This window comes from Nitrosospira sp. Nsp2 (genome assembly GCF_003050965.1).
GTDB lineage: Bacteria > Pseudomonadota > Gammaproteobacteria > Burkholderiales > Nitrosomonadaceae > Nitrosospira.
In genome coordinates this window covers 173,015-230,685 of sequence record NZ_QAOU01000003.1, presented here as the reverse complement: position 1 = coordinate 230,685, position 57,671 = coordinate 173,015, and the positions used below count along the sequence as shown (strand labels likewise).

Sequence of the window (57,671 nt, the reverse complement as noted above, 5' to 3'; positions counted from 1 at the left end):
ACTGGAGAAAGAAGAACAGGCGATGCGTCGAGGGGCAAAAATATATGCCTGCCTCGCGGGCTATGGACAAACATGCGACGCTGCGCACATCGTCATGCCGGACCAGAGCGGCCAGGTAGCCGCGATGGAAGCCGCCATCCAGGATGCGGGCATTACGAAAGATTCAGTGGAACACATCAATGCCCATGCAACTTCAACCCCGTTGGGCGATATTGTGGAAACCCGCGCCATCAAGAGCCTCTTTGGCGATCGAGCCAAGGATATCGCAATTAGTGCGACAAAATCCCTGCTTGGACATTCCATCGGCGCATCGGCGGCCATTGGCAGCATCGCCACAATCATGGCCCTACATACTGGCACAGTACATCCAACCATCAACCTGGATGAGGCCGATCCGGAATGCGATCTTGACTACACGCCCAACCGGGCGCAGCAGAAAAATCCGCGAACTGGCCTCTGTAACGCTTTCGGATTTGGGGGAAATAATGCAAGCATCGTTTTCACAACGCTCGATTGAAGGAAGAGATTAGATATGGACACAGCGGACATTGAAGCGAAGGTCATACAGTTCATCGCTACAAAAGTTGAAAACCTGGATGTTTCCACAATAAATAGGGCGTCAAAATTTGACGAACTCGGGCTTGATTCCATGGACACGATTCAGCTTTTGTTTGATGCGGAAGATAATTTCAGCATCAATTTTGACAGTGAAGAAGCTAAAGGCTTTACTACCGTCGGAGATATTATCGCCTACATCGAAAAACACCAGGCGCCCGAGCCGTCGCAAGAAGGACAGGACGCCTCAGGAACAGCGTTTGATCAAGAAGGTAAATAAAAAGCATAAGCTCAAACAAGCCAATGTTTTTTATCGTTCTATTTGGTTTTACCAGACACCACCTTTTTCGACGAAGCACTCTTTGTTTTTGGTTTTACTGACTTGTTCTCAGCGGATGCCGCGGCTGTTTTTGTCTTTGATTCTCTCGGCTCAAACTCGAAGCCTACCTTGCCGTCCGAACCTATAACCAGATAAGCGGAAAATGGCCTGCCCTTCTTTGAAATAAACTTTTGGAGCAAATCAGTTTTTCCCGTCCGCAATAGTTTGGCCGCCTGTTCGCGTTCGAGAGGGCGGGCGAGAATAATCTTCCCAATTTTAAAGTCGCACGTACGGACTGAGCCGATGGCCTTCTCGCAGGCGTAACTCATTCCATGATCAAATACCCGACCGCCGCAGCGCGGGCATGTCCCCAACGGTTCCTGCCCCGAAAAATCAATTGCTTCGGCATCCTCGGCGCTATCAGTGCCAAAATCGAATTTCATTTCCAACTCGTCGGTAAGCTTGATATTGGCGTTGAACAGCCGTCCCATTTTGCTGCGAAACCCCTGCAATGGGCCGACTTCGCGTTGGGTAATCAACTGGTCCATTTCCGCTGTTTCAAATTGCCGCCCAGCAAGGATTTTCCAGAGGGCAAAATCGCATTTCTGGCATTGGTACTTCTTATAGGTTTCCTGTATCACGCCACCGCACTTGGGACAAGGAGACTTTAGTGTGGAAAAGTCGCCGCTGATCGTTTCGCCACGGTGAGTTTTTGCCTGCTCTACAATGTGCCCCGTCATGCCAGCGATCTCTTCCATGAACTTGTTGCGCTGAAGTTTACCCTGCTCGATCTGGCGCAGCTTGAACTCCCAATCGCCTGTCAGTTCTGGCGAGGTAAGTTCAGGCACCTTCAGGCCGCGCAATAAGGTAATCAGCGAAAATGCCTTGGCAGTGGGACGCAGTTCCCGACCTTCACGCTGGAGGTAATTTTCCGCCACCAATCCTTCGATAATCGACGCACGCGTAGCGGGGGTGCCTAGCCCTTTTGCACTCATCGCTTCCCGCAGATCTTCATCCTCCACTAACTTTCCCGCGCTCTCCATGGCGGACAGAAGCGTGGCTTCATTAAACCTGGCCGGAGGGCGAGTCTGGCTGGAAATAACCTTGATCTCTTCAGCCAAGACCCGCTCGTCCGGGTTTAGCTTAATCAACGCGGATTCATCCTCTGTGCCTCGAGCCTGCACCTCACGGCCATACACGACCTGCCAACCGGGATTGACCATCACCTTGCCTTCGGTTTTGAATGGCTCGTTCTCGACACGAGTGATGCGGGTCGTAACAAGAAATTCGGCAGCGGGGAAAAAAATAGCCAAAAAACGCTTGGTCACGAGATCGTAAAGCTTCGCTTCAGTTTCGCTCAGGGCCTTAGGCTCTAGCGAAGTCGGGATGATTGCGAAATGGTCGGAAATTTTTGCATTATTGAATATGCGCTTGTTTGGCTTAACCCAGTCCTCCTTGAGGACCTGCTTGGCGAAAATACCGTAACGGCTTTTTGCTAGTGAGCTCAAGGTCTCCTTGACAGTGTCAAGGTAGTCTTCGGGGAGGGCACGCGAGTCAGTACGCGGATACGTTAGCACCTTATGCTTTTCATATAACGCCTGGGCTAACCCAAGCGTCGTCTTGGCGGAAAAACCAAAGCGCCCGTTGGCGTCACGCTGCAAACTGGTAAGGTCGTACAGCAGCGGACAGATTTCAGTAGCAGGCTTACTTTCTTCCTTGACAACGCCCGGCTTGCCCTGGCATTTGCTGCGAACGGCCTCCGCTTCTTTCTGATCCCAGAATCTTTCAGCCTTTTGCTCACTATCCGTTTTATTTTTTGCGAAATTCTCGTCGAACCAGCGGCCGTCATATTGCCCCGAACTCGCGGCAAACTTGCCATGAACTTCCCAGTAATCGCGGGGAATGAATTTCTTGATGGTGTCTTCACGTTCAATCAGGATCGCTAGCGTCGGCGTCTGCACCCGGCCCACCGGCGTTTTATGAAACCCTCCTTCCTGAGAATTAAAGGCGGTCATGGCGCGAGTGCCGTTTATTCCTACCAGCCAGTCCGCCTCGGAGCGGCTTACCGCTGCTTCTGCCAGAGGCCGCACCGCATCGTCATCGAGCAACTTGTTAAAGCCCTCCCTAATCGAGGCCGGTGTCATCGATTGGAGCCAAAGTCGCTTCACCGGTTTGTTGGTCCCCACGTGACGTCTGATGTAGTGAAAAATAAGTTCACCTTCCCTTCCCGCGTCACAAGCATTAATAAGGGACTCTACATCCTTGCGCTTAATGAGTTTGGTTAAGAGCTTCAAGCGGGACTCGGTTTTTTCGATGGGATTGAGATCGAAATGCGGCGGAATTATGGGCAGATTGGCAAAACTCCACTTCCCCCGTTTGACCTCGTATTGTTCGGGTACGACAAGCTCAAGCAGATGGCCGACAGCTGAAGACAGCACGTATTGATCGCTCTCGAAATAGTCGGCATGCTTGGCGAACCCGCCGAGGACACGCGCAATATCGACAGCGACAGAAGGCTTCTCGGCGATAATTAAGGTTTTACCCATGAAACTTCCGTGAACGTCTGCAGATTAACGGCAGCGAGTTGTATAAGGGAGTGAATAACTGGTCACTGTCAGCTTTACGATAACAGAAATTATCGAATGCTAGGCAAGTTAAGGGAATCATAAATCCCCTCCCGCTGACAGTGGACGTTCCTAAAACTGCTGGGCAACTGATCGCGGCGCCTTCCCGTTCGTTCAGCTTATATTCATGAGGCAGGCATGGAGTGTTCATCAACAGATCTACGCAAGCCTTTGATAGCAACCGCCCGGCAAGCTTGCCACTATGCCGTCCAATTCGAACGTCAATAGCATCGCGGACACGGTTTCTACGGTCAAGCCGCTCCGGTTGGACAGGGTGTCGATATCAATGATCTCATGGCCGAGGTGCGTTAACAGCAGTGATTTTTCTTTTCCCGGTTCGTCAGTATCATTGGCGGCACCGGGTCGCGCTGACCGATAGCCCAATTCATCCAGAATGTCCTCCGCGCTTTCGACGAGTTTCGCTCCCTGCTTGATGAGCGAGTGACAGCCCTTCGCAAGAGGCGAATGGATGGAACCCGGGACGGCAAATACCTCACGTCCCTGTTCCAATGCCTGCTTTGCTGTAATGAGCGACCCACTCTGCAGCGCAGCCTCGACCACCAGACAGCCTCGACTCATGCCGCTGATAATGCGGTTGCGGCGCGGAAAATTGCTCGCGATCGCAGGTGTGCCTAACGGGAACTCGGAAATAAGCGCCCCCTGTTCAGCTAACTCATGAGCAAGTTTCCGGTTACTTGCGGGATAGACGAGATCCAGCCCTGTCCCTACCACGGCAATGCTTGAAGCGCTGCCTCGCAAACCGCCCCGATGAGCCGCAGTGTCGATGCCGAGTGCCATCCCGCTCACAATGCAGAGCCCGGCGTCACTTGTGGCTTTGGCAAAAGCTTCGGCGTTTCCAAGACCTTGCGGTGTCGCATTGCGACTTCCGACAATGGCGAGCATCTGCGAATTCAACAGTTCGCGCTTACCCTTCAGATAGAGGAGCGGCGGCGGATCCGAAATGTTGAGCAGCAGGGATGGAAAATCCGTATCAGCAAGGGTAATAATCGAATTTTGGGAATCCTCCAGCCATTTGAGCGTGGCATCGATTTTGTTTCGGTCGGCTCCCTGGACAATGCTGTGCGCGACCTTCTTTTTAACCAATCGCTCCAGGGCGGAAGTACTGGCGGAAAAAATTTGGGCGGGACTTCCAAATCCAACGAGTAACCGACGTATTGACTCATCACCCAGACCATCAATCAGGCATAGAGCAATCCAGGACTCCATATCCTGTTGCAAATTCATTTAAGGGAACCTCTGAATAAATCCTGCCTGGGCGCGACAGCGGCCGCAAAAAATAAAACGTATAAATGATGACACGAGGTATACGGCTGTCGCGCCCCGGAGGAAATATCTTTGACGCGACACGCGAGCCACGACACTTGGTGCCTTTTGGGGAACAAAACGCCGGACTGCCGGTAATAAGCACGGTCGAAAACACGGCAGGAACCCTGCCAGGAAAACCGACTCAATTAACACACTGGGCCCAGTTAAGCTCCGGCTCCGCGTAGGCTTAAAAACGAGCTTCCTCCTCAAATCAGGATATAATTGGCTTTAGCTTGAACTTCAAAAACACCCTATCATCCATATCGTGTTTAGGGTCAATATTGCAGTGGTTAAATTCTGCATTTAGATCATTTAGTATTCAAGCCCTTTTTATGGCTCTCCTAAAAATATTGCAATATCCGGATGAGCGACTTCACACGGTAGCAGCCCCAGTACATGAAGTGACGGATGAAGTTCGCGCCCTAGTGCGCGATATGGCTGAGACCATGTATGCTGCACCCGGGATTGGTCTTGCGGCAACTCAGGTTGACATGCACTTTCGCCTCATCGTCATCGACATCTCCGAAACACACGACCAATTACTGGTATTGATCAATCCCCGAATTACCTCCCGTAGCGGTGAGTCTGACTATGAAGAAGGTTGCCTGTCGGTGCCGGGAGTATATGGCAAGGTACCGCGTTCGGAACGGATCACGGTTGAGGCGTTGGACCGAAACGGGGAGCCTTTCGCGCTTGAGGCGGAGGGCTTGCTTGCAGTGTGTATCCAGCATGAAATGGACCACTTGCTGGGAAAAGTATTCGTTGAGTACTGGTCGCGGTTAAAGCAAACACGAATTCAGGCCAGATTCAAAAAACAGCGGCGAAAGTGATGTGACACCGGGTTTTTTTGTTTCCAGCAAACGCGGACTAATCAAAGCAAAGGGGTCGATAAGCGAAGCCGTTGCGGCACTGCCCGTGGTATCCCGTTATACTTCCCCATGAAGATCATTTTCGCGGGCACGCCGCCCTTTGCCGCTGTTGCGCTCGAAGCGCTGATAGTCGCCGGATATGAAATTACGTTGGTGCTGACTCAGCCCGACCGTCCTTCCGGACGAGGCATGAAGCCCGTCGCCAGTCCGATCAAATTGCTGGCGCTACAACACCGGCTTACACTGCTGCAGCCCGCCACACTCAAGCAACCCGAGCTCCACGCGCAACTCCAAGCTGCCGACGCGGATATCATGGTTGTCGCAGCTTATGGCCTCATTCTGCCTTCCCCCGTCTTGCGCATCCCACGGCTCGGCTGCCTCAATATTCATGCTTCGTTGCTGCCGAGATGGCGTGGTGCTGCGCCTATCCAGCGAGCGCTATTGGCAGGAGATCGGGAAACTGGAATAACAATAATGCAAATGGACCAGGGTCTGGATACTGGCGCGATTTTGTTGCAGCGGGCTGTTCCGATCGCCCCGGACGATACTGCCCAAACCCTGCATGACAAACTTGCGTTGTTAGGCGCGCAGTGCATTGCCGAAGCATTAACGAATTTGCGGCAGGGAACGCTGACGGGGCTTCCTCAGGATGAGGATGCCGCAACTTATGCCCCGAAGCTGGAAAAAGACGAGGCAGAAATAAACTGGGGGGATAGCGCGCAAGCGGCTCACCGTGCGGTGCAGGCGTTTAACCCTCGTCCCGGCGCTTACGCCTGGATATCCGGGGTCCCCCTCAAAATATGGCAAGCGAGCGTCGGCGTCGATGCGGGGGGTGCGCCGGGAGAAATTGTTGCGACAGGACGTGATGGAATAGCGGTTGCATGTGGCGCGGGTACACTTGTACTAGAGGTCGTGCAAAAAGCGGGCGGGAAAAAGATGAGCGCGGGGGAGTTTCTCTTGGGGCATCCGCTACGACCCGGCGATCGCTTTGAATGCCGCAAATGATTAAAACTCAGCGTCTCGCTGCTGCGACGGTGGGTAGAGTATTGGCGGGGGCAAGTTTGACGGCGGTGTTGCAGGACCTCTGGCACAAACACGCCGACCTGACCGAGCAGCAACGGGGCGCAATTCAAGATCTGAGCTACGGCGTGCTGCGCTTTTATGGTCAACTTCACGCAATACTCGGCTTGTTGCTGAAAAAGCCGCTGAAGAACAAGGACACCGTCTATTTATTGCTAGTCGCCTTATACCAACTGGAATACAGCAAGGCTGCCCCGCATGCGGTTGTGGACAACGCAGTATCCGCTTCTCAAGGGGCACACGGTAGCACGGGTCTTCAGGGATTGGTCAATGCGGTACTGCGCAATTTCCTCCGCCAGCATTCGACACTCTTGCAGGAATCAAGCGAGAGCGAGGTAGGACGCTATTCTCATCCCCAATGGTGGATCGATAAGCTTCGCATCCAATATCCGGAGCGTTATCAGGCGGTACTGGAGGCGAGCAACCTTCGCCCGTCTATGACATTGAGAATCAACCGGCGAAAGACTACAGTTGCGGAATATCTAGAACGTCTCAGCCAGAGTAATATGAGTGCGCGGCTAGCGGGCGAAGATGCGCTCGAACTCGAGCAGCCAGTGCCGGTGGAAAAGCTACCTGGTTTTGGCGAGGGCTTAGTGTCGGTCCAGGATGCGGGTGCGCAACTGGCGGCCAAATTATTGGAGGTATCTGACAACGACCGGGTGCTGGATGCTTGCGCCGCTCCCGGCGGCAAAAGCGCGCACTTGTTGGAGTTGGCTGAAGTCGACTTAACTGTGCTCGACAGTGATAACAACAGATTGGCTCGCGTGACGCGCAATTTCTCTCGATTGGGATTGAAAGCCCATCGAGTAATTCATGGCGATGCCTCGCAACCTGCGCAGTGGTGGGATGGAAATCAATTCGACCGCATTCTGGCTGATGTTCCTTGCTCTGCTTCGGGAGTTACGCGTCGTCATCCGGATATCAAATGGCTAAGGCGCGAAAGCGACCTTTCGCAGTTTGCCGCAAAGCAACGGGAAATCCTCGAGGCGCTGTGGCCGATGCTGAGCAGGGGTGGTAAATTACTCTACGTCACCTGTTCGGTATTTACCGAGGAAAACGGGCTGCAAGTGGAAGAGTTTTTGCGCCGCCATGCGGATGCACGGACGCTGCCCCTTTCCCGGGCTGAAATAACTGACGGGCAACTACTGCCCGATTCCCATCACGACGGTTTCTTTTATGCTCTGGTGCTTAAAGTCTGACGCCTTTCATGTCTTTCGGCAGCTGCGCGTGGCGTTGGTCGTGCTGCTGACCCTAGCGCTGCTGCCGGCGGGCATAGCTCATGCGGAAGGCGGCATACAGGTGAAGTTGGTGACGGTGGAAGCTGCCGAAGAAGGATATCAGTTCGACGCCGATTTCGAGATTACGCTCAATCACAAATTGGAACACGCACTTGAGAAGGGCATCGTGCTGTATTTTGTGACTGAACTCAACCTGGTAAGTGCACGTTGGTATTGGCTGGACGAGAGAGTCGCCCAAAGCAGGGTGCGGGAAGGGTTGAGCTACTACGCGCTAACCCGTCAATACCGCTTGAGCAGAGGAACGTTTTCGCAGAACTTCGGTACCCTCAAGGAAGCCCTGCAAGCGCTCGGCCGTGTACGCAACCGTCCAATCATTCCAAGTAACGGGCTCAGGCCCGACATGGAATACACCGTGGAAATGCGCATGCGTCTGGATATATCGGCGCTGCCCAAACCGTTTCAAGTGGAAACGCTGGGATCAAGAGAGTGGGACTTGAGTACCGGCATGATACGGTGGAGTACGAGACTGCCATCGCCTAAGGAATCCCAGAAATCGACCGTAGAGAGCGCTACTCATAAAATCGGGATATTCGAACGATATACGAAACACGTCGCGGCGCTCGCACCCGTGCTGGTTGCGCTATCCGGGAGTGCCACCCTTTGAGCGGTCGGTTTTACCGTAACCTTAAACGGGCAGGTTTCGCTGGCTGCTTGCTTTTTCACGCACTAAGCGCAGGGAAACCGCCGTTTCTCGCCTCGCACTGGTCCCGTTATGTAACGCTGCGTCGCGTACACGCGCTTTTCCAGCGCTTCCGCTTAGGTCGAGACAGTAGCCAACCGTGAAATACGTCATCATTATCAGCGCCGGACTGGGTGCAGTCATGCTTTTTCTACTGGCTAGTGCAGGAGCTGATACCGATCTGTTCGAACGCAAATACAGGCTTCTGATCCGGCTTAATGTCGGCTTCGTGCTGTTTCTGATGGGCGTAGTAGGGTATTTGTTATGGAGACTCAGACGCAGGCTGAATGCGGGCGTATTCGGTTCGAGACTGGCGCTGCGCCTGCTGCTGATCTTTTCACTAATGGCCGTTCTTCCGGGTGCGCTGGTATATGCCGTATCGGTACAATTTCTAGGGAAAAGTATCGAATCCTGGTTCGATGTCAAGGTCGACCGGGCGCTGGAAGGTGGCCTGAATCTGGGACGCAAAATCCTCGACAACCGTTTGGAGGAATTGCGTTACATGGCCGGGGCTGCGGCCGTGACGCTATCCGCCTCCGATCCGCTAGTGCCGGCGCTCAATAAACTCCTCGAACAATCACAGGTACAGGAAGCAACGCTGTTCAACCAGGATGGGAGCGTGCTGGCTTCCACGGATGAGAACAGTTCCGGGCGTGTTCCAGAAGCATTAAGCATGGAAACCATGCGTGAAGTTCAAATGGAAAAATTACACAGCTCGGTTGAGTCGATTCCTGACAAGGGTTTGTATTTAAGGGTTCTCGCGTTAATCGATCCGCGGGGCCCGACGGAAAATGCCCATGTCCTGCAACTGCTCCAACAGGTACCTGAACCGCTGGCCGAAGATGCAGAGATCGTGCAGGCTGCGTATCGCGATTACCAGGAATTGCTCCTATCGCGGGAAGGATTGAAAAGCCTTTATGGGGTGACACTCACGCTCGCGCTGCTGCTCTCCCTCTTCTCCGCTTTGGCCGCAGCATTTCTTATCAGCGAGCGTCTAAGCGCGCCTCTGGGTATGCTGGCTGAAGGCACCCGAGCAGTTGCCCAGGGCGACTTCAGCAGACGCCATCCAGTGCGAAGCCGGGATGAATTGGGCGTGTTGACCGAATCATTCAATCTTATGACTCAGCAGTTGGAAGAAGCCCGCATGACTGCACAGCGCAACCAACAGGAGGTGGAAAGTGCGAGAGCTTACCTGGAAAACATATTGGCCAACCTTTCGTCCGGAGTGCTGGTATTTGATAAAGGCCTGCGCATGCGCACCGCGAATTTAAGCGCCGAACAAATCCTGAATGTGTCCTTGTCCGGCCTGAAGGGTCTGACTATCGCCGAGTGCGCAGCGCGCCAACCTCGACTGATATCGTTCATCACGGGGATTCTTGAAGGATTCCGCTCTGAAAATAGGGAGGAATGGCAATGCCAGGTAGAACGCCCACGAGACGGCGTCCACCAAGTCTTGCTGTTGCGGGGGACCCGTCTGCCCCAGGTTTCGGGGGGGGGTGGCGTCGTCGTCTTCGACGATGTCACCAACTTGTTACAGGCTCAGCGCATTGCCGCGTGGGGAGAGGTCGCGCGACGCCTGGCGCACGAAATCAAAAACCCTCTGACTCCGATACAACTCTCCGCCGAACGCGTGCAGCACAAGCTCGCGGGGAGGCTCAGCAAGGAGGATGCGCAAATCCTGAAGCGATCTACTGACACAATTGTTAACCAGGTTGAAGCCCTTAAAAAGATGGTGAATGAGTTCAGCGAGTACGCCCGCGCGCCGGAACTGGAATTTCATTTACTGGATCTCAACGCTTTGGTGCGGGAAGTGCTTGCGCTGTACGAGGCCTCCAGCGCAGTCGTGTCCGACGTTCCACAACCGCATATCGACCTGGCACTGGCTTCAGATTTACCGGCGGTAAGAGGAGACTCCGCGCGTTTGCGGCAAGTTATCCACAATCTCTTGCAGAATGCGCTGGATACGCTTGCAGGCACACTTGATCCAGCAATCATGGTACGAACGGAGATCGTACCGGAAGGGGTGCGGTTCAGCGTAAGTGACAACGGAGGAGGCTTCCCTGAACAAGTGAAAGCGCGAGTGTTCGAGCCCTATGTAACGACGAAAACAAAAGGCACCGGTCTGGGTCTGCCTATCGTCAAGAAAATAGTTGAAGAACATAGTGGTACGATAAAAATTGAAAATATCCGACCCCGCGGCGCACGGATCGCAATTACCCTCCCGGTTTTGATGAGTGAGGGTGTGACGGCCTACCGGGAAGCCAAATGACTTTCCCTGGCCCTAACATCAAACAAGAGATAATCACACATATCGTCAGTGAGACCTGGCTGTTGAAATATGAGTAACAATACAATTCTGGTCGTTGATGATGAGATCGGCATACGTGAGTTGTTGTCGGAAATCCTGCGTGACGAAGGTTATCGGGTCGCGCTGGCGGAGAATGCCGGGCAGGCGCGGAGCTGGCGTAAGCAGGCTCGGCCCGATCTTGTTTTGCTGGATATCTGGATGCCGGACACCGACGGCATCACCCTGCTGAAAGAATGGGCGAGCAGCGGATTGCTCACGATGCCGGTAGTGATGATGTCAGGGCATGGCACCATCGATACGGCGATAGAAGCAACCCGCATGGGTGCATCCGGCTATCTTGAGAAGCCCGTGCCCTTACAGAAGCTGCTGAGCACCGTAGGACGCGCCCTGCGGGGAGGCCAACCGAACCCTCGGATGACGCTTCCTCTCGCCAGTCTGGGCAAGGGGCCCATCATCGCCGACCTGAAAAAAAGACTGGAACAGGTAGTCAACCTTAGAGCTCCCCTCCTGCTCACCAGTGAACCGGGAACCGGTGTGGATGTCTGCGCACGGTTTCTGCACCGGCCCAATACGCCCTGGGTGGAGCCCGATACGCTCACCACTCTCGCGAATGCTCCGTTTGACTTGCTTGAGCAGGCAAAAGGCGGATTGCTTTTCCTCAAGGAAATCGGAGATCTTAACAGGCTGGCTCAAAAGGGATTACTGCTGCTGTTAGGCAAACTGGAAAAGTATAACGTACGACTGGTGTGCGTCACTTCGACCCCGCTGGCGGAGCTCGCCGCGCAAGGCGGTTACGACACGAGGCTTTATGAACTCTTGAGCGGTCTTTGCATAAATGTTCCCGCGTTAAGGGAGCACAGGGAGGATATTCCCGAGCTCGCAACCCAGATACTTTCCCGCGATATCGAGTCGGGCGAAGCTCCTCTGCGGCAATTCAGCACGGCCGCGCTTAATTGCTTACGCAATCACGACTGGCCCGGCAATCTCGCGCAACTCACCGGTATCGTGCATTCGCTCGCATTAACCTGTGCTGGCGACGAGATATCGGCCGATGACGTTAAACAGATACTTGCGTCTTCCTCGCCCCCACAGGCAGTGGGGGGCATCCCGCTCAACCTTCCGTTACGTGAAGCACGTGATATGTTTGAGAAGGCCTACTTTGAACAGCTCATAGACCAGGAAAACGGCAACATGACCCGGGTCGCGGAACGCGCCGGATTGGAACGCACGCATCTTTACCGCAAGCTCAAGCTGTTGGGGCTCAAATTGCGGAGTCACTGAAGAATTAATGACTGTTATCGCGCTGCCATGCATATTTCGCCCGCTTCCACCGAGACTGCCCTAGATTGTCATATTGTCTGACATCGTATCTTAAGCGATAATAGTGGCTTTGCCGACCCGCACCGCTACCCGGGTTAGGGAGCGGTGTTTTTATGTGCCTTATCTGTAGAACAAGGGAGTCCGTGGTCATGGGAACATTTAGAGATTTTGACGCGCCGGTTTTCAAAAACCTTACCAGCGCTATTCGTGCACTGGCCATGGATGCCGTGCAAAAAGCCAATTCGGGTCACCCCGGCATGCCGATGGGTATGGCAGAAATAGCTGAGGTGTTGTGGATTCATCACTTGCGCCACAATCCCGCAAATCCAGAGTGGGCTGACCGCGATCGGTTCGTGCTGTCCAACGGACATGGCTCGATGTTGATCTATGCCTTGCTGCACCTGACGGGCTATGACCTGCCGATGGAGGAGATCAAACGCTTCCGGCAGCTTCACTCCAAAACACCAGGCCATCCGGAGTATGGATACACCCCTGGTGTGGAAACCACTACCGGACCGTTGGGGCAGGGGATTACAAATGCAGTGGGTATGGCGCTTGCGGAAAAAATCCTGGCTACAGAGTTTAACCGCCCCGGCTTTGATATCGTCAACCACTATACTTACGTATTCTTGGGTGATGGCTGTCTGATGGAAGGCATTTCCCATGAAGCCTGCTCTCTAGCGGGTACGCTTGGATTAGGTAAGCTGATCTGCTTTTACGACGACAATGGTATCTCGATAGATGGCCACGTGGAAGGATGGTTTACCGACGACACACCCAAGCGCTTCGAAGCATACGGCTGGCATGTGGTGCCTGATGTCAACGGGCACGATCCGGTAGCAATAGAGGCCGCTATCGAAGCCGCCAAGCAGGCTGGCGACAAACCATCGATGATCTGTTGCAAAACGGTAATCGGCATGGGTTCCCCCAATAAGGCCAATACTCACGAGGTTCATGGCGCGGCGCTGGGCGACCTGGAAATTGCCGCAACGCGGCCCCATATCGGGTGGAATTATCTGCCGTTTGAAATTCCAACCGACGTTTATGAAATGTGGGACGCCCGTTCCAAAGGCCAAGGGCTGGAGGATGAATGGAACCGCAGGTTTGCTGAGTATTCCGAGAAATATCCCGCCGAGGCAGCCGAGTTCACGCGGCGCATGGGCGGCGACTTGCCGGACGACTGGAGCGAACACGTAGAAGGACTGATCGCCCGGGTAAATGCGAAGGAAGAAACCATTGCCAGCCGCAAGGCCTCGCAAAACGCCATTGAAGGTATTGCCCCGGCATTGCCCGAACTGGTCGGCGGCTCCGCAGATCTGGCCGGGTCCAATCTTACCCTTTGGTCAGGCTCCAAAGGCATAACCCAAAAAAATGGTGGCAACTATATATACTATGGTGTGCGGGAATTCGGCATGAGCGCCATGATGAACGGGATGTCGTTGCATGGCGGCATTATCCCCTACGGGGCGACCTTCCTCATGTTTTCCGAATATGCTCGCAACTCGTTGCGTATGGCGGCGCTGATGAAAATTCGTTGCCTTTTCGTATACACCCACGATTCGATCGGGTTGGGCGAGGACGGCCCCACGCATCAACCCGTAGAGCAGACTGCAACCCTGCGCTATATTCCCAACATGAATGTGTGGCGTCCCTGCGATACGGTCGAGTCGACCGTTGCCTGGGCACGCGCGATTGAACGCAGGGATGGCCCTTCGATTCTGATTTTCAGCCGACAAAACCTTCCTTTCCAGAAACGTGATGCAGCGCTGATCAAGCAGATTGACAAGGGAGGCTACATTCTGTCGGAAGCTGCGGACGGAAAACCCCGGGCAGTCATTATCGCCACCGGATCTGAAGTTGCGTTGGCTATGATGGCGCAAAAAGCGCTCGCGGAGACCGGCATTCAGGTACGCGTTGTGTCCATGCCCTGCACGAATGTGTTCGACAAGCAGGATCAGGAGTATAAGGATAGCGTTTTGCCCAAGGGCATAGGACGCGTTGCGGTGGAGGCAGGTATCACCGATTACTGGCGGAAATATGTGGGGCTTGAAGGCGCGGTTGTCGGGATTGATACATTTGGCGAGTCAGCGCCGGCAGGGGAACTTTTCAAGCACTTCGGCTTCACTGTTGAGAATGTGGTGAAAGCCGTAAATAGCGTACTTTAGGCCAAGCCAAGTGTTAATTTCGACGCGACCGAGCCCTTCCTACGCCTGAGTTTCTTTTTTCTATCCAAGGAGTTTAAAAAAATGACAATCAAAGTCGGTATCAATGGTTTTGGCCGCATCGGACGAATGGTATTCCGTGCGGCGGTACAAAATTTTCCGGACATTGACATCGTCGCTATCAACGATCTGCTCGAGCCCGACTACCTGGCTTACATGCTGCAGCATGATTCCGTGCATGGACGCTTCAAGGGCGACGTCTCGGTGGAGGGAGATACTCTGGTCGTCAATGGAAAGAAAATTCGTCTCACCGCAGTTAAGGACCCCGCTGAACTGAAATGGGGAGAAGTTGGCGCCGACGTTGTCATTGAATCCACCGGCCTTTTTCTCACCAAGGAAAGCTGCCAGAAGCACATCGCGGCCGGCGCGAAGAAAGTCATCATGTCGGCTCCCTCGAAAGATGACACGCCCATGTTCGTGTATGGCGTAAACGATAAAACATATGACGGGGAACCCATTATTTCCAATGCTTCGTGCACCACTAACTGCCTGGCCCCCATCGCCAAGGTGTTAAACGATGCCTTTGGCATCAAGCGCGGATTAATGACGACGGTTCATGCGGCGACCGCCACCCAGAAAACTGTCGATGGGCCATCGAACAAGGACTGGCGCGGAGGACGTGGTATCCTCGAGAATATCATTCCGTCATCGACCGGCGCGGCGAAAGCCGTGGGCAAGGTTATCCCTGAATTGAACACCAAACTCACCGGTATGGCTTTCCGCGTGCCGACTTCGGATGTTTCGGTGGTGGACCTCACCGTTGAGCTGAATAAGGATGCCAGTTACGAAGACATCTGTGCAGCGATGAAGAAGGCCTCGGAAGGGCCGATGAAGGGAATACTCGGATACACCGATGAGAAGGTCGTTTCTACGGATTTCCGTGGGGACAGCTGTACTTCCATCTTCGATGCGGAGGCGGGTATGGCCTTGGACGACAGCTTCGTTAAAGTCGTGTCCTGGTACGATAACGAGTGGGGCTATTCCAGCAAGATTTTGGAAATGGCCCGGGTTGTCTCAGCTAAATAATCCGTCCGAAACGAAGGGCAGGGATTGAAGTAATTCTCACCAATCCCTCCCCACGCCTCTATTCCTTCGATAGGAAGGAAAGTCCATAGTCATCCTTATACCATCCCAAATCTGGAGTCATCAGTGTCCGTCATAAAAGTCACCGACCTCGATCTTAAGGGCAAGCGCGTTTTTATTCGAGCCGATCTAAACGTACCCGTAAAGGAGGGCAAGGTAACCTCCGACGCGCGTATTGCAGCTTCCATGGCGACCATCAACTATTGCCTTCAGCAGGGGGCCAAAGTGATGGTCACCTCACACCTGGGCCGCCCCGAAGAGGGCGTATGGTCTGAAGAAAATTCGCTCAAGCCGGTTGCCGACAACATCGCTGCCCGCCTGGGCAAGCCCGTACGTTTAATCAAGGATTGGGTAGAAGATGATTTCGAAATAGCGGATGGCGAACTGGTGGTCCTGGAAAACTGCCGCATCAATAAGGGCGAGAAAAAAAATCTCGATGAGACTGCGCGAAAATATGCCCAGCTATGCGACGTGTTCGTAATGGATGCCTTCGGCACCGCGCACCGCGCCGAAGCGTCGACCTACGGCATCGCCAAATATGCCCCCGTTGCCTGTGCCGGAATTCTCCTGACAGAAGAGCTCGAAGCCCTCACCAAAGCCCTCCTGAACCCTGCGCGGCCCATGATAGCGATCGTGGGGGGTTCGAAGGTCTCGACAAAGCTCACAGTATTGGAGTCGCTTTCGGAGAAGGTAGATCAACTGGTGGTAGGGGGGGGCATAGCGAATACGTTCCTCAACGCTGCGGGAAAGAACGTGGGAAAATCGTTATGCGAAGACGATCTCGTCCCAACCGCAAAAATGCTTATGGATAAGATGGCGAAACGCAATGCCAGGATACCAATCGCAGTGGACGTCGTGGTCGGAAAGAAATTTGATGCGAACGAACCAGCAATATTGAAAGATGCGGATTCCGTGTCCGATGACGAAATGATTTTTGACATCGGCCCGAAAAGTGCGCAAGAGTTGGCCGACATCATCATGAAAGCCGGTACGGTTGTGTGGAATGGGCCGGTTGGGGTATTTGAGTTCGATCAGTTCGGCGCGGGAACGCGCACGGTTGCCATGGCGATTGCGGAAACCAAGGCGTTCACCCTCGCTGGTGGCGGCGACACCATCGCTGCGATTCAGAAGTACGATATCTATGACAAGGTATCTTATATATCGACTGCCGGGGGCGCATTTTTGGAATTTCTGGAAGGAAAGAAGCTGCCTGCTGTGGAGATACTCGAACAGCGGGCTGGTGAGAAGCGCAGCTGACGGCCGCGTGTCCACTACCCTCCTATAAAATATGATTCGAAGAACAAAAATAGTCGCAACACTTGGCCCCGCATGCAAGGATCCCAAGGTTCTTGAGCGAATGATTAATGCCGGGGTCGACGTCGTCCGTATCAATTTTTCTCACGGCACACGGGAAGAACACATCGAATATGCTGAATTGACCCGATCCCTGGCACGGGCCGCAGGTCATGCCGTAGGTGTGCTCGCAGATTTGCAGGGCCCAAAAATCCGTATCGGCAAATTTGAATCCGGCAAGATTTTTCTAAAGACCGGCGATAAATTCATACTGGACGCCGAGTGTGCCTTGGGTGATCAGGAACGGGTAGGGCTGGATTATAAGGAGCTGCCGAACGATGTAGAAACCGGCGCCACACTGATGCTGGACGATGGCCGTATCGTACTCGGTGTTTCAGAGGTTGTGGGAGGCCAGGTATATTGCGTGGTTGAGCAAGGCGGTATCTTGTCCAACAATAAGGGTATCAACCGCAAGGGCGGCGGACTTAGCGCGCCTGCCCTTACCGGCAAGGATGTGGAAGATATCAAAACTGCAGCAGCGCTTAAAGCCGACTATCTCGCCGTATCGTTCCCCCGCTCAGGTGACGACATGCGCTGGGCGCGGGACGTAATGCGGGACGCGGGTGGCAAGAGCCTGCTGATGGCGAAGATCGAGAGATCGGAGGCGATTCTTGCGCTGGATGATATATTGTTGGCTTCCGACGCTATCATGGTGGCGCGTGGAGATCTTGCTGTGGAAGTAGGTGACGCGGTCGTGCCTGCGCTACAGAAGCGCATGATCCGAACCGCTCGCGCCAACAATAAACTGGTGGTGACTGCCACGCAAATGATGGAATCAATGGTCAGCAGTCCGATTCCAACCCGCGCAGAAGTATCCGATGTAGCGAACGCGGTGCTGGATGGTACCGACGCAGTAATGCTTTCAGCCGAATCCGCGTCGGGACAGTACCCCGTAGAAGCGGTTGCAGCTATGGCTAGAGTCTGCCTGGAAGCAGAAAAGGAGTATCTGGTAAGCGGCGAAAACCGCCGGCTGCAGGGGGAGCTTCCAGAAACTATAGAAGAGGCCGTCGCCCGCGCCACCATGTTCACCGCAGGAGGCTTGAAAATCCGCGCAATCGCGGCGCTTACGCAGAGCGGAAGAACGGTATTATTAATGTCGCGCAGAAGTTCGAATGTTCCTATATTCGCTCTCAGCCCGCAAGAAGATACTCGCCGTAAGATGACACTGTTCCGGGGCGTCTACCCGGTAAAGTTCGGTGGCGGCTCGAACGATCCTGAAATCATATTGAACCATGCTGAAAACGAACTGCTCAAGCGTGGCGTGGTACGGAACGGTGACCTGATCCTCATGACCATTGGCGAGCCAGTGGGGAAGGCGGGAGGAACCAATACCATGAAAATTGTCAAGGTAGGCGAGTACCGAAAGGCGTGAGGGAATAAGCAGAAGGCGGCGTATCGATTCCTGCCTTAATTACGGACAGTTCACCGTTTACGATTTACCATACACTGATTCTAACCTGAAGGAGGCTCTAATGGCACTCGTATCACTGCGTCAACTTTTGGATCATGCAGCGGAAAACGCCTATGGTCTGCCCGCTTTCAACGTCAATAACCTTGAGCAGATCCAGGCTATCATGCAAGCAGCCGATGAATGTGACAGCCCGGTGATCATGCAAGGTTCCGCTGGCGCGCGAAAGTATGCCGGTGAGGCTTTCTTACGCCACCTTATTGCCGCGGCGGTGGAGGCTTATCCGCATATTCCCATCGTCATGCATCAGGACCACGGCGCGTCCCCGGCGGTATGCATCAACGCCATTCGGAGCGGATTTTCAAGTGTAATGATGGACGGCTCACTGATGTCGGATGCCAAGACGCCATCTTCTTACGAATATAACGTCGAAGTTACAGCCAAGGTAGTAGACATGGCCCATGCTGTCGGGGTTTCCGTCGAAGGCGAGCTGGGCTGCCTGGGCTCGCTTGAGTCCGGAATGGGAGAAGCTGAAGACGGTCACGGAGCCGAGGGCAAGCTGTCTCATGACCAACTGCTGACCGATCCGGAGCAGGCCGCCGACTTCGTCAAGCAAACGGGGGTGGATGCATTGGCCATTGCCATCGGAACCTCGCATGGAGCGTATAAATTCACGCGCAAGCCCACTGGCGATATTCTCGCAATCCAGCGCGTCAAGGAAATTCACCAGCGCATTCCCAACACTCACCTCGTTATGCATGGGTCCAGTTCAGTACCACAAGATTGGCTCGATATCATCCGCGAGTATGGCGGGGATATGAAAGAGACATACGGGGTTCCAGTAGAGGAAATTCAGGAAGGCATTAAGCACGGCGTCCGTAAAATAAATATCGATACGGATATCCGCCTTGCGATGACTGGCGCAATCCGCCGCCATCTTGCCAAAAACAAAAGCGAATTCGATCCGCGCAAATATTTCAAGGATGCAACTGCAGCGGCAAAAGATATTTGCAAGGCCCGCTTTGAAGCATTTGGATGCGCAGGGCAGGCCGGCAAGATCAAAGCGATCTCGCTTGAGAACATGGCGACCAAATATACCAAGGGTGAGCTGAAAGCCGTTATTAAATAGTTAAGAAGAAAAACCGAGCTGGTCCAGACAGGCTATGCCTGTTGTGGACCAGCAACTAAGGGGATTAAAGTCAAGGTTGATTGATTTTTTTGAGAAAATCCGGTCGTCAACTCCGTCTCATTCTATAAAGCCTTCTCGCTCGATTGGGCCAGGGGACCGCACGTGCCGGTCCGTGGTGCGGAGAGTTGCTCAACCAAACATCGTGGCTAAGCACATTTCCGTATTCAGCCAGTTATTGCCAGAATGGATCAGTCTTGTAAAAAGATTCCCATGCACGACCCAGCTCCCGCTTTTTTTTCAGCGCTAGGCACGCGCCCCAGCCGAGTGTGACACCGATCGCTTGCTGCACAGCAAGGTCATCTTCGCAACCCGGCAGTTCCCCGAGCAAGCGTTCCATGGTGGCGACATCGTTCATTTTTCCAAGAATATCCTGGAGCTTGGTCAGCGACTGACTATAACACCGGGGCGCTTCGTCGGGATATAGTCCGACGAAAAACTCTATTGCGTACCGCTGCTTCTTGATCGCGATCCGCAGCCGATGCAATTCTCTAACGCCGGAACCCTTCAGTTTTCTACCGTGTTTCTTCAATTTGTCATGACGGCGGGTCAGCATTTCCCCCGCAAATTCTTCTAAGCTTTTTTCACGACTATCACTTTCCAACTCGTCCCGCGAATGAGAGCCCGCCAAGGATGATCCCGACTCTGCGCTTATCCGCTCGCCCAGCTTCAACATCATTTTTATGTACCGTTTTGACTCCACTGCGCCGCGCCCGAGGCTGGCATAATGCAAACGTCGTTGCTCGCATTGGTCCCGTAGCGCCAACATGCCAGAATGTCGTGGAAACGCGCGCAAAATAAGAGGTAATGTTTCAGTTACGAAAACGTCCCAATCCCGGGCGGAGCCGATTTGCCGTGCAAGCCACCTCAACTCCCGCGCTATAGAATTAGAGTCGGTTGCGAATAGCGGAGAAAAAATACTCAAGGCTGAACGCTGCCTCCGAACGGCAACACGCATCTGGTGCAAGTATTCAACATCCCGACCTTCGAGCATACCGGACTCATTACTAAGTAAATGATTGAGACAGTTCGCCGTGATGGCGCCAAACGCACTGCCTAAGCTCATTCCGGGACGCAGATTCACAGGTGATGCCTTTTGGGGCGGCCATTCGGAACCGGCGGCAAGCGCATACCCCCGCTCCGCCTTGCTCCTATTCTCGAGCCTGAAGGGAACAACAGCGAGCAAGTCCACGGCGAGCTGGAACAATGAAGCGGAACTGCCCGATTTTAGTTCCAGTTCAATTTCTGAGAAGGATATGCTTGCATCGCCAGCCGTAATTGTCCCGCGATCGAGACAGAACTCTACCTCGCCGCTGGCAAGCCGCAAAATGCGTTTGCTACGGTTGAACTCGGTAGTAAATATAGGATGCAAGCTCTCGCGCAGCCTGGCGTTATCAAACAAGCTGAGGACTGCAGGATCGGAAATTTTGGTGAGATCGGGTCGCGCGTGCAGTACGGGGACCTCCCATTCATATCGCTGGTGCAATCCGGCCGTGGCATCACCCTTCCCTTTGATGGTCTGCACCCAGCGTTTACCGTCACGGCGCAGGCGCAGTGCAATATCATTAAGCCTGAGGTCATGGCTATCGGTATCGTAGTAAACGCTGTAGAGTTTTTGGTTAACAGCGGGAGAGATACTCAGGGACTTTATTAACCGCCTACGCTGCAAGCGACTGACATCGGCCGCAGGCACCCGCAATTTAAGCTCGATTTCGGTGTACATGGCTCCTGTATTACTAGAAATCTCGAAGGCATTCGGCCCGCCATTCAATACCGCTCGCCGAATTCGAAGGCTGGCACGTTTATCGTGCACTTCGCCTCGGTGTGCAAACGGAGTGCTCCTACAGGAAGATAAAAGTCGCCAAGCTGATCAAGCGTGACGCTGCGTGTCCTGGGTCGTCCTGCTGCCTCAGCCTTATTTCGCGGCCGCCAGTTCCGTAAGCAATGCCTCCTGAGCGCACAGTTTCTGCCCTTTGCGGCCGGTTTTGAGATGGTAGTTACCTTCGCCGTCCATTTCCCATGCCTGCGTGTTGTCCTTGAGATATACGTTAAGGCCCTCTGTAAGGACTCGCTTTTTCAATTTCGGCTCCAGAACCGGAAAACATATCTCTATTCGGCGAAAGAAGTTCCGATCCATCCAGTCCGCGCTGGAAAGGTATATGGCGTGTGCTCCATCACCTCGAAAGTAAAAAATCCTGCTATGTTCGAGAAAGCGCCCTATTATCGAACGCACTCGGATATTTTCCGACAATCCTTTGACGCCCGGACGTAGTGCGCACACTCCACGAACGATAAGGTCGATCTTAACCCCCGCTCCTGAGGCGGCGTAAAGCGCCTTGATGATCTGCGGCTCAAGCAGCGCATTCATTTTTGCAATAACGCGTGCGGGTTTCCCCGAGTTGGCGCACTGAACTTCACGATTGATTGCTGCGAGTATCTGGCTGTGGAAGCTGAACGGCGATTGCCATAGATGTTTTAACTTTCCCGCCTTCCCGAGGCCCGTCAGTTGCATGAATACTTCGTTCACGTCGGCGCAGATTTCCTCATGGCAGGTAAAGAGTCCGAAATCCGTGTAGAGCCGGGCGGTACTCGCATGATAATTACCCGTTCCCAAATGGACGTAACGCCGCAGCTTGCCCTCTTCACGCCGCACCACCATTGACATCTTGGCATGAGTCTTAAGCGCGACCACACCATATACTACGTGCGCTCCGACCTCCTCCAGGCGGCCCGCCCAATTGATATTGGCCTCCTCATCGAAACGAGCCAGAAGCTCCACCACGACGGTCACCTCTTTGCCACTACTCGCCGCAGCGATAAGCGCCGCCATTACCAGGGAATCAGTTCCCGTTCGGTATACTGTCTGCTTGATGGCAACTACGTCGGGGTCGGTTGCAGCCTGCTGGAGAAAATGAATAACCGGCTGAAATGATTGAAAAGGATGATGCAACAGAATATCGTTCCTTCGTATCATCTGGAAAATATCCGCTGCTTTTTTCTTTTGCAGCGTTACCGGCAGGCCAGGAATGAAGGGCCGAAACTTCAAGGCCGGTCGTGCGATACGGTCAGGCACCTGCATCAGCCGCACCAGGTTTACCGGTCCTTCTACCTGGTAGAAGTCGTCTCGAGAAAGATCAAGTTGTTCCAGTAAAAAATCTGACATGTGCTGAGGACAATTGTCCGCCACTTCCAGCCGTACCGCGTTGCCTAGATGTCGTTGAGGCAACTCGCCCTGGAGAGCGATCCGCAAGTTTTTTACCTCTTCCTCATCCACAAACAAATCGCTGTTGCGCGTCGCGCGGAATTGGTAGCAGCCCAGCACACTCATACCGGAAAATAGCTCCCCTACGTGGGCGTGCAAGATCGACGATAGGAACACGAAGTTATATTCGGAGGTGCTGATTTCGCCGGGAAGCTGAATTACGCGTGGTAACACCCGCGGCGCCTGAACGATAGCTGTTCCGGAACTGCGCCCGAAAGCGTCCTTGCCTTCCAGTTCAACCGCGAAATTCAAGCTTTTGTTAAGCACTCGCGGAAAGGGATGTGAAATATCAAGACCTATAGGAGTAAGTACCGGCATCAGTTCCCGAAAGAAATAGGCCTTGATCCACTCGCGTTGAACGTCATTCCAGGCGGAACGGCGGAGAAAATGGATGCCCTCGCTTGCGAGCCCAGGCAGAATTTCCTGGTTCAATAATTGATACTGGCGCGCGACCAGTTCATGCGTCTGCTCGGATACCAACTTAAACACCTGATGCGGCACCATGCCGTCAGGTCCAAAACCGGGCGTATCCAGCTTCATCTGCTCTTTCAGGCCCGCAACGCGTATCTCGAAAAACTCATCGAAATTACTGCTGACGATGCAGAGAAACTTCAGGCGTTCCAGCGACGGAGTGGCTTTATTCTCCGCCTGTGCAAGAACTCGCCGGTTGAAGGCTATCTGACCTAGCTCCCGATTAAGAAACTCGGTGCCAGCTGAGGCATTTGTCATCGGGATAATAATCACCGCTTAGACAACGTTGACGAAAGGGGCGAAACGCCGTGCTTTTCTTTTTCTTTGTAATACTTCACGTCGCGGGTGGCACATAGCCCAGCGGCTGCTCTGCTCCACTCCCGAAGAAATAAGCCTCTAGCTGTTCGGCCAAGTATTTTCGAGCCTTGATATCTGAGAGGTTCAGGCGGTTTTCGTTAACTAGCATCGTCTGATGCTGAATCCAGCCAGCCCACGCTTCCTTGGAGACGTTGTCGAAAATACGTTTCCCCAATTCGCCCGGATAAGGTTGAAAATCCAGTCCTTCCATTTCCCTCCCCAATTTGATGCATTTTACCAATCTCGCCATTAGATTTTCTCCAAATGGATAGCGAATGAAATTCAATCTAAGGGTGGAGCCTCTTAAGCTGGGGCGGGACCAAGGGGTGAGCGTGAGCTCACCGTAGCCCCGCCTCCGTGTTCCGGTATTTCCACAACAGCTAAAGCTGCTTAACGAACACCTTCGAACGCCGCTGATAATTATATAGTCCCTGCTTTGCTCTCGGTAATTCGCCTACCCCGGTTTCAACAAATCCGCGTTCAACAAACCAATGGGCGGTTCGAGTTGTCAACACGAACAGTTTCTTGCTCCCTAACGATCTTGCTTTACCCTCGATGTTTTTGAGCAACGCGTCGCCGCACCCCGCGCTGCGATAATCGGAATGAACCGTAAGGCACGCAAGTTCGGTCGCATTGTCGTCAGGAAAGGGATAGAGGGCCGCGCAACCGATTATTATGCAATCGTGCTCGACTACCACAAAGCGTGCAATTTCCATTTCCAGCAATTCACGATTACGGCGCACCAAGGTTCCATCGGCTTCGAGCGGTTCTATCAATTGCAGTATCGCGCCGACATCCTCTATCCTTGCGTCTCTTAAATTCTGGAGGGGACCCTCCGATATCATGGTTCCAATACCGCTGTGAGTGAATAACTCCAGCAGCATTGCGCCGTCCACGTGGCGACTGATGAGGTGAACACGCGATACGCCGCGCTCACAAGCTTGCAAAGCAAAGGGCAGGTACAGTTGAACGTCCTCGGAGAGCCTGGCACCCTGGCTCGCTGATTCGCGAAGCAGCGCTTTGCCTTCGGCCACAGTCAACTCGCGCAACAGTACCGCCTCGGAGCACTCGGAATATCTTTTTTCAATTCCCTCGGGATCCATCAAAAAGATGAGTTTTTCCGCTTTGAGCGCGATGGCGGTTTCGGCGGCCACATTTTCCAGAGTCAAATTAAAAATCTCGCCGGTCGGTGAATAGCCTAGCGGCGAAAGCAGCGCGACTTCGCCTTGCTCCAGCCGCGCCCGGATCGCCGCGGTATCTACTTTGCGGACCTCCCCGGTATGCATCAGGTCGATACCCTCGATAATCCCGACCGGGCGGGCGGTGACAAAGTTTCCGCTGGCCACACGAATAGCAGCATTCGCCATGGGTGAATTGGGCAATCCCATTGACAGCAAGGCCTCAATTTCAACCCGAACGCGTCCTATTGATTCTTTTACGCATTGCAGCGTATCCGCGTCGGTGACTCGCATTCCTCTGATATAAATGGTCTGGAGACTGCGTTCGCCTAGTCGGAATTCAATTTGCGGACGCGCACCATGTACCAGCACTAGTCGCACCCCCAGGCTCGCCAGCGAATTGAGGTCGTGAACGAGCTCGACAAATTTTCCGTCGGCGACCACTTCGCCGCCGAAGGCAACTACAAATGTTTTGTTGCGGAACGAATTGACGTAAGGCGCTACTGAGCGGAACCACGTAACGAAGTCATTATCGAATCTCACAGTTATACCTTAGACAGACCAGTTGAACTACCCCTCTAAATCTCGCACCGCTTATCGTTCAAGTTACAGCGCGCAGAATCAGTAATCCCCCCATAGCGCTTGCATTGCAGCAACTGCCGCTAGTGCCGCACTTTCGGCGCGGAGAATGCGCGGACCGAGCCTCAACGGAAGAAACCCGGCGAGGACGGCAGCTGCCTCTTCTTCCGGGGCAAAGCCACCCTCCGGCCCCACTAGCAGCGTGATAGCGGTCACTCGAGACGTAAGGGAATAATAACGCAAGCCTTCCTTTGCTGCAGGGGAAAGCACGAAATATGAATCCACAGGTGGGTCACCAGCCAGATTCGTACGGGAAATGATTTGCTGGCCAAGCCAGTTTTGCAGCCGCGCGGGTTGCGAAACCTCGGGAATACGGTTTCTCCCGCACTGTTCACAGGCGGAGATAACAACCTTCCGAAGGTGGTCCAGTCGCTTTTCGCCCCGCTCGACCGAAAGCCTGACGATGCTTCGTTTTGTTGCCAAAGGCTGAATACGGTTTACGCCCAGCTCCACCGCTTTCTGCACAATCCAGTCCATCTTTTCGCTCCCACAAATGGCCTGAGCGAGCGTAATCGAAAGCTGCGACTCACGCTCAATAGCCAGATGCTTTTCGACTACAACTGTGGCGCTGTTCCTGCCGATACGAGTAATAACTGACCGGAACTCTCCCCCACGACCATTGAATAATATCAGTCCGGCTCCATGTTCGAGCCGCAGCACGCGTGCGGCGTGATGCCCAATGCTCTCCGGCAGATCGATGGTCTGACCAGGGGAGATCTCGACAGGGCAGTAGAAGCGAGGGAGCGTCATAAATTATCGGAGTACGCGGGGAGAAATGATTGCTCCACTCCCGTGATAATATTGCTGTTTCAACAATGTCAGCCACGTTGAGAACTAGAGAGCTTATCAATTATATCCGGCGGCGCACCTAAATTGTTTGTCATTCGATCAGGAGAAAAACATGGCAAGTCTGGAAACACCAGTTTGTGATTTTGGTTGGAAGGCAGTAGATTTTGATCTGCCCGGGGTAGACGGACGGCGCTATAACCTCGCATCCGCCCAGGGCGAGAAAGGATTGTTGGTCATGTTTATATGTAACCACTGCCCTTATGTAAAGGCGATCCGTGATCGAATCGCGCGCGACGTGAACGAACTGCGCGACGCAGGTATCGGCGCGATTGCAATCATGTCGAACGATCCGGCCGACTATCCGGAGGACTCCTTCGATAACATGGCTAAAGTGGCGAGCGAATTTGACTTTACATTCCCTTACGTTTGGGATGAAACCCAGGAAATAGCGAAGGCGTACGGAGCGGTTTGCACGCCGGATTTCTTTGGCTTCAATAGCAAACTTGAATTGCAATACCGCGGGCGATTAGACGCGTCGCGCAAGGAGGCGGCCCCTGTTGATGTAAGGCGCGACCTGTATGAGGGCATGCTGCAAGTAGCCAAGACCGGTCAGGGTCCGAGGGAACAGATACCAAGTATCGGTTGCTCGATCAAGTGGCGGATGGAATAGTGCTGGAAGCTGTCGTTGCTGCCATCAAGTCCGTGGCACAGCAGGAGATCCTGCCGCGCTACCTGAGAGTCGCGCGCCAGCGAAAGGCTGACGGCAGCCTCTTTACTGAAGCGGATATCGCCACTCAGGAAGCATTGTCGCGTGAACTATGCGAGATTTATCGAGTCCCCGTTGTGGCGGAGGAGATGACGGAACAGGAGCAAAAGGACCGTTGGGAAGTGGGCGACCGCGGACTTTGGTGCGTGGACCCCATCGATGGCACGACAAACTTTGTTAACGGCCTGCCCTATTTTGCCGTATCGGTTGCCCTGATGCGTCATGGGAGAAGTGTTCTCGGCGTAGTGTATAACCCGGTTTCGGATGAAATGTTTTATGCTGAGAAAGGCTGTGGTGCCCACCTCAATGGTGAGAGGCTGCCCATCAAGGCACATGTGCCGGCGTTACGGGGCGCGGTAGCGAACATTGATCTAAAGCGACTCAGCCCGGAACTTGCACAGGCGATTTGCTCCGCAGCGCGGCCTTTCTCTTCCCAACGCAACTACGGATCTTGCGCCCTTGAATGGTGTTACACCGCCGCGGGCCGCTTCGACCTGTATCTGCACGGGGGACAAAAGCTGTGGGACTACGCTGCCGGCAGCCTCATCCTTGAAGAGGCGGGGGGTCATATGTCCGGCTTCGATCGCGATGATTTCTGGGCGGAACCACTCTGGCAACGTCCTGCCATCGCGGCCCTGGATCCCAACCTTTTTTCCCAATGGCGGGATTGGGTACGGGCGCATAGATAGCCTCTAATTCGTCCTCATTTCAGTTCCGAATCTAGACTCCGTCTATGACTCTCAACATGGGAGGTACTGCCGCGTTGTCGCAGAACCCACCCCAGAGAGCCATGAGAAGGGGGGTAAGCAAGGCGCCTGCGGTAAAAGGAGAAAGCTTTCCCTCACTATCATGTCTTTACAAATTAATATCCAACGATTGTCGCTTTTCGGCGACAATCAAAAAACCCTTAATAACAAGACGTTACCCCAAAACTCTTGAAATACGGTCGAGTTTGGCGACACTCTTGAATGATAATTTTAAGGCTAAGTTCCTGCTTTTGAACGATTAATATTCTGGCACAATTCGTGCTTACTCCAAGTAAAAGATTATTTTCAACTCTTAAGTTGCCTATGCCCGACTTGCCGTTATAGATCGCCGTCCTTCATCAGTTTGACTTATCGAGATATCTGAGGTTCAAAACTGATGCATAGAAATTTCTGCCCGACGCCGTTCTTTATACCCTCAGTTGCCAAGTTTATTCGCATCTCAACCAACTTAACTAGATTTCTAGATACTTTCCCATGCAATTACACAACGATGAAAATATGCGTGTTGATCGAGTACATCGACCCGCGCCTGTAGGAACGAATGGAATACGCAAGACCCCGGGCCCTGGGCCAGCAGCTCGTATTAAGGTCCCTGATTTCCTTGAGGAACCGACGGATGAGGCCTGTTTTCTCACGCGGGGCGACTTTAGCATTCGTCTCAACGCCTCCTCGAGGCTTCGCAGCGAGGTGGGCGCACTGATCAAACGTATGTACTCGTGGCGAGGTTATGAGACCGAGAATCTGGTTGTGTCATCTCATAACCCCAATCGGCTTACGCTTGAAGCAACAATGGGTCGCCGCGTGGTGGGTACGCTCACCTTGGGGTTAGATTCGGAAGAAGGTCTATGTGCTGATGAACTTTATTTTGACGAAATCAACGAGTTTCGTCGGGAAGGCAGAAAGCTGTGCGAACTCACGAAGCTTGCAGTAGATCCGCAGTACAGCTCAAAGGAAATCCTCGCTTCGCTGTTCCACTTAGCCCATATTTATGGGCATAAGATTCACAAAGCGACCGACTTGTTTATTGAAGTGAACCCACGTCATGCAGGTTTTTACCGCCGCATGCTCGGGCTCGAGCAGATCGGGGAAGAACGGCCGTGCCGCCGTGTCCAGGCGCCCGCGGTACTGATGCACCTGGAGTTGGACTATGTTAATGCTCAGATCTCTTCTCTGGCAGATTCATGCAGATCCAGCGAAAGATCCCTCTATCCTTATTTTTTTTCGAAACATGAGGAAAAGGATTTAGCCAGAAAGCTTGAGCGACATAATAGCTAGCAGGTACTGTTACCAGATGTTGTAGCCCATAATCGTTGTGTTGGGACGCACTTCATGTGCGTCCGATTTTCATTCCCCAGAGCACTTCCTCCTCGTTCCTCGTTTTCGCAAATCTTGTCTTTTGATCCTCTCCCAGTCTCCCCCTGAAAAGGCTCATACGGGACATGAGGCGGTTAACGCATCCCCCGAGCGTTGGCCTTCATACCCCGAACGAATATCGCGCCTTAATAACGCTTAGCGCAGGATTTCAAGCATACGCTATACTGGTGGCGACGGATGAACCGACGTTGCTCTGCTGGCTTGCGCTTGAGGCGGAGATCATAAAAACTAAGTTAAAACGTTACGACGAGGAGTCTAAGAATGAAAAAAATTATCAATGTAGCGATCCTTTTTGCAGCTGCCTTCACACTAACCCCCGTCCTGGCAGCAGAGCCGAAATACAACGCGTTTTATGTGTTTGGCGATAGCCTGTCCGATACGGGGAACGTCTTAGCCATAACCAAGCTTCAGAAAATCGACCCGGCAATCCCTCCGTCAGAAAGCCCCCATCAGACTTACTATCAAGGTCGGTTTTCGAATGGTCCCGTCGCGGTTGAGTATCTCTGGCGTCAATTGGATGACAACGCATCTCTTACCCCTTTTTTGTCTAAGCCAAAGATCCCTTCAACCGGAGGGGTCAGCTTTGCATTTGGCGGCTCGACATCGGGGTATCTCAACCAGATGCCCGGGGGATTATACGTCCCCGGGGTCCTGGGGCAAATCGAGCTATACCGCAAAGTCTTGAATGGCAAAAACGCCAACTCCCGTGCACTGTATGCGGTATGGACTGGAGCGAACGATTACCTTATGGGGAGAACGGATCAGCCAAGCGAAGTCGTTACAAACATTAGCAAAGCCATACAGACCCTCTACTCATTGGGCGCACGCAACTTCCTGATACCGAACCTCCCCGACCTAGGTTTAACGCCAATGGTTCAGGTAAATGGGGGTGGAGCGGACTTCATGGCGCTCACTCAAAGCCATAATGCACAGCTGGCTCAGGCGCTTAAGCAATTGACTCAGCGGCTGCGGGGAATCCAGATTTTTTACGTGGATCTGTTTACGCTATCACAGAATCTGCTGAGTGATGATAAGAAGTTCATGCTTATCCCTCCTGCTCTGGAAGTTCTGGCCCCGGGGACAGGAGCGACAGACTGTTTTATAACGGATCCTTCCATCTGCCCAGACGTGGATGTGAGCGCGGAATTGCCGCCCCCCCATTTAGTTTTCTGGGATCTGATGCACCCCACCACTTTTATCCACAAGCTTTACGGCGACGCGATGCTTGAAAGCCTGAAGGCAAAGAAATAATTCAACAAACCCTATTTGTCGAAAATTCTTACAGATTAATAAAAAGTATCCCTTAGCACTATAGTGAGATCAGTTAATAGTTCTTTTGGTGCAAAGAGTTGCGTGACGCCTTTCGGTTTCGGCATAGAGCTTGCTTGAGTGCTACCGAGTATCTGTGAAACATCGAAAGGATGTACGCGCCTCTTTTTATTAACTTTTTGGGACTTGCGATATGAACAAGACGATAACTACACTCCTTGCCGCAGCGGGAATTGCTGCATCTGCTCCAGCATCAGCCATAGTCGTGGGCGGCATTGATTTTGGAGCGCTCGGTGCAGACCCTTCTCGTACTCACCTGGAAACTGCGACCCTGGCTCAAACCCTCATAACTGGCAACGGGCAGAACGCAACTGCGTATGGTTTCATTACTACTGTTAATGGCGACAATACTTATTGCGCTGACGGGAGCGGCAATTGCGGACTTTTTTATGTCGCAAATTTTAACAATTCACAAAACTTCTCCGCGAGCTATGTCGAGTTCAGTAACACGACCGTTTCAGTTTTTTTTAGCAATGCCTCGCCTTTCAATCTGCTGTCTCAAGATTCCCCGAGCAACCTCGCCACGATTCAGGCGCTTAATGGCGGAAGCCCATGGGCAACGTTGCACGGTCACAATAACCTGGGCGGTACAGCGGACCCGTCAGCTGTTCTGAATGCTGTTGGTCTCTTTACCGGCGGCACGCTGAGCGGCGCGAGCTTTGGCTTGTTTGATGTATCAGGACCGGGAGATACCAATGTGATCAATTTTCTTAACGCAAACGGTGTTCTTGACGCGGCGGGTAATCCTACAGACATCGCACTTACAGCATCTTTCAACAATAATGTGTTAAATGCCAACGACGTATCGGGAGGCTTCTCCAATGGCTGTCAAAATGGCACAGCCGTAGCGGGAGCATGGTGTTTCGAAGGGACCGCAAATCTGCGGGGTTCTACCGAGATCCCTGAGCCGGGCATGCTCGCGCTTGTCGGTATAGGTCTTCTGGGATTCGGCGCAGCTTATCGCCGCCGCAAAGCATAATAATTGATCGCAACGCTTAGCTAGATACAAAAGCGCCTACTTCCGTGGGCGCTTTTTTTACGAATTAATGTCTGGGGCTCTAGCGCAGCCGTTCCCCGCGCGATTGACCCGCTCTGGCCAATTTCCCGCCGAGGGGGAAATACGGTCAGCCCAAGAGGAAAATTAGACCACATCCTTCCGCACACAAAACGATGCCAGGCAGTAACGAAACCAGCCGGTTTTTCCCGGATTTTTCCCGTTTTGCCCCCACCCCAATCCCCGTAAAACAGTATTACCCGCCCACACTAAAGTTTTCCGTATCCGCCCCCGGACACTTACTGTTTCGACACAAGGTCCTTCGCCAATACGTCTCCGCCTAGGCTATTGATGGGGAACCTGTACCGCCGTTAACTCTGCCCTGTACTGATCAGCAAATTGAAACCTCTTTCATAACCGAGCGCCACAGGCTCGACCTTATTTTTCAATAGATCCTCCGGGGCATATCAGACACAGCAAAAATTCGCAATCTCAGCCTCTTCTGTCGCTCATGTTGACACCTTCATATGAGAGGACGCTAATAAACCACCGGGAAATACGCTATTTCTCCTGTTCCATCAGCTAGTTATTTAAATAAATCGATAGCAGGCACGCCATTTGCTTATAAGGATGCGGGGCCTCAAGTTTTTAAAAACTCCAAACCCGATGTTAATTTTAATAATCCTTTAAAGATCAAATTATGAATAAGACGATAACTACACTTCTTGCCGCCGTAGGGATTGCCGCATCCGCTCCGGCATTAGCTGTCACTGTGGGCGGAGTTGATTTCGGAACACTGGGCGGAGCTCCCTCCCGCACTCATCTGGAAACTGCCACGCTAGCCCAAACTTTTGTCAACGGCAATGGCCAGAATGCGACGGCGTATGGATTCATCACTACCGTCAATGGTGACAATACCTATTGCTCCGACGGAAGCGGAAACTGCGGACTTTATTATGTTGCGCAGTTCAACAATTCACAAAACTTTTCCTCGAGCTATGTCGAGTTCACCAGCTCGACCGTTTCCGTGTTCTTTAGCAATAGCGCGCCTATCAATTTGTTGGTTCAAGATTCCCCCACAAACGTAGCGACCATCCAGGGCCTCAATGGCGGCAATCCCTGGGCAACGCTGACGGGCCATAATAATCTTGGAGGCGCAGCGGATCCGTCGGCCGTCCTCAATGGTGTCGGCCTGTTTACCGGCACAACTCTGAGCGGTAGCGGCTTTGGCTTGTTTGATGTGTCAGGCCCGGGCGATGTGAATGTGATTAATTTTCTCAACGCAAACGGTATTCTGGATTCGGCAGGCAACCCGACGGATATAGCACTTACCAGCTCCTTCAACAACTTTGTGCTGAACCCGATGGACCTCGCCAACGGATTCGCGGGAGGTTGCGCCAATGGAACCGCCGCTGCCGGCGCCTGGTGCTACCAGGGAACGGCAAACCTGCGCGGCTCTACCGAAATTCCTGAGCCGGGCATGCTCGCGCTTGTTGGTATCGGTCTTCTTGGGTTCGGTGCAGCATCCCGCCGCCGAAAAGCCTGATCGTCAGCCGCAGTACTTAAGTTAGAAAAAAAGCGCCCACCTTAGTGGGCGCTTTTTTTCTTTAAATTAGGGCCGTTAACGCGGTGAATACCGCCCCGGCGCGAGCAGTCCCTCGGGGTCGAGTTCGCGCTTGAGGGCAGATACAATTTGCCAGTAGGGCGCCTCCGGTTTTATGAAGCGCTCCATCGAATCTACTGTGGCCCGATAAGGAATGCAACCGATTTCCCGTCCAGCCTCAATCAGCGCGGTGTAGCATTTTACCGCCCGTTCAACGGCCTCTTCCCTGGCCCGGTCGAACAGTAGCGGCACGGAGCTGACAAAACAACGATTAGACAGGCTCGTTAGCGTTATCAAGGGCTCCACACGATGCGCAACACAGATTCCCCGTACCATTTGAACATATTCCCGCACCTTTTCAGCGCGCAATGGTACGAGCGGGGTGTACCATATCAAGCCGCAACCATCACGTGCAGGATTCAACGGTGTGTTACCGTCAGGTTTCTTGCCGGAAATCCAATACGCCAGAGGTAGCGCGACCTCGCTGGGCGAACCGGCCAGCGCCTGTAACGTTTTATCAAGCGTCGCGAGCATGTTTTGCAAACCCTGTCCCGCCTTTCCTGGCATAAAATCGCTTAGTCGCTTGAAATTCCCTACGGAGCGGGGAGTGAAAAATACCAGTTTTTTAAAAGCGCTCGGCAAGTTCTTCCTGATTAGCTTCTTTACAGCGCGAACCACGTACGGATGTCCATATATTGCGCCCGTCCCCATCCAAGGCATTACCTGATTCTGTCGTGCTATTTCCGATAAGTACTGCTCGTCGATCAACCCGTTTTGGTCAAGGTGATCACGAGGATAGGGTTCCATCATCGATAACACTCTACGCATGTCCAGCAGATTGATTGAACCAAGGTCGGCTCCAACGTCGCGCAATAAGTCGCGAATGGAGTCCACGGCACATTCGAGATCGCCATCTCCTGGCAACCCGAAGAAGAAGGCCTCCACCCGTTCCGGCAACGGTGCAAGCGCTATGGTCATCTCCGTGACTATCCCAAATGCGCCCTGCGAGAAAATGCCGTCGAGAAATGGACCAACACCCCACTTGAACGCTTTATCGATCTCGGGACAACCCAATTCAGCCAGGGGCGGTCTATAAATCCTGCCATCAGGAAGAACCGCCTCTAGAGACATTACTGCCATAAAATGATCTGCGTAGGGGGTAATGCCGTAACCTCGCTCCAGGGCATTGCCGACTAAACTGCAATCCGGACCTGCTCCGGTGACTGGACAAAGAAACCTCAGAAAATTTTCGTCAAGATACTGCCGTAGAATGCGTTGGGTGACGCCCGGCTCAAGCGTAGCCAACCCTGTTTCAGCATCGAGTGTAATGGCGGTCATGTCGGAAAGGTCGACGATGACGCATCCATCGGCTGTCGGAAGAGAACTGCCGTACCCCCAATTATTGCCAGTGCTGATAGGGTATAACGGCACGCCGAATTCCCGGGAGGCCTGAACGATGCTCTGGACCTGGGCCTTGGAGATGGGCCGCACGGCTCCGGAAATGATCCGCTGGGTCCCCATGGTACAACTGCCATACCTTGCGCTTGCCGTCGATTGAGAGAACACTCTGCTGCTGCCAAGCTCCTCGGCTACTCTATCCAGGAATGCTCTACAATTCACAATAATCTCCTGGTGAAATCAGTTGGTTTGAAAGTCAGATACATGAGAAGGATTCTCTAACAGCACCTCTCGCGCTCTGAAGGTCGCCAACGGTCGGTATAGATCACCAAAGATGGCATTCGTTGAACAACACACCACCATTACTTTTCTCCGAATATGGGTACAGTCCAGCGGTTACTCCTGAGGTACCGCGCCTCTCGCCAGCTCATAATACCATTCACGCCTTCACTGAGCCGCTGCGCCGAAAGCCGGACTACATGCAAGTCCAGGGCCTGCGCCTCGTCAGATCCGGTCTGTGCACCTCGACATACTCGCAAAAGTATCCCTAGTCCAGTGCCGACCTCATTCTAACGGCAGCAAATAACAATAATCCAGCGCCGCTCCGGCTTGCCGCGCACTCGCTGCGAACTGACCTGATCACCGTCATGCCCCACATTTACTATTACGGCTGAGTTGGCGGACCTGTATCACTTCGTTGACGCGCCGTGTCTCGAAAGATTCGGCCTCACATTCCCCTGTAGATCAACTCGTCGTGTTTTCTGCCGTTATCCATTTAACGCTTATTCCGGATACCGCCAAATAGCGTTTAGAGAAATCCCGATAGGAGTTGAAAATGTCTAAAGTCCCAACAGAAATTGACGAGGAAGGTCTTATATTGTTGTCTGCCGGGCATACCGCCTTCCAGCTTTTATGGGCCGGGATTGAGCTTGATCTCTACGACAAGCTTTCAATTCGGCCAGCCCAAACACTGGACGAACTCGCCCAGTCCCTGAAATTGGCTCTTCAGCCGGCGCGGATTCTGCTCATTGGCTTAACAGCATTGGGAATTATCAGGTTAGAGAATGAACGTTACTATAATGCCCAATTGACGGAAGAGCGGATGGTAAAGGGTAAGCCGGGTTATGCCGGAACCATTCTTGGTTGGCAAGCGCATATCGTGTATCCCGGAATGATGGATTTTGTTCGTTCGCTGAAAGAAAGCCGTAATGTCGGCCTAACCAGGTTCTCCGGGACGGAGTCCAATTTGTATGGGCGCTTAACCCATGATAAAACCCTGGAAAAAGTTTTCCAGGACGCGATGAGCGGGCTGTCCAGATTGGCTAACCAATTCTTGCCTAAAGCCATGGACTTCAGCCCTTATAAGCTGGTGGTTGATGCTGGCGGAGGTGATGGAACCAATGCTCTGGCGATCGCACAACATCACTCAATGGTTAAAACTTGCGTGTTCGACTCCGCGTCCGTTTGCGAATACGCAAAGCATAATATTCAACAGGCGGGAATGACTGACCGTGTGTCTACTCACCCGGGTAATTTCTTTCATGACCCTTTCCCTTCCGGGACTGATTGCATTGTTTATTGCCACATTCTAACTATCTGGTCCATGGACAGAAATCGTATCCTGCTCAAGCGCACTTTTGATGCGCTGCCGGAAACGGGCGCAGTCGTAATTTTTAACATGATGGGTGGGGATGATGACAGGGGTCCACTCAGCACTGCTTTAGGCTCCCCATACTTTCTAGCCATTGCCACGGGTGAAGGCATGTTGCACCCATGGAAAGATTATGAAGCAGCTCTAGAGGACGCTGGTTTCCAACGCGTTGTGCGCCTGGATCAAGGCCTGCCAGTCAATCATGGAATTTTAGTGGGCTTCAAGAAATGATTCGGGTCTTCGCAGTAGTTTGAAAAGCCCGTGTCCAACTGACCGCTCACCTGTTTCGGCCATCCTTCAGCGGCCTGATCAGACGTGGTTAATCGATGCGTTCAATTATTAACGAAGGCGAGAATCCACGAGGACAAGGAGTTTTTATGAAGCTCTGCAGATTTAGGCCGGGCACCATCTATCTGTTGACGAGCGTTGGGACATGTTTCTCGCCCCCGCGTCGTGGAGGCGCGACGTCAAAATTATCGACGCCCCTACTAACCTGCTTGGGCCTTAATTTTCCTATTTAGCTGGATAGAAATGTATGCATGCCCCCACGTGTTTCCGACGTACGTTCTACCTATACCACGATCGTTCGAAAAAAAGCTGGAAAACCCGCCTGTTCCATTATTTGAGCCGATCAGTTAAGCCCTTATAATAACGTAGCAGAAACTTTACCTTCTTCCCCGGCAGTGGACCTCCAGTATTTGAGGAAACCCCGCGTTATGGTTATGACAGCCGTTAACCAGAAGACATTACCTCCAATAATCAAAGCCGCCAGTCCGGAGCGAGAAGCCGAGATGCGGGCGCAGATCAGAAAACTCGTGGGCGCTCGGGCCGCTCCATTTATGCGCCAATTGATCGGCGCCTGGTGTGTAATTATTGGTGCCATCTCGCTTGCGATCTGGCTGGACAACGTATGGATGAGTCTGGCCACGATATTTCTGGTCGCGACGCGCCAGAATTTGCTTGGGCTGTTGGTTCATGAGCAGGTTCATCGACTGGGCTCGCGAGGACGATATGGTGACTTGATAACAAATCTTTTTGCCGCTTATCCCCTGCTTGTATTGACGGTCGAGGGGTATGCTCAAGTGCATCTTGCACATCACAAATACTTCTATACGGAAAAGGATCCCGACTACGCTCGTAAATCGGGCACGGAATGGAGTATCCCTATGTCCCGGGGACAATTCGCGCGCATGTTGCTGCAGGATATACTTGGGATAAATATCGTGCGCCTGATTCGCAGCAAAAAGCTTGAAACAGATAGCGTGCGTGACGAGTTTCGCCGTCGCTACCCGACCCCGCAGTGGGTTCGCCCGACATTCTGGATTGTCGTCGCAGGTGCGCTGTCGTATAGCGGTGGGTGGGTGTATTTTCTTTTGTACTGGATTTTACCGCTGCTTACCGTTGCTCAATGCCTAGTTCGGTTAGGCGCGCTCAGCGAACACAAATACAACGTAAATTCCACGGAACTCAATGACTCCACGCATCTGATTGAACTTTCCTGGTGGGAGCGCGCGCTATTGCCCAATATGAATTTTACTTTGCATCACTACCATCACATGTTCCCTGGCTTATCATTCACAACTTTGCCACTTGTTCATCGCATGTATACCGAGGCAAACCTCGTGCACCGGGAAAATGTTTTGCATGGGTACGCAGACTTCATCCGTCGACGCATACTCGCCAAGTAACGCTCCTTGCTTGGAGCAAGCACTTTAGAACTCAGGCTGGGAGCAGTCGGCCGATCGCGGTTAAGCGTCAATCGCCGCTAACCGTCACGTATGGGTTGACCGTATCCATGAAGCAATCCGATCGGCATAACCGGCGTCAGGACAGGAAATGCAGTTCAGTTTAGACGCGGCCGCTCTGATCGAAGTGGCCAAAACAATCCGATAGGTCCACTGCCCGAAAATCCGAATTTTCCGCTGTATTCCATCCATCCCCATTTGGACCAGCCACCCCCGATTACACGATTACATCCGCGGATTACGGCGCGATTGCGTAGCGCGTTTCTCATTTCTTACCTCCTCCTCTGTTAGCTGCCCGTTTTATATCAGCCCTTCGGCCATCTCCATAACACAAAGGTCATGAGTGGAAAAAATAAAGGTTGTCTTGAAGTTGCCGTTAATTTCTTTCATCACCTGAGGAATACCGTCGCCTGACTTATGGCCAAAATTTGCGGTCGGCACGACGGCCAGGACAATTTTTGGTTGTGTCGCCAGGGCCATTGCAATTGCTACCCGTGGCCATCATCAACAAATGACTGGCCCGGCCAGTCCGAGGACCTGCATAGATACCGCATCTTTCCAAGGGCAATGAGAACAGCCTGGTAATGACTACCGCACCCGCCTCGGAGCGAGGCCAGATTCTACTGATGAAGGGACGGGACCTCTGGATTTTTGTACCGGACGTTTTCCAGCCAGTACGGCTATCACTATCTCAGCAGCCCACCGGCCAAGTAACAAACGGCGATTTGGCGCGAGCGAATTTTACCGGTAACTATACCGCTACATTTTTCGCGAAAAGAACTGATTGATTGTGAAAACCATTGCGTACTCGACCTACCCGGCATTGACAAGTGTCACGTACCAGAGGGTTTGAGATTGGGTGCGGTAGTCTAACTTCTGGTCTTATCGCGCCGAGTTTTACTTACTATAATCGTTTTCTTAAACCGGCTCGCGACGAGAACTTCAAGAAGCTGCTGGGGTACAGCGTCTAATCCGCGTGGTCATGGAAGACGCTCTCCGCCAGTCGGAAACATCCGTACTCGAATGTTCGGAAATGAACTGAAGGATCTGGAGGACAAGATTTTTACGAAAGACTATTTAAAAAAACTTCAATAGCGGGTGAATCAAAGTGCTACAAACTACTATCACAAACGGCCTGGAAGATCGAGCCACGCCTGTGTCTGAGTCACTCGATCTGGGCAGTATTTTCCATCAATACTTTGAAATCGTGCCAGCATTCTCAAGCGCGCTTAAGGACGAGGTTTATCGGGTGCGGCACCAGGTTTATTGTGAAGACCTGAAATTTGAATCTATGCGGCAGGACGGGCTTGAAACCGACGAGCATGACTCGAATTCGCTGCACCTTTTGATGCGCAGCGTCAAAACGGGGGAATTTATCGGTTGTACACGCATTGTGCGGCCAAGGCCGGACGATCGCCACTACCATTTGCCTTTCGAAAGAACCTGCGCCAAGGCGCTGGACCGGTCAATTATTGATCCAGCGGAATTGCCTCGCAATCGTATTGCTGAAGTATCCAGGCTGGCGGTTGTTGCGAGCTATCGGCGACGCAAAGGGGAGGCGAACAGCCCGGTAAGTCTTGCTGACGAAGACTCCGAGATAGGGAAGTCGCGGCGCTTTCCCTATATCCCGCTCGGACTCTATCTCGGTACGACCGAGCTCGCCCGCATAAGCGGTATAGATACTTTATTCGTCCTGACGGAACGGAGGCAGGCAGTGCATTTTTCCAAGCTCGGCGTCAAGCTGCAGATCATCGGGGAAGCGATTGAGCACCGTGGAGAGCGCGTCCCTGCGGTAATGAATGTCACGAGCATCATCGATGAGATGCGCACAATATTTCACTCTCTATATCATGCCATTGCCGCTGATATTCAAAGAGCCGTAACCTAATAACAGAAACGCTTCAGTAAGCCTTTAACGTGGAGGTGGTCCCGCGCGAGCAGTTCCACATTTAACGTTGCACGCTCCCCAATCCGTCTTCGCCTGGACGCTCCGTATGAATTCTCCCGCGTCCTTGGTAAGTTCCTACATGGCCCAGCCAAAAGGCAACAAGGGGAAAATCGTCATGCAATACTCCTCCTAAACATGCCATTGCCCGAAATTCCACAGATTGCCGCCAACCCCACCCGCCGCTGAAACACTTCTTCTTTCATAGCAGTAACCGATCTTCACGTGGCAACATATTTATAAAATCCCTATTGTTTTTAAGGCTATTGAGGATCACACTCCTGAGTGGGTCACCCAACAATCTGAAGAAGGGAGGGAAATCAAATGAAAAAAAACCTCTGCTTAATGCTGTTCGGAATCGCCAATTTGTTTCTGCTGTGTTTCGGCGCTTCGGCGAGCGAGGGCGGCCTCACCGCCGAGCTGAACGAGGCTCGCCAGGTAGCGCAGTACAATTATGTTATCCACATCCTGGCAATGTTGCTGGTCGGTTTTGGTTTCCTCATGGTGTTCGTCAGACGATACGGCTTTGGCGCGACAACCGGCACCTATCTTGTGGTCGCAACCGGGCTCCCACTGTATATGCTCCTCCGCGCCAACGGAGTGTTTGCCCACGAAATTGCGCCAAACACAGTCAAAGCGCTGCTTTTTGCAGAATTTGCCGTAGCCACTGCGTTGATCGCGATGGGTGCCGTGCTCGGCCGATTGCGGGTTTTCCAATATTCGCTACTTGCAATTTTGCTGGTTCCCGCCTACCTGTTGAACGAATGGCTGGTGCTGGATAATGGAATGGGCTTGACAGAGGGTTATCAGGATACCGCGGGATCGGTGATCATTCATGCGTTCGGTGCCTACTTTGGCTTGGGGTTATCACTCGCGCTGACGACGGCGCGGCAGCGGATGCAGCCGATCGAATCTGACGCAACTTCCGACCGTTTCGCCATGCTTGGTTCCATGGTGCTATGGCTTTTTTGGCCCAGCTTTGCAACCGCAATCGTTCCCTTCGAGGAGATGCCGCAGACAGTCGTCAACACGGTACTCGCCCTATGTGGGGCTACCCTCAGCACCTATTTTTTGAGCACCTATTTTCATAAGGGCAAAACATCCATGGTTGACATGGCAAACGCAGCACTAGCCGGAGGCGTCGCTATAGGATCGACATGCAATATCGTGTCGCCGAGCGGTGCGTTTGCAATCGGTCTGTTGGCCGGCGCTGTCAGCGTTATCGGTTACGTGTTCGTGCAACCGAAACTGGAAGCCCGCTTTAAAATCGTGGATACGTGTGGAGTGCACAATCTGCATGGCATGCCGGGACTGCTGGGAGCTTTTATTGCAATCCTTGTAGTACCAGGCATCGCAGTGGCTCAGTTCGTCGGTATTGTGTTCAGTGTAACGTTCGCGTTTGCTACGGGTCTAATCGCCGGTAAGCTGATAAAGGCCACAGGTACGACCGACCTCGCTTACGAGGACAGTGAAGCATTCACCCATATCGAGGCGCCTGAAACAGCGGAGATGGGGTCGGTGGTAGGACTCGAAATCGAGACGCACCACAAGATCTAGCAATTTAAGGAGGATCCTTACCGAGAAATCGGCGGATGTTCCAGGGCTGGACCTTAAGTGGACTTACATCAGGATCACATCATATTGTTCCTGCGTATAGGTTGCCTCGACCAGCAAACTGATAGGTTTGGCGATAAAATCCGCCAGTTGGGCGAGGCTTTGTGACTCCTCATCGAGAAACAGGTCGATGACCTGTTGCGACGCGAGAATGCGAAATTCGCGCGCATCGAATTGCCGGGATTCCCGCAATAATTCGCGCAAAATTTCATAGCACATCGTCTGTGCCGTTCTCACTTTGGCGCGGCCCTGGCAGGTAGGACATATTTCGCACACGACGTGAGCCAGGCTTTCACGCGTCCGTTTGCGCGTCATCTCCACCAGTCCCAGTGCGGTGAACCCGTTAACCGTCATGTGCGTCCGATCTTTTGTCAGTGATTTCTTGAATTCGGTGAGCACGGCGCTCTTGTGTTCCGTGTTCTCCATATCTATAAAGTCAATGATAATAATGCCCCCCAGATTTCGCAGGCGCAGTTGGCGGGCAATAACCTGGGCGGCCTCAAGATTGGTTTTGAAAATAGTATCGTCAAAACTGCGTATTCCGACATATCCTCCGGTATTGACGTCTACGGTGGTCAATGCCTCAGTTTGATCGACAATGAGATAACCTCCTGATTTCAGGTTGACACGCCTCGCCAACGCCTTCTCGATTTCGTCTTCCACCCCGTAGAGATCGAACAGCGGACGCTCTCCAGCATAATGATCTATTCGTCCCTTCACGTTCGCCATATAGATATCGGCAAACGCGGTCATTTTCTGAAACGTTTCGCGGGAATCCACGAGAATACGCGCCGTATCGTCATTTATAAAATCGCGCAGCACGCGATAGCTAAGGTTCAAATCCTGATATAGCAGCCCAGGCCGAGCAGTGAGGGATTTTTCCTTGATGTCGTGCCACAACTTGTGCAGATATTCGATGTCGGTTTGCAAATCCTCCTCGCTCGCGGCTTCCGCCATGGTCCGGATGATAAAACCGCCTTTTTCACCAGCAGCCACCAAATGCTTGAGTTTCTCCCGGAGCGACTTTCGCTCGGTTTCATCTTCGATGCGCTGGGAAATGCCGATATGAGATACCTGTGGCAGATAGACGAGCATGCGCCCCGCGATACTCACTTGAGTAGAAAGACGTGCGCCCTTTGTGCCAATTGAATCTTTGATCACCTGCACGAGGATGTTCTTCCCTTCATGCAGCAATCTTTCGATAGGCTTTCCCGCATCCTCGCCTTGGCGCACCCTCCAGATGTCTGCAAGGTGAAGGAAGGCGGCCCGGTCAAGTCCGATATCGACAAAGGCTGATTGCATTCCCGGCAGCACCCTGATGACACGACCGTTGTAAATATTCCCCACTATGCCCCGGCTGCTGGTGCGCTCTATATGCAACTCTTGCACGGCACCTTGCTCGATCACCGCAACGCGCGTTTCCTGCGGCGTGACATTGACGAGAATTTCACTATTCATAAAATTTGCCGTGCATTAGTACAACTCAGGTAAAAAGGCGTATTCCATATTCTTCCAGCAACTGCGCTGTTTCGAATAGCGGCAACCCTACCACCCCACTGTAGCTACCCGAAATGGCGGAGATAAAAACTGCCGCCCTTCCCTGGATCGCATACGCGCCAGCCTTATCTTGCGCCTCGCTATATGCAAGGTATGCGCGTATTTCCCTTTCGGTGATATTGCGGAACTCAACCATGGTCGTCGATGTGCGCACTTGTACCCCAGTCTGGGCAGCCACCGCGACTGCGGTTAATACGTGGTGGGTCTGCCCCGAAAGTGTCTCCAGCATTTCCTTCGCATGAGCGGGGTCTGCTGGCTTTCCCAGAATACGCTTGCCTAGCACTACTGCCGTGTCCGCCGCAAGCACCGGACGATCGGGGAATCCCCGTTGGACTAGCCGGAGCCGCCCCATCTCAGCCTTTACCAGTGCAATACGCCGGGCATAGTCCAACGGGATTTCATCGGGCAGCGGTGTTTCGTCCACATCCGCTATCCGGGGCGAGGCTTCGCGCAGCGATAGAACCTCGAAGTTAACGCCAATCTGTGATAGCAGTTGCTGTCGTCGCGGACTGCGAGAAGCAAGGTAAATCCAATTTGGACGAAGCGTTATGATGTCCAGGTCCTCTTCGAAGTACCCAGGGTCGTGGCTCTATGCCCGGTGATAAGGATGCCCTTTGATAAGCGATACGGCGCGATACAACTGCTCCGCCAACAGTATGCGCACGAACCCGTGCGGCAGCGTCAGGGCCGATAACGCGAAAATCTCGTCAGCGGAATTCTTGATACGGGGATCCAACCCGTCTGCGCCGCCGATGAGAAAAGCGGTGTCACCACCGTTCTTCATCCATTTGGTAATGGAATCCGCCAGGATGGCGGTCGTCCACTGGCTGCCACGTTCATCCATTGCCACGATACGACACCTCGGTGGTATAGCCGCCCGTATACGGGCGCCTTCGGCAGCCAGCAATTGTTCCGCACTTTTACCGCTTCCGCGCTTCTCAGGCTTGATTTCAATCAGTTCAATTGCAGCCTCATGGGGCATACGCTGCGCATATTCCTGAAACGCGGCTTCGACCCATGGCCGCATTTTATGTCCAACTGTGCAAATGAAGAATTTCATAGTACAACTGCTCAGTCCTCCGCTTCCGGATCCAATTGGGATCCGCGGGCCTTGCCTGTTCTCACTTTGGGCGCCGTTTGAACTGGAGTTCTGCTGGACTCCCCGGAATTTGATGTCAGACTTCTCGCGCCTGGAGCGGATGCAGTTGCGCGCTTTATTTTTTTTGCCTCCGCCCACAGTTCTTCCAGGTTGTAGTGCGCACGCGCGGTACTCTGCATGACATGCACCAGCACGTCCCCCAGGTCTACCAGAATCCACTCCCCAGTTTCTTCCCCTTCCAGGCCATAAACCGAACCTCCCGCTGCTTTGACCTTTTCCGCCACGTTATTCGCAATCGCCTTTGTTTGGCGGGAAGAATCGCCACTGGCAATAATCATGCGGTCGAATAGCGTGGATATTTTTCGAACGTCCAACACTTCGATATCTCGTGCCTTGATTTCTTCAAGCGCGGCCACAACGGTTTTTACTAGTTTGGCAAGGGTCATAGTTCTTCCGAATACAGGTGATTTGCAGCAATATAATTTAGAGCGGCATCTGGAATCAGATAACGAAGGCTTTTCCCTGCAGCCACGCGCTCGCGAATGGTTGTGGCAGAGATATCCAGCAAGGTGGTCGGTGCCACAAAAATCAAACCACTGGGAGTCTGTCTGAGGCTGTCCACGCTGGTAACCCAGCGGGCTGCGCACTCTTCCTTTAGCTCCCCCGGCAGCTCATCGCGGCTTTTCGTTAAGGCGTGCCCGGGGCGGGCTGCAACAATGAAATGGCATAGCTTGAAAAGGTCGCGCCAACTGTGCCACTCGGCCAGTTTAGTGAAAGCATCAGCACCGGTAATGAAACACAGCCCGACCCCATTCAACTCCTGCTTCATTTCTCGCAGCGATTCGACGCTCCGGCTTGTCCCCTGCCGCTGAACTTCGCGCTCGTCCAGCTTGAACCTGGGATTATTCTCGATCGCCAGTTGAATCATTGCCACACGATGATGAACTGCTGCGACAGGGTTGGCGCGTAAACGAGGCATCCCCGCAGGAATAAAACGTACTTCCCGCAAACCGGCTAATTCGCCAATTTCTTCGGCTGCTCGCAAATGACCAAAGTGTACGGGGTCAAAGGTTCCGCCAAAAATTCCGACAAGCGAACATTCAGAGCTATGCATTGCGCTGCGATGTGGGAGCCGCGGAACAGCGGAACTGCCCGCCTCTTCCAAGACAGTCGAAGGTCACAACAGCACTCGCCGCATATCCGCAAGGACCTCGACCAAATGAGTAGTGAAGCGCGCAGCAGTCGCGCCATCAATCACACGATGGTCATAAGACAGAGATAATGGCAGTATTAAACGAGGGACGAACTCCCCATCGTGATAGACCGGCTTCATGCTGCTCCGGGATACCCCAAGGATAGCAACTTCCGGCGCGTTGATGATGGGTGTGAATGCAGTGCCGCCAATCCCTCCCAAGCTGGAAATAGTAAAGCTTGCCCCCTGCATGTCGACGGGCTTGAGCTTGCCCTCACGGGCCAGTCCCGCCAGGTCAGCCATTTCCTTCGCAATAGCGATTACCCCTTTTTGGTCTACGTCCCGAATCACTGGCACCACTAACCCATTCGGCGTGTCGACCGCGAATCCGAGATGGTAATAATTCTTGACCACCAGGTTTTCCCCATCGCTCGCAAGTGAAGCATTGAACTCAGGAAATTTTTTCAATACGGCTACCGACGCTCGCATCAAAAACGCAAGGATCGTCACCTTTACGCCATCTTCCTTCGTTGATTCGTTGGATTCCTTGCGTAATGACTCCAACTCCGTAATATCGGCCTCATCAAATTGGGTGACGTGCGGGATCATTACCCAGTTACGATGCAAATTGGCTCCGGCCATTTTTTTTATACGCGACAAGGATCGCAACTCGACGGGCCCGAATTTGGCGAAATTGACATCGGGCCACGGTAGCAGATTAAGCTCAGTGCCGTTGCCGCCACGCGGCCGGGAGAGTTCCGCTTTGACGTAAGCCTGTACGTCTTCCTTTAGTATCCGCTGTTTCGGTCCCGTACCTCTGACCAGGCCAAGGTTTACGCCGAGTTCCCTCGCGAGACGCCGCACTGCCGGACTGGCGTGCGCCTTTGCCAACATGGCTTCATCCGGTGACGACAAGTTGCCTGCGGGTTGGCGGAGGGGGGATAAAGCTGGAGCGGAATTCGACACCTCAGCGACTGGGCGAGGAGCAGGACGGGAACTCTCGGCTGCGGTGAGAGATCGCTGGGGCTCGGGCTGGGGTGACGAGGAAACCTGGGTGGGAGCGACCTGTTCAGCCGATACGGCACTGCCCGTAGGGGCGACTTCCATCTCCAAAACGAGTGTACCCTCTGAAACCTCGTCACCCACTTTTACAGATATGTTTTTTATGACGCCGGAAAAGGGCGAAGGTACTTCGATCGTCGCCTTGTCTGATTCAAGCACAACCAATGGATCTTCCGCCTCCACCGCATCGCTGGCCTTTACCAATACTTCTATCACGGGGACGTCTTTAAAGTCGCCAATATCGGGAATTAATACCTGTTTGGTTTCTGCCACGCCTCTTCCCTCAATTCTGTTTACGATACTTGCCAATTCGTCGAGATAGCCACGGGGTGCTGGGACGGGTCAGAAGATCACCGCACTTATTTTACTCTCAGGCGCCTCATCCCCGCTAAACCGTGGCGACCCTGCGCGGGAGTGAGCTATGCATCTCAAGCGCTTCAGCCAATACCCAGACCGGGGGTGTGCAGCGGCCCAACATATTTTGCGTTCCCAGCCGATCTCTTAGACCGTCACCGGGTTGGGCTTATCTGGATCAATGCCAAACTTGGCTATCGCCTGTTCCACCGTCTCAGCCGTAATACTGCCTTCTTCCGCCAGGGCTTTAAGCGCCGCCACGGTAACGTAATAGCGATCGACTTCAAAAAACTGCCGCAACCGTTGCCGCGTGTCCGAACGCCCGAAGCCATCTGTACCCAGGACCTTATATCGCCCTGGCACAAACTCACGTATCTGGTCGGCGAAAACCTTCATATAGTCGGTAGCCGCGACTACCGGCCCGGCGCGGTCTTTCAGGCAGGCGCCAACATAGGACAACCTCGCCGGTGCTGCCGGGTGCAACAGGTTCCATCGAGCTACATCCAATGCTTCTCTTCTCAATTCGTTAAAGCTGGTGACGCTCCAGATATCGGCTGTAACGCCGTATTCCTTCTCAAGAATTTCCGCTGCAGCGATCACCTCGCGCAAAATCGTACCGGAACCGAGCAACTGAACTCTCCGCCCGGCATCGGCCTTGCCCGCCGGGCTACGCTCGTGGAACAGATACATCCCTTTTAGTATGCCCTCCTCCGCACCTGCGGGCATTTCCGGATGGGGATAGTTTTCATTCATGACAGTAATGTAATAATAAATATCTTCCTGGACCTCATACATACGACGCAGGCCCTCTCGGATAATGACAGCGACTTCGTATGCGAACGTGGGGTCGTAGGATATGCAGTTGGGAATGGTTGAGGCGATCAGATGACTGTGGCCGTCCTCATGCTGCAATCCTTCACCATTCAGCGTCGTACGTCCCGCAGTTCCACCCATCAAAAACCCGCGGCAACGCATATCCCCCGCTGCCCACGCCAGGTCCCCCACCCGCTGAAAACCGAACATGGAGTAAAAAATATAGAACGGTATCATTTGCACACCGTGGGTGCTGTAAGCGGTTGCGGCAGCCATCCACGAGGACATGGCTCCCGCCTCGTTGATGCCCTCCTGCAGGATCTGCCCGTTCTTGTCCTCCTTGTAATACATGAGTTGATCGGCATCCTGCGGCGTATAAAGTTGTCCCGTCGAAGACCAGATCCCCAACTGGCGGAACATGCCTTCCATGCCAAAGGTGCGCGATTCGTCCGCAACGATGGGCACCACCCGTTTACCGATATTCTTGTCTTTTACCAGGACATTCAGTATGCGCACGAATGCCATGGTGGTGGAAGATTCGCGGCCCTCGCCACTAGCCTTGAGCAGCGTCTCGAAGGCTGAGAGCGGCGGTACTTGCAACGCTTCAGCCTTGCGTCGGCGCCGATGGAGGAATCCTCCCAGGGCCTGCCGCCGCTGGTGCATGTACACAAATTCAGGGGAATCCTTGTCGAATTTCAAATACGGCATGTCGTCGATGATATCGTCCGCTATCGGGAGACCGAAGCGATCGCGAAAGGCTTTAAGGGAAGTGGTCCCCATCTTCTTCTGCTGATGGGTAATGTTCTGGGCCTCTCCCGCCTCGCCCATGCCATAACCCTTGATCGTCTTGGCCAGAATGACGGTCGGTTGCCCGGTATGTTTTGAAGCGGCCGAATAAGCAGCATAAACCTTGTGCGGATCATGACCGCCACGATTTAATCGCCAGATGTCATCGTCCGACATGTTGGCAACCATCTCCAGCAGCTCCGGGTATTTTCCGAAGAAGTGTTCCCGAACATAGGCGCCATCTCTCGACTTGAAAGTCTGGTATTCGCCATCCACGCATTCCATCATGCGTTGCTGTAGCAATCCCTTGGTATCCTTTGCCAGTAACGGATCCCAGTATGAACCCCAGATCACCTTGATGACGTTCCAGCCCGCTCCGCGAAAAGCGGCTTCGAGTTCCTGAATTATCTTTCCATTGCCGCGTACCGGTCCGTCAAGACGCTGAAGGTTGCAGTTAACGACAAAAATCAGATTGTCCAGATTTTCGCGGGACGCCAGCGAGATCGCGCCCATAGACTCCGGTTCGTCCATTTCCCCGTCGCCCATGAAGGCCCATACTTTGCGCCCCTGAGTTTTGACAAGACCACGGCTGTCCAGATATTTCATGAAACGCGCCTGGTAAATTGCCATCAACGGGCCCAGGCCCATCGATACAGTAGGAAATTGCCAAAAATCAGGCATCAGCCACGGGTGGGGATAAGACGACAAGCCTTTGCCCTCAACCTCCTGGCGGAAATTATTGAGTTGTTCCTCCGTCAGTTCGCCCAGGAGGAAAGCGTAGGCGTAAAGTCCGGGTGAAGAATGCCCCTGGGCAAATACGAGATCGCCTCCATGATCTTTCGAGGTGGCGTGCCAAAAGTGATTATAGCCGACGTCATACAGTGTCGCGGCAGACGCAAAGCTGGCAATATGGCCCCCCACATTGGAGTTTTTGTTTGCACGCAGCACCATCGCCATCGAATTCCAGCGGACATAGGACCGTATCCGGTGCTCAAGCGCGTGATTGCCTGGCGAGCGTTCTTCTTTGCCCGGTGGAATCGTATTGATATAGGCTGTGGTCGCACTATAGGGAAGGTACGCACCCGAACGGCGGGCCTTTTCAACCAGCCTTTCCAGCAGATAATGAGCCCGCTCTGTCCCCTCGTGTGTTAGCACGGATTCCAGCGCATCCAGCCATTCCTGGGTTTCAGACGGGTCTATGTCGGGTATGGGTTCCATGTTTCATGGTCTCGAAATTTTTTGAACTTGCCTGATTCACCCGTTAAGCTGCAGCTAGTTCCGTGCTTGAGCACGCTCCGCAGCCTCGATGGTATTGCACAGTAACATGGTTATTGTCATTGGTCCTACCCCGCCAGGAACAGGGGTAATGTGCCCTGCTTTCTCGCTGACAGAATCGAAGTCTACGTCTCCCGTGAGCCTGCCATCAGGGAGACGGTTGATGCCCACGTCGATCACGGTCGCGCCCACCTTAACCATGTCGGCAGTAATCATTCGCGGCTTTCCCGCCGCAACCACCAGGATATCGGCACGGCGCGTATGTGCGGCGAGGTCGCGCGTTTTAGATGTGCAGATGGTGACGGTCGCGCCTTTTTGCAAGAGCATCAACGCCATCGGTTTGCCGACTATATTGCTGCGGCCCACCACTACCGCGTGCTGCCCCTCGATTGGAATCCCGTATCTCCTCAATAGATGCATCACCCCATGAGGCGTGCATGGCGGGAAAACGGCATTGCCGGTCGCAAGCGCGCCCACGTTGGAAAGATGAAACCCATCCACATCCTTTTCCGCTGCAATGGACGCAAATACCTTGACGCTTTCGAAGTGGGGGGGGAGCGGCAACTGCACCAGAATGCCGTGAATCCGGGTGTCCCCGTTCAATTCCTGAATACGCTGGATGACATCATCCTGGCTCACGCTGTCGGGAAATTTATGTATCTCTGAATATATTCCGGTTTCGCCGCATGCCTTGGCCTTGTTGCGCACGTATATGCGAGAAGCGGGGTCATCACCTACAATGATTACCGCCAGGCCCGGCTGCATGCCTCTTTCCGCCAGATGCTGAGCCCGGCCCTTCCATTCGGCCCGCATTTCTCTGGCAAGCATATTGCCATCCATGATTTTCGCACTCATTAGTTTTTAGGCGGGTCAATAACCTTGAGAGGAAAAACAGACAATTATACGTTGTCCGTTCGCCGCTTTCACCCTCACCGCTAACCCCTTGCGCAACGTGCAATCGATTCGCCCAAGGAGGCGCCCAGAGAGGATGAATCCGTGCGCTCCGAATCGCCGAGGCCGGGTTAATTTGGCATACAGGCGTTTGCCGCGATCACAAGGGCGAGGAGGCCGGCGGATCTGATTTCTTTATCTTCGATCTATAAATCAATAACCCGACTAGAAATGTCGGAATGACAACCAGGGCGGCGGCCAGCAGTCCGGCTGCAAGTATGTCGATTCCCTCGGTTTTTGGAAGAAAAATCGTGACTGCCCAGATCGTGACGACGGCTGCCGCTGCCCCACCAATAAACATTATCTTCTTGCCGCGTTCGAAAAGGCGCCACAACGCGCCGGAAACCTTGGTTTCATGCCTGTACTCGTCAAATACCGACACCATGCTGGCGTCATTCCGCGTTGCCTCGTAGCCCGCAGATACGGCCAGCGTGTCCGCTCCCCCGTCGACTCTGGACATGCTGCTCAAAAATGCAATCCGTTTTTGTGCTTCCTTTTTAGACATGCCGTCGCTGATCAGCATTGACTCAAGCGCCTGAAAAGCGTGATCGCGCGCATCAATCGGCAATTTGAGGCTTTCACCGCATCTCCACATCACCCCCACGAGATACAACTGTATAGTCATTTGCCTGAAGGGCGGCGCGAAGTCGTAGCCCTTGTCCTTTATTTGCGGAAGCTGGGAAGCGAGTATCTCGCGTGCATGCTGCACACAAATGTCTATCGGCAGCGCTCCCGTTTCGGTTTTCGCTTCATTCATCTCTTACTTTCGGGCCGTGCCCAGTCTTAATTTTGAATTAGTAGAGGAACCCATTATATACTGGCACAAGCTTTGTGAATAAAGATGAGGCGCCTGTTTTGCATCTGTGCGGGCAGCGCCGCTATACACCGCCGCCAGCTATTCTCGTGTCTGTGCCGAATTGTCTCAAAGGAAATCTCATAAAATGAGACAGATTCCACTAGAGCTACTGGCGTTGGATGGGATACCCCCGTTCAGAGTTCCTCAGCTGGCAAAACAACCCTTAGAACAGATATTTAACGTTTCCCGAATGTTATCATTGGCACATTCCGACCTCGCTCTCCGGTGCGTTTAAAAAGGAAGAATCATGAAACATCACAAATACCTCATCGTTGGTGGTGGGATGGCGGCCGATTCTGCTGTTCACGGCATTCGTAAAATTGACCAGAATGGGGCTATCGCGATGATCTGCGAGGAACGGCACCCGCCTTATGATCGCCCTCCGCTGACCAAGGCGCTATGGAAAGGCAGTCCGTATGAGTCTATCTGGCGTAACGAGCACGGTCTCAACGTCGCCATCCACCTCGGCAAGAAAATAGTCGCTCTCGACGCAAAAAAAAAGATGGCAACCGATGACGTCGGAAATACTTACACGTATGAGAAGCTCTTGCTCGCTACAGGTGGGCGTCCCCGGCGCTTTCCCGATTTCAACAGCAACATCATTTATTTCAGGACGGCGGATGACTATCGGAAGTTGCGGGAACTGAGCGAACGCGGCCTCGATTTCATTGTTATTGGCGGCGGTTTCATCGGTTCCGAGACTGCGGCTGCGCTTGCAATGAACAATAAACGGGTCACGATGGTGTTCCCGGAAAATGGACTAGGCTCACGGGTTTACCCGGCACCTCTGGTTGAGTTCCTCAATTCCTATTATCGGGAAAAAGGTATCACGCTGCATACGACAGAAACGGTAAAATCCGTGCGGACCGAAGGCAACAAAACGATCGTTACTACCGGCAACGGGACGGAATTATCCGGCGACGGGATTGTGGCCGGCCTGGGGATACAACCCAATATCGAGTTGGCGGCAGAGGCTGGCCTTAAGGTTGATAATGGCGTAGTTGTGGATGCACTTCTGCGCACCAGCGATCAGGACATCTACGCAGCGGGCGATGTGGCGAATTTCTACAATGCCTTCCTGGATAAACCCATGCGTGTTGAACATGAGGACAATGCTAATACGATGGGCGAGATGGCCGGACGGAACATGGCCGGAGAATCAAACGCTTACCTTCATCTACCTTTCTTTTATTCCGACCTGTTCGATTTAGGCTACGAAGCCGTGGGAGAACTCGATTCCAGCTTGGATGTTGTTGAAGACTGGAAGGAGCCGTTTCGCAAAGGTGTGATCTATTACCTACGTGAAGGGCGCGTTCGCGGTGTGCTGCTCTGGAATACCTGGGGACAGGTCGCCGCCGCCACTGAGCTAATAGCTGAAAAAGCTGTTCATACCAGCGACACCCTTATGGGCCGCATTTCGGATTAGCGGAAAAGGGGGCGTCAAAATAGGGTAGACGTCGCTCTGACAAGCTTCGCACGAAAGAATACTTCCCCCGTCCGATCCGGTCCCGTTGGATATCGGATGATGTTTCACTGCGACGTACCTGCGAAACATTCAGCCAGAGCAACACGTAATCCCCCGACAGTGCTTAGTTTTGTTTGGATTGGGTATTCGGTTACATCTGCCAGGGCCACATTTGACCACACTAACGATCACTCGCCCGGACGACTTTCATCTTCACTTGCGGGACGGGCCGCAACTTCGCGCCGTGCTGCCGGACTCCGCCCGGCGCTTTGCCCGCGCTATTGTCATGCCCAACCTCAAACCGCCGTTGGTGACAACGGAGATGGCGGTTGCCTATCGCGCGCGTATCCTCGACGCGCTGCCCCAGGGCCTGCATTTCACGCCTCTGATGACGCTCTATCTTACCGATAACACGCCGCCATCGGAAATCATTCATGCCCGTAAAAGCGGTGCAATACATGGCCTGAAATTCTATCCCGCTGGTGCAACCACCAACTCGGACGCGGGAGTGACCGACATTGCCAAGTGCTACCGGACCCTTGCAACAATGGAAGAGACCGGCATGCCGCTACTGGTACACGGCGAAGTTACGGACCCTGAAGTGGACGTGTTCGACAAGGAAAAAATTTTCCTGGACCGGGTGCTGATCCCCATTACGAGACGGTTTCCAAATCTCCGAATTGTGTTCGAGCATATCACTACCGGGGAAGCGGTAGAGTTTGTGAGAGGGGCATCGGTTAATGTCGCCGCGACCATTACCGTTCATCACCTGCTGCTGAATCGCAATGCCCTGTTTCAGAATGGCATTAATCCTCACCATTATTGCCTCCCGGTACTCAAGCGTGAAACCCATCGCGAAAAACTGGTTGAAGCCGCCACGAGCGGCAACCCGAAATTTTTTCTGGGCACCGATAGCGCTCCCCATCCAAGATCGGCGAAGGAAACTGGTTGCGGCTGTGCAGGCATCTACTCCGCTCATGCGGCGATAGAACTCTATGCGGAGGTTTTCGAACAAGCGGGCTCGCTTAACCAGCTGGAGGCTTTTGCCAGCTTTCATGGCGCCGCCTTCTACGGACTGCCGCGTAATGAGGGCAGCATCAGCTTAAAAAAAGAAAAATGGAACGTTCCCACGCATTTGGAATTTGGGGGAGATGCGTTAATCCCGCTCCGGGCGGGGAACAGCGTAACGTGGAAACTGCTTGACGGATGAAATGTATCTAGCCGTTGCATTGCCCTCCTGTATACCCGGGAACCACCGCTCCGCCGTGCAATAAAAAACGGACATGTCAGCCGGTCTTCTCCAGAACGACTTCTTATCGAACCCGCAGGTCATCGGTGCTCGAACGCCATAAGATTCGAATCCACAGCCCGACGCCCGCACACTGTCGCGGCCGGGTAGCACCTCACCTTCAATCGCAACGTTTTACATCACCAGAATGCGGTGCTGACCTGCAATCATCCCCTTCCCGGAAGCATCCAGTTTTTGTGCACCCGCTCGGTTAGCTCAGCAAAACAATAAAGGCCGATAAGGCCTTGCCCCGGCACCCAAAAACTCACTTTTAACCTCCATAGCGGGCAAGACCGCAGTTGAGACGCTGCGTTGTGTCCAGTTGATTATCAACACCGCCGCGTCCAAACCAACCTGAAGACTTGGTGCGCCGGCGAACAGACTGGACAGGAACGTCTGAATTAATTTGTTTTTACTTAAGGATGAGAACGAACATTTTTTCATATCTCGGAAAGTTACCTGAGACGATGCCTAAAGGGACGACGGCCTCGGCCCAACTGAAGGTGTCAACCGGGGTTCTAGCGACTTCTATATCTCGCAAGTACAAACAAGGCCGGCCTCACCATAGCCGGAAAAAATATGAAGAAGAGAATAGCGCTTATAAGTGAGCATGCCTCACCACTAGCTGCCATCGGGGGGGTCGACACTGGCGGGCAGAACATTGCGGTCGCCGAATTAGCCCAACATCTGGCGGCCATAGGTTACAAAATAGACGTTTTCACTCGCTGGGACGACCAGAGGGTGCCAAAGATCGTCAACTGGCGGAGCGGGGTACGAATCGTTCACGTGGAGGCCGGTCCACTGACGTCTCTTCCCAAAGAGAAGCTGCTCCCGCATATGCCAGCCTTCACCCGAAACATGCTGAGCTTTATTGAAGCGGAAAATAACCCCTACAAACTTATACATGCCCACTTCTTCATGTCTGCCCAGGTGGCGGCTGATATAAAGCAGAAAATAGGCATTCCCTTCATCGTCACGTTGCACGCACTGGCGAAGGTACGTCGCCTCCATCAAGGGAAGAATGACTGGTTCCCGGATGAAGGTTTTGCGATCGAAGAACGGGTATTAGCGGAGGCCGACCAAATCGTGGCGCTATGTCCTCAGGATCGCGACGACCTGGTTAATCTTTATCAGGCTGACCCCCACAAAATAACGATTATTCCTAACGGCTTCCGATCGGATGAGATTTACCCGGTTGATAAGCTGTTCGCGCGCATGGCGTTAAACCTTGACCCAAAGGAAAAGATCATCCTCCAACTCGGTCGCCTAGTTCCACGCAAAGGAATCGATAACGTCATAAAGGCTCTTGCCCATATGCGGCGGGAGCATAGCTTCAAGGCACGCTTGCTGGTTGTAGGCGGCGAATCGGAGGAACCCGATCCTGAAATCACCCCTGAAATCGGACGCCTGCAAAAACTCGCCGATGGGGAGGGCGTAGGCGACGTCGTAACCTTTGTCGGCCGCCGTTCGCGCAACATGCTGCATTATTATTATAGTGCCGCGGATGTATTCGCAACTACGCCATGGTATGAGCCATTCGGTATCACGCCGCTTGAATCCATGGCCTGCGGGACCCCAGTGCTCGGGTCGAATGTTGGCGGTATTAAATCAACCGTCATCGATGGCAAGACCGGCTTTCTGGTTCCCCCCAACAACCCTGCGGTGCTCGCCCAGCGCATCATTGAGTTGTTGAGCAGCAATACGCTAATGACTTACTTCAAGGAAAACGCGATTCGTCATGTGAACGAGAACCTCACCTGGATGAAGGCAACGCACCTGACCGCCAACATGTACGAGCGAATTGCGACCCTCAGTCCGTTACGGACGGACGGCGAGGATGATCCCCTTTCATACATTGACGATTCGTTCGAGTCATTAATTGAAACCATAAAAAAATCCAGGCGAAAAATACGTCTGGCCACCCTCGACTCGGCTCAGGCTATTTACCGCTCGCTTGCGCGCGGGGGAAAGATGCTCGTTTGCGGTAATGGGGGTAGCGCCGCTGAAGCTCAACACTTTGCATCAGAACTCGTCGGCAGGTTTGAGGCTGACGGCCGGCGTGGCTTGCCCGTAATGGCGCTTACGGCGGATACGACATTTGTAACGGCGTGGGCAAACGATTTCAGCTTTGATGAGGTGTTCGCCCGGCAGATCGAGGCGCATGGCCGGCCAGGCGATGTTTTGGTGGTAATTAGTTCGAGCGGCCGGTCACCCAATCTCGTCAACGCAATCCGGGCGGCTCGAACGCGAGAAATGTTCTGTATCGGCCTGCTCGGCAAAGACGGCGGCCCCGCTGCGGAATTGACCGATGTGAACATTATCGTCCCGTCAAACGAAACGTCGCGTATTCAGGAAGTTCAGCTCCACGTCGTCCATGTTCTGAGCCACCTGATAGAACAGCAAATCATGGCGGATGAACTGAATATCGTCAAAGTACCGGAAGATTGTTCAATGATGCAATTCCAGCTGACTCGCCCATCTGTGAAGTCCGTCAACAAGGGGAAAATGTCGCATGAATAGACAGAGCGTTGCGGATAAAGTGGTTATTGTCACCGGCGCGGGTCAGGGGCTGGGCGAGGCGATTGCACTCACGCTCGGCGCAGCGGGCGCAGTTGTCTGTGGCTGTGATATCAAGGAAGAGCAGGTTAAAAACGTAGCCCGGGCGATCAGGGAAGCAGGTGGCAGTGCTTATGCCTATGTGCTGGATGTCAGTAACGAGCATCACGTTCAGCAAACAGTCGATAGCATCTTGGTGGAACACGGGCAAATCGATATCTTGATCAATAATGCGGGCACAGATACGACGCTTTCTATTGAAGATTTAACGATTGCTGATTGGGACCGCGTGCTCGACGTCAATCTACGAGGACCTTTTCTCCTGTCGAAAGCCGTCTATCCATTCTTGAAGCGTCGAGGTAAGGGCCACATTGTCAATATTACCTCTACGGCAGCCAAGCGAGCCTGGACCGAAGCAACTGCCTATCATGCAAGCAAGTGGGGTCTGCTCGGGTTTGGCCACTCTCTGCATGCCGAAGCCCGACGGGACAATATAAAAGTGACCTCCGTGGTTGCTGGCGGCATGCGTACACCCTTTATCCTGGAGAGATTCCCCGAGACTGATCCAAATGTTCTCCAAGATCCCAAGCATGTGGCCGAAACCGTACACTTTGTGCTGACGCAGCCAGATGAAACGGTGATCCCCGAGGTCATGGTGCTCCCGATGAGGGAAACTTCATGGCCGTAGAAGTCGGCGGCGCCGTATTCATAGACAAAGATGGAACGCTTATTCGCGACGTGCCGTACAACGTTGATCCCCGGCATATCCAGCTTATGCCGGGAGCCGGCGTAGCGCTTCGCCACTTGAAAAACGAGGGATATAAGCTGATCGTCATCTCCAATCAGCCAGGGATTGCCCGAAACTTGTTCAAAGAAAATGATCTGCTGCCTGTTAACGTGCAAAT

Annotated in this window: 47 protein-coding genes (2 of these 47 running past the window's edge); 29 read left to right on the top strand and 18 right to left on the bottom strand. The window is 53.2% G+C overall.

What is annotated here, in order from left to right:
* Positions 1 to 517: the 3' end of a beta-ketoacyl-ACP synthase II gene (fabF, locus tag C8R31_RS08700; protein WP_107693687.1), read on the top strand. The gene continues 704 nt to the left of window position 1, outside the view; only the last 517 of its 1,221 coding nucleotides appear in the window; its start codon lies off the left edge, out of view; the stop codon is at positions 515 to 517.
* 15 nt (positions 518 to 532) lie between these two features.
* Positions 533 to 835: an acyl carrier protein gene (locus tag C8R31_RS08695; RefSeq protein WP_107693686.1), complete on the top strand. Its 303-nt coding sequence runs from the start codon at positions 533 to 535 to the stop codon at positions 833 to 835.
* 38 nt (positions 836 to 873) lie between these two features.
* Here the strand turns inward: C8R31_RS08695 and C8R31_RS08690 are convergent, their stop codons facing one another.
* Positions 874 to 3,420, bottom strand: coding sequence for a DNA topoisomerase III (locus tag C8R31_RS08690; protein ID WP_107693685.1), 2,547 nt, complete (start codon positions 3,418 to 3,420; stop codon positions 874 to 876).
* A gap of 237 nt (positions 3,421 to 3,657) precedes the next feature.
* Positions 3,658 to 4,743 (bottom strand): DNA-processing protein DprA, encoded by a 1,086-nt coding sequence (dprA, locus tag C8R31_RS08685; protein ID WP_107693684.1) that lies wholly within the window; start codon positions 4,741 to 4,743, stop codon positions 3,658 to 3,660.
* A 413-nt stretch (positions 4,744 to 5,156) separates the two neighbouring features.
* On the opposite strand from dprA, the gene def reads away from it, so the two are divergent.
* The 11 genes from def to fba all read left to right on the top strand — a co-directional run bounded on the left by def (position 5,157) and on the right by fba (position 19,573).
* A complete protein-coding gene (gene def / locus C8R31_RS08680) occupies positions 5,157 to 5,654 on the top strand; it encodes a peptide deformylase (protein WP_107693683.1) in 498 nt (165 codons plus the stop codon).
* Between the two features lie 108 nt (positions 5,655 to 5,762).
* Positions 5,763 to 6,698 carry a methionyl-tRNA formyltransferase gene (gene fmt / locus C8R31_RS08675; RefSeq protein WP_107693682.1) on the top strand — a complete coding sequence of 312 codons (936 nt, stop codon included), beginning with the start codon at positions 5,763 to 5,765 and terminating at the stop codon, positions 6,696 to 6,698.
* Positions 6,695 to 7,972 carry a 16S rRNA (cytosine(967)-C(5))-methyltransferase RsmB gene (gene rsmB, locus C8R31_RS08670; protein WP_107693880.1) on the top strand — a complete coding sequence of 426 codons (1,278 nt, stop codon included), beginning with the start codon at positions 6,695 to 6,697 and terminating at the stop codon, positions 7,970 to 7,972. The genes fmt and rsmB overlap by 4 nt, the downstream gene beginning before the upstream one ends.
* A complete protein-coding gene (locus C8R31_RS08665; protein WP_107693681.1) occupies positions 7,950 to 8,675 on the top strand; it encodes a DUF4390 domain-containing protein in 726 nt (241 codons plus the stop codon). The genes rsmB and C8R31_RS08665 overlap by 23 nt, the downstream gene beginning before the upstream one ends.
* A gap of 175 nt (positions 8,676 to 8,850) precedes the next feature.
* Positions 8,851 to 11,019 carry an ATP-binding protein gene (locus C8R31_RS08660; RefSeq protein ID WP_107693680.1) on the top strand — a complete coding sequence of 723 codons (2,169 nt, stop codon included), beginning with the start codon at positions 8,851 to 8,853 and terminating at the stop codon, positions 11,017 to 11,019.
* 69 nt (positions 11,020 to 11,088) lie between these two features.
* Complete coding sequence (locus C8R31_RS08655; RefSeq protein ID WP_107693679.1) at positions 11,089 to 12,339, top strand: sigma-54 dependent transcriptional regulator; 1,251 nt, start codon at positions 11,089 to 11,091, stop codon at positions 12,337 to 12,339.
* A gap of 188 nt (positions 12,340 to 12,527) precedes the next feature.
* Positions 12,528 to 14,543: a transketolase gene (gene tkt, locus C8R31_RS08650; protein ID WP_107693678.1), complete on the top strand. Its 2,016-nt coding sequence runs from the start codon at positions 12,528 to 12,530 to the stop codon at positions 14,541 to 14,543.
* Positions 14,544 to 14,624: 81 nt separating this feature from the next.
* Positions 14,625 to 15,626 carry a type I glyceraldehyde-3-phosphate dehydrogenase gene (gap, locus tag C8R31_RS08645; RefSeq protein WP_107693677.1) on the top strand — a complete coding sequence of 334 codons (1,002 nt, stop codon included), beginning with the start codon at positions 14,625 to 14,627 and terminating at the stop codon, positions 15,624 to 15,626.
* A 123-nt stretch (positions 15,627 to 15,749) separates the two neighbouring features.
* Positions 15,750 to 16,940 (top strand): phosphoglycerate kinase, encoded by a 1,191-nt coding sequence (locus C8R31_RS08640; RefSeq protein WP_107693676.1) that lies wholly within the window; start codon positions 15,750 to 15,752, stop codon positions 16,938 to 16,940.
* Positions 16,941 to 16,971: 31 nt separating this feature from the next.
* A complete protein-coding gene (gene pyk / locus C8R31_RS08635; RefSeq protein WP_107693675.1) occupies positions 16,972 to 18,408 on the top strand; it encodes a pyruvate kinase in 1,437 nt (478 codons plus the stop codon).
* A 100-nt stretch (positions 18,409 to 18,508) separates the two neighbouring features.
* Positions 18,509 to 19,573, top strand: coding sequence for a class II fructose-bisphosphate aldolase (gene fba, locus C8R31_RS08630; RefSeq protein ID WP_107693674.1), 1,065 nt, complete (start codon positions 18,509 to 18,511; stop codon positions 19,571 to 19,573).
* Between the two features lie 232 nt (positions 19,574 to 19,805).
* On the opposite strand, the gene C8R31_RS08625 is transcribed toward fba, so the two are convergent.
* The 5 genes from C8R31_RS08625 to C8R31_RS08605 form a co-directional block, all read right to left on the bottom strand.
* Positions 19,806 to 21,353 (bottom strand): CYTH and CHAD domain-containing protein, encoded by a 1,548-nt coding sequence (locus C8R31_RS08625; RefSeq protein WP_107693673.1) that lies wholly within the window; start codon positions 21,351 to 21,353, stop codon positions 19,806 to 19,808.
* Between the two features lie 192 nt (positions 21,354 to 21,545).
* Positions 21,546 to 23,621 (bottom strand): polyphosphate kinase 1, encoded by a 2,076-nt coding sequence (gene ppk1 / locus C8R31_RS08620; RefSeq protein ID WP_107693672.1) that lies wholly within the window; start codon positions 23,619 to 23,621, stop codon positions 21,546 to 21,548.
* Positions 23,622 to 23,697: 76 nt separating this feature from the next.
* On the bottom strand, positions 23,698 to 23,970 hold the full coding sequence (locus C8R31_RS08615; protein WP_107693671.1) for an oxidative damage protection protein: 273 nt from the start codon (positions 23,968 to 23,970) through the stop codon (positions 23,698 to 23,700).
* 130 nt (positions 23,971 to 24,100) lie between these two features.
* A complete protein-coding gene (argA, locus tag C8R31_RS08610; RefSeq protein WP_107693670.1) occupies positions 24,101 to 25,441 on the bottom strand; it encodes an amino-acid N-acetyltransferase in 1,341 nt (446 codons plus the stop codon).
* A 78-nt stretch (positions 25,442 to 25,519) separates the two neighbouring features.
* Positions 25,520 to 26,287: a 16S rRNA (uracil(1498)-N(3))-methyltransferase gene (locus C8R31_RS08605; RefSeq protein ID WP_107693669.1), complete on the bottom strand. Its 768-nt coding sequence runs from the start codon at positions 26,285 to 26,287 to the stop codon at positions 25,520 to 25,522.
* 151 nt (positions 26,288 to 26,438) lie between these two features.
* Here C8R31_RS08605 and C8R31_RS08600 point away from each other — a divergent pair, with 151 nt between their 5' ends.
* The 6 genes from C8R31_RS08600 (at position 26,439) to C8R31_RS08575 (ending at position 33,102) form a co-directional block, all read left to right on the top strand.
* The gene (locus C8R31_RS08600; RefSeq protein ID WP_107693668.1) at positions 26,439 to 26,996 is read left to right on the top strand and encodes a thioredoxin family protein; all 558 of its coding nucleotides are present in this window, start codon (positions 26,439 to 26,441) and stop codon (positions 26,994 to 26,996) included.
* Positions 26,996 to 27,781, top strand: a complete 786-nt coding sequence (locus C8R31_RS08595; RefSeq protein WP_107693667.1) for an inositol monophosphatase family protein — start codon at positions 26,996 to 26,998, stop codon at positions 27,779 to 27,781. The genes C8R31_RS08600 and C8R31_RS08595 overlap by 1 nt, the downstream gene beginning before the upstream one ends.
* Before the next feature lie 552 nt (positions 27,782 to 28,333).
* Positions 28,334 to 29,134, top strand: coding sequence for a long-chain N-acyl amino acid synthase (locus C8R31_RS16765; RefSeq protein WP_375136124.1), 801 nt, complete (start codon positions 28,334 to 28,336; stop codon positions 29,132 to 29,134).
* A gap of 360 nt (positions 29,135 to 29,494) precedes the next feature.
* Positions 29,495 to 30,484, top strand: coding sequence for an SGNH/GDSL hydrolase family protein (locus C8R31_RS08585; protein WP_107693666.1), 990 nt, complete (start codon positions 29,495 to 29,497; stop codon positions 30,482 to 30,484).
* A 211-nt stretch (positions 30,485 to 30,695) separates the two neighbouring features.
* Positions 30,696 to 31,541, top strand: coding sequence for a PEP-CTERM sorting domain-containing protein (locus tag C8R31_RS08580; protein WP_107693665.1), 846 nt, complete (start codon positions 30,696 to 30,698; stop codon positions 31,539 to 31,541).
* A 715-nt stretch (positions 31,542 to 32,256) separates the two neighbouring features.
* The gene (locus C8R31_RS08575) at positions 32,257 to 33,102 is read left to right on the top strand and encodes a PEP-CTERM sorting domain-containing protein (RefSeq protein ID WP_107693664.1); all 846 of its coding nucleotides are present in this window, start codon (positions 32,257 to 32,259) and stop codon (positions 33,100 to 33,102) included.
* Between the two features lie 75 nt (positions 33,103 to 33,177).
* Here the strand turns inward: C8R31_RS08575 and C8R31_RS08570 are convergent, their stop codons facing one another.
* A complete protein-coding gene (locus tag C8R31_RS08570) occupies positions 33,178 to 34,779 on the bottom strand; it encodes an FAD-binding oxidoreductase (protein WP_146164575.1) in 1,602 nt (533 codons plus the stop codon).
* A gap of 613 nt (positions 34,780 to 35,392) precedes the next feature.
* Here C8R31_RS08570 and C8R31_RS08565 point away from each other — a divergent pair.
* Positions 35,393 to 36,439 (top strand): methyltransferase, encoded by a 1,047-nt coding sequence (locus tag C8R31_RS08565; RefSeq protein WP_107693662.1) that lies wholly within the window; start codon positions 35,393 to 35,395, stop codon positions 36,437 to 36,439.
* Between the two features lie 485 nt (positions 36,440 to 36,924).
* Positions 36,925 to 37,896, top strand: coding sequence for a fatty acid desaturase (locus C8R31_RS08560; RefSeq protein WP_107693661.1), 972 nt, complete (start codon positions 36,925 to 36,927; stop codon positions 37,894 to 37,896).
* A 357-nt stretch (positions 37,897 to 38,253) separates the two neighbouring features.
* Here the strand turns inward: C8R31_RS08560 and C8R31_RS08555 are convergent, their stop codons facing one another.
* Positions 38,254 to 38,433, bottom strand: a complete 180-nt coding sequence (locus C8R31_RS08555) for a hypothetical protein (protein ID WP_107693660.1) — start codon at positions 38,431 to 38,433, stop codon at positions 38,254 to 38,256.
* A gap of 104 nt (positions 38,434 to 38,537) precedes the next feature.
* On the opposite strand from C8R31_RS08555, the gene C8R31_RS16560 reads away from it, so the two are divergent.
* From C8R31_RS16560 to C8R31_RS08540, 3 genes are all read left to right on the top strand, one after another.
* Entirely contained in the window at positions 38,538 to 38,741 is a 204-nt protein-coding gene (locus C8R31_RS16560) for an outer membrane lipoprotein-sorting protein (RefSeq protein ID WP_258192641.1), read from the top strand.
* Between the two features lie 320 nt (positions 38,742 to 39,061).
* Positions 39,062 to 39,841 carry a PEP-CTERM/exosortase system-associated acyltransferase gene (locus C8R31_RS08545; RefSeq protein ID WP_258192640.1) on the top strand — a complete coding sequence of 260 codons (780 nt, stop codon included), beginning with the start codon at positions 39,062 to 39,064 and terminating at the stop codon, positions 39,839 to 39,841.
* A gap of 381 nt (positions 39,842 to 40,222) precedes the next feature.
* Positions 40,223 to 41,455 (top strand): ammonium transporter, encoded by a 1,233-nt coding sequence (locus C8R31_RS08540; RefSeq protein ID WP_107693659.1) that lies wholly within the window; start codon positions 40,223 to 40,225, stop codon positions 41,453 to 41,455.
* Between the two features lie 63 nt (positions 41,456 to 41,518).
* Here the strand turns inward: C8R31_RS08540 and rng are convergent, their stop codons facing one another.
* From rng to C8R31_RS08495, 9 genes are all read right to left on the bottom strand, one after another.
* The gene (rng, locus tag C8R31_RS08535) at positions 41,519 to 42,970 is read right to left on the bottom strand and encodes a ribonuclease G (protein ID WP_107693658.1); all 1,452 of its coding nucleotides are present in this window, start codon (positions 42,968 to 42,970) and stop codon (positions 41,519 to 41,521) included.
* A gap of 25 nt (positions 42,971 to 42,995) precedes the next feature.
* Positions 42,996 to 43,619, bottom strand: coding sequence for a Maf family protein (locus C8R31_RS08530; RefSeq protein ID WP_107693657.1), 624 nt, complete (start codon positions 43,617 to 43,619; stop codon positions 42,996 to 42,998).
* 39 nt (positions 43,620 to 43,658) lie between these two features.
* A complete protein-coding gene (rlmH, locus tag C8R31_RS08525; RefSeq protein WP_107693656.1) occupies positions 43,659 to 44,129 on the bottom strand; it encodes a 23S rRNA (pseudouridine(1915)-N(3))-methyltransferase RlmH in 471 nt (156 codons plus the stop codon).
* 11 nt (positions 44,130 to 44,140) lie between these two features.
* Positions 44,141 to 44,614, bottom strand: a complete 474-nt coding sequence (gene rsfS, locus C8R31_RS08520; protein ID WP_107693655.1) for a ribosome silencing factor — start codon at positions 44,612 to 44,614, stop codon at positions 44,141 to 44,143.
* Complete coding sequence (nadD, locus tag C8R31_RS08515; RefSeq protein WP_107693654.1) at positions 44,611 to 45,282, bottom strand: nicotinate-nucleotide adenylyltransferase; 672 nt, start codon at positions 45,280 to 45,282, stop codon at positions 44,611 to 44,613. The genes rsfS and nadD overlap by 4 nt, the downstream gene beginning before the upstream one ends.
* A gap of 63 nt (positions 45,283 to 45,345) precedes the next feature.
* Positions 45,346 to 46,695 carry a dihydrolipoyllysine-residue acetyltransferase gene (gene aceF, locus C8R31_RS08510; protein WP_107693653.1) on the bottom strand — a complete coding sequence of 450 codons (1,350 nt, stop codon included), beginning with the start codon at positions 46,693 to 46,695 and terminating at the stop codon, positions 45,346 to 45,348.
* 228 nt (positions 46,696 to 46,923) lie between these two features.
* The gene (aceE, locus tag C8R31_RS08505; RefSeq protein ID WP_107693652.1) at positions 46,924 to 49,593 is read right to left on the bottom strand and encodes a pyruvate dehydrogenase (acetyl-transferring), homodimeric type; all 2,670 of its coding nucleotides are present in this window, start codon (positions 49,591 to 49,593) and stop codon (positions 46,924 to 46,926) included.
* A gap of 54 nt (positions 49,594 to 49,647) precedes the next feature.
* A complete protein-coding gene (gene folD / locus C8R31_RS08500) occupies positions 49,648 to 50,505 on the bottom strand; it encodes a bifunctional methylenetetrahydrofolate dehydrogenase/methenyltetrahydrofolate cyclohydrolase FolD (RefSeq protein ID WP_107693651.1) in 858 nt (285 codons plus the stop codon).
* A 196-nt stretch (positions 50,506 to 50,701) separates the two neighbouring features.
* Positions 50,702 to 51,358: a hypothetical protein gene (locus C8R31_RS08495; protein ID WP_107693650.1), complete on the bottom strand. Its 657-nt coding sequence runs from the start codon at positions 51,356 to 51,358 to the stop codon at positions 50,702 to 50,704.
* Positions 51,359 to 51,704: 346 nt separating this feature from the next.
* On the opposite strand from C8R31_RS08495, the gene C8R31_RS08490 reads away from it, so the two are divergent.
* The 5 genes from C8R31_RS08490 to C8R31_RS08470 form a co-directional block, all read left to right on the top strand.
* Positions 51,705 to 52,883 (top strand): NAD(P)/FAD-dependent oxidoreductase, encoded by a 1,179-nt coding sequence (locus C8R31_RS08490; RefSeq protein ID WP_107693649.1) that lies wholly within the window; start codon positions 51,705 to 51,707, stop codon positions 52,881 to 52,883.
* Positions 52,884 to 53,094: 211 nt separating this feature from the next.
* Positions 53,095 to 54,132, top strand: a complete 1,038-nt coding sequence (gene pyrC / locus C8R31_RS08485) for a dihydroorotase (protein ID WP_107693648.1) — start codon at positions 53,095 to 53,097, stop codon at positions 54,130 to 54,132.
* Between the two features lie 657 nt (positions 54,133 to 54,789).
* Positions 54,790 to 56,730 carry a glycosyltransferase gene (locus tag C8R31_RS08480; protein WP_107693647.1) on the top strand — a complete coding sequence of 647 codons (1,941 nt, stop codon included), beginning with the start codon at positions 54,790 to 54,792 and terminating at the stop codon, positions 56,728 to 56,730.
* A complete protein-coding gene (locus C8R31_RS08475; protein WP_107693646.1) occupies positions 56,723 to 57,454 on the top strand; it encodes an SDR family oxidoreductase in 732 nt (243 codons plus the stop codon). Before C8R31_RS08480 ends, C8R31_RS08475 begins: the two co-directional genes overlap by 8 nt.
* Positions 57,445 to 57,671, top strand: the beginning of a protein-coding gene (locus C8R31_RS08470) for an HAD-IIIA family hydrolase (RefSeq protein WP_107693645.1). The gene runs 400 nt beyond the window's last position; the window shows 227 of its 627 coding nt (coding positions 1-227); the start codon lies at positions 57,445 to 57,447; the stop codon falls past the right edge of the window. The genes C8R31_RS08475 and C8R31_RS08470 overlap by 10 nt, the downstream gene beginning before the upstream one ends.

Coding starts and splice junctions, on each gene's coding strand:
- C8R31_RS08665 (WP_107693681.1), top strand. CDS start 7,950: ATGCTCTGGTGCTTAAAGTCTGACGCCTTTCATGTCTTTCGGCAGCTG.
- C8R31_RS08695 (WP_107693686.1), top strand. CDS start 533: ATGGACACAGCGGACATTGAAGCGAAGGTCATACAGTTCATCGCTACA.
- rlmH (WP_107693656.1), bottom strand. CDS start 44,129: ATGAAATTCTTCATTTGCACAGTTGGACATAAAATGCGGCCATGGGTC.
- tkt (WP_107693678.1), top strand. CDS start 12,528: ATGGGAACATTTAGAGATTTTGACGCGCCGGTTTTCAAAAACCTTACC.
- C8R31_RS08585 (WP_107693666.1), top strand. CDS start 29,495: ATGAAAAAAATTATCAATGTAGCGATCCTTTTTGCAGCTGCCTTCACA.
- folD (WP_107693651.1), bottom strand. CDS start 50,505: ATGAGTGCGAAAATCATGGATGGCAATATGCTTGCCAGAGAAATGCGG.
- fmt (WP_107693682.1), top strand. CDS start 5,763: ATGAAGATCATTTTCGCGGGCACGCCGCCCTTTGCCGCTGTTGCGCTC.
- gap (WP_107693677.1), top strand. CDS start 14,625: ATGACAATCAAAGTCGGTATCAATGGTTTTGGCCGCATCGGACGAATG.
- fba (WP_107693674.1), top strand. CDS start 18,509: ATGGCACTCGTATCACTGCGTCAACTTTTGGATCATGCAGCGGAAAAC.
- C8R31_RS08495 (WP_107693650.1), bottom strand. CDS start 51,358: ATGAATGAAGCGAAAACCGAAACGGGAGCGCTGCCGATAGACATTTGT.
- ppk1 (WP_107693672.1), bottom strand. CDS start 23,621: ATGACAAATGCCTCAGCTGGCACCGAGTTTCTTAATCGGGAGCTAGGT.
- nadD (WP_107693654.1), bottom strand. CDS start 45,282: ATGCATAGCTCTGAATGTTCGCTTGTCGGAATTTTTGGCGGAACCTTT.
- C8R31_RS08600 (WP_107693668.1), top strand. CDS start 26,439: ATGGCAAGTCTGGAAACACCAGTTTGTGATTTTGGTTGGAAGGCAGTA.
- C8R31_RS08580 (WP_107693665.1), top strand. CDS start 30,696: ATGAACAAGACGATAACTACACTCCTTGCCGCAGCGGGAATTGCTGCA.
- C8R31_RS08615 (WP_107693671.1), bottom strand. CDS start 23,970: ATGGCGAGATTGGTAAAATGCATCAAATTGGGGAGGGAAATGGAAGGA.
- C8R31_RS08605 (WP_107693669.1), bottom strand. CDS start 26,287: ATGACGCTCCCTCGCTTCTACTGCCCTGTCGAGATCTCCCCTGGTCAG.
- C8R31_RS08540 (WP_107693659.1), top strand. CDS start 40,223: ATGAAAAAAAACCTCTGCTTAATGCTGTTCGGAATCGCCAATTTGTTT.
- C8R31_RS08475 (WP_107693646.1), top strand. CDS start 56,723: ATGAATAGACAGAGCGTTGCGGATAAAGTGGTTATTGTCACCGGCGCG.
- rsfS (WP_107693655.1), bottom strand. CDS start 44,614: ATGACCCTTGCCAAACTAGTAAAAACCGTTGTGGCCGCGCTTGAAGAA.
- C8R31_RS08480 (WP_107693647.1), top strand. CDS start 54,790: ATGAAGAAGAGAATAGCGCTTATAAGTGAGCATGCCTCACCACTAGCT.
- aceE (WP_107693652.1), bottom strand. CDS start 49,593: ATGGAACCCATACCCGACATAGACCCGTCTGAAACCCAGGAATGGCTG.
- C8R31_RS08655 (WP_107693679.1), top strand. CDS start 11,089: ATGAGTAACAATACAATTCTGGTCGTTGATGATGAGATCGGCATACGT.
- C8R31_RS08560 (WP_107693661.1), top strand. CDS start 36,925: ATGGTTATGACAGCCGTTAACCAGAAGACATTACCTCCAATAATCAAA.
- C8R31_RS08625 (WP_107693673.1), bottom strand. CDS start 21,353: ATGTACACCGAAATCGAGCTTAAATTGCGGGTGCCTGCGGCCGATGTC.
- C8R31_RS08490 (WP_107693649.1), top strand. CDS start 51,705: ATGAAACATCACAAATACCTCATCGTTGGTGGTGGGATGGCGGCCGAT.
- C8R31_RS08555 (WP_107693660.1), bottom strand. CDS start 38,433: ATGGCCCTGGCGACACAACCAAAAATTGTCCTGGCCGTCGTGCCGACC.
- C8R31_RS16765 (WP_375136124.1), top strand. CDS start 28,334: ATGCAATTACACAACGATGAAAATATGCGTGTTGATCGAGTACATCGA.
- def (WP_107693683.1), top strand. CDS start 5,157: ATGGCTCTCCTAAAAATATTGCAATATCCGGATGAGCGACTTCACACG.
- C8R31_RS08565 (WP_107693662.1), top strand. CDS start 35,393: ATGTCTAAAGTCCCAACAGAAATTGACGAGGAAGGTCTTATATTGTTG.
- rng (WP_107693658.1), bottom strand. CDS start 42,970: ATGAATAGTGAAATTCTCGTCAATGTCACGCCGCAGGAAACGCGCGTT.
- C8R31_RS08690 (WP_107693685.1), bottom strand. CDS start 3,420: ATGGGTAAAACCTTAATTATCGCCGAGAAGCCTTCTGTCGCTGTCGAT.
- rsmB (WP_107693880.1), top strand. CDS start 6,695: ATGATTAAAACTCAGCGTCTCGCTGCTGCGACGGTGGGTAGAGTATTG.
- C8R31_RS16560 (WP_258192641.1), top strand. CDS start 38,538: ATGACTACCGCACCCGCCTCGGAGCGAGGCCAGATTCTACTGATGAAG.
- pyk (WP_107693675.1), top strand. CDS start 16,972: ATGATTCGAAGAACAAAAATAGTCGCAACACTTGGCCCCGCATGCAAG.
- C8R31_RS08575 (WP_107693664.1), top strand. CDS start 32,257: ATGAATAAGACGATAACTACACTTCTTGCCGCCGTAGGGATTGCCGCA.
- dprA (WP_107693684.1), bottom strand. CDS start 4,743: ATGAATTTGCAACAGGATATGGAGTCCTGGATTGCTCTATGCCTGATT.